Source organism: Acidiphilium multivorum AIU301, assembly GCF_000202835.1.
Lineage (GTDB): Bacteria > Pseudomonadota > Alphaproteobacteria > Acetobacterales > Acetobacteraceae > Acidiphilium > Acidiphilium multivorum.
This window is the reverse complement of sequence record NC_015186.1, coordinates 2295001-2350598: the sequence shown is the minus strand read 5'-3', so window position 1 is coordinate 2350598 and position 55598 is coordinate 2295001. Positions and strand designations below refer to the sequence as shown.

The following is a 55598-nucleotide window of genomic DNA, read 5'->3' as shown; positions in this document are numbered from 1 at the left end:
GCCAGCGCGTCGTCCTCGCGGTCCTGGTGCGCGTAGATCGTGTCATAACCGAGGATCCACAGGATCGTCCCGGCATAGAGCGGCAGCACCGGCCAGCCCAGCGCCCCGTGCGCGGCGGCATAGCCGAGCGGCGCGCCCCAGCCGAAGGTGAAGCCGAGCATCACCTGCGGCCACCAGGTCACCCGCTTCGCCGCCGGGTAGAACGCCACCAGCACCAGCGAGGCAACGCCGAGGATCTGCGCCGTCCGCCCCAGCATCAGCAGAATCACCAGCCCCGCCAGCAGCAGCAGGAGCAGGAAGGCCACCGCCGCCGGGACCGACACCGCGCCCGAGGCCAGCGGCCGCCCCGCCGTCCGCGCCACCTGCCGGTCCAGCTCGCGGTCCCACAGGTCGTTCACCACGCATCCCGCCGCCCGCATCACCACCGCGCCCACGGCGAACAGCGCGATCAGGCCGAGCGTCGTCCACACCCCCGCCCGCGCCAGCAGGATGCTCCACAGCCCCGGCAGGAACAGCAGCCACACGCCGATCGGCCGGTCCAGCCGCGCCAGCAGCGCGAACGGCCTGAGCCGCGCCGGCAGCCGCGCCACCCATCCCCCGGCCCGGATATCGGTAAAACCTGTCCCGCCTGCTACAGGGTCAGCCATGGCCTCGCTCATCCGTCTGCACCTTCCATCACCCTTGTCGCCCGGCGCGACCCTTGCCACATCCGCGGCCCAGGCGCACTACCTCGGCGCCGTGATGCGCCGCCGCGCCGGCGATCGGCTGCTGGTCTTCAACGCCGGTTCCGGCGAATTCGCCGCGACGATCGGCGCGCTCGACCGCCGCGCCGCCACCCTCGTCCTCGGCGCGCGCACCCGCGCGCCCGAACCCGAACCCGATTGCTGGCTCTGCTTCGCCCCGCTCCGGCGCGACATGACCGAACTCGTCGTCGAGAAGGCCACCGAGCTCGGCGTCTCCCGCCTCGTGCCCGTGCTCACCGCCCGCACCCAGCCCGCCCGCCTGCGCGCCGACCGCCTCGCCGCCATCGCCACCGAGGCCGCCGAACAGTCCGAGCGCCTGACCATCCCCGACATCGCCGAGCCGGCCCCGCTCGCGGCCTTCCTCGCCTCCTTCCCGCCGTCCCGCCGCCTCTTCGTCGCCGCCGAGCGCCACGCCGCCCCGCCCCTGTCGCCGGCCGATCCGCTTCAACCCCACGCCCTTCTGGTCGGCCCCGAGGGCGGCCTTGCGCCGGAGGAGCTTGACGCCATGGCCCGCCATGCGTTTGTGTCGCCGGTAACCCTCGGACCGCGCATCCTGCGCGCCGAAACCGCCGCCATCGCCGGGCTCGCGCGTCTGCTCGCGGGGTCCGCGCCCAGCTGATTTCAGGAGCCCGCTTTGTCCAACCCCGGAGAGGCCGACGCCACCCCGATCGATCCCGCGCAGCCCGCCGCGCGCCAACTCGCCGACTGGTTTGCCGCCGGCTGCAAGCCGCCGGCCGATTTCCGCATCGGCACCGAACACGAAAGCTTCGGCTTCCGGCGCGACAGTTTCGCGCCGCCGCCCTACGCGCCGGACGGCATCCGCGCCGTGCTCGACTCCGTCGCCGCCGCCGAGGGCATCGAGCCGATCCTCGATTCCGGCAACCCGATCGGCCTGAAGGGCGGGGGGTTCTCGATCTCCCTCGAACCCGGCGGCCAGTTCGAGCTCTCCGGCGCCCCGCTCGCCTCGATCCACGAGACGAAGCGGGAGATCGACGCCCATATCGCCCGCGTCCACCGCATCGGCGAGGCGCTCGGCCTCGGCTTCGCCCCGCTCGGCTTCCACCCGACGGCCCGCCGCGCCGATTTCGACTGGATGCCCAAGGGCCGCTACGCCATCATGCGCGCCTACATGCAGAAGGTCGGCACCCGCGGGCTCGACATGATGCTGCGCACCTGCACCGTCCAGGCCAATCTCGACTTCTCCTCCGAGGCCGACATGGTGCGGAAGATGCGCGTCGGCCTCGCCCTGCAGCCGCTCGCCACCGCCCTGTTCGCCAACGGCCCCTTCGTCGAGGGCAGGCCGAACGGCCTGCTCTCCAACCGCGCCGATGCCTGGCTCGATACCGACAACGCCCGCGCCGGCATCCCCCGCATGGTCTTCGAGGACGGTTTCGGCTTCGAGCGCTACGCCGACTACATGCTCGATATCCCGATGTATTTCGTCTACCGCGACGGGCAGTACATCGACGTCTCCGGCAAGTCCTTCCGCGACTTCATCGCCGGCCGGCTCGAGGGCCTCGCCGCCGAGCCCGCCACGATCGGCGACTTCGCCGACCACACCACCACCACCTTCCCCGATGTCCGCCTCAAGCGCTTCATCGAGACCCGCGGCGCCGATTCCGGCAATCCCGCCATGCTCCTCGCCCAGCCCGCCCTCTGGACCGGCCTGTTCTACGACGATGCGGCGCTCGACGCCGCCTCCGCCCTGATCCGCGATCTCTCCTGGGAGCAGATCGTCCACCTGCGCGATGAGGTGCCCCGCCACGGGCTCGACATCGCGCTGCCCACCGGCACCCTGCGCGACCTCGCGCGCGACGTCCTCGCCATCGCCGCGGACGGGCTGAAATCCCGCGCGCGGACCAACGCGGCCGGCGAGGACGAGCGCATCTACCTCGCCCCCCTCGAAGCCATCGCCCATGGCGCGCCCACCCAGGCCGAGCACTGGCTCGGCCGCTACCACGGCGCCTGGCACGGCGACGCCACGCGCATTTTCGCCGAAGCCGCCCTCTGAGCCTGTCCGGCCCGGGCCGCCGTCGACGCCCTCACCACGGATTGCGTTGACGCGCGGCCCCGCTCCGCTACACCCCGCGGCATGACCGCATCCCCCCGCCACGTCTACGACCGCGCCAGCCTCGCCTTCCACTGGCTCACCGCCATCCTGGTCGGCCTGAACTGGGCCCTTGCCGAGGGGCGCGGCTTCCTGCCGAAAGGCGACGCTCGCGCCCTCGTCCTCTCCGTCCATATCGCGACCGGCTTCGCCATCGCCGCGATCCTGCTCCTCCGCCTCGCCTGGCGCCTCACCCTCGGCCACAAGCCGCCCCGGCTGCCCGGCGTGCTCGAAGCCATCGGCCGCCTCGCGCATGTCCTGCTCTATCTCCTGCTCGCCCTGACGGTCGCCACCGGCATCTCCCGCGCGCTCGGCCACGGCTCACGCCTCTTCGCCTGGCGGCTCGACGTGCCGATGCCCGCCCCGCTCCACGCGTTCCTGCGCGCCGCCGGCTCGATCCACGGCACCATCGCCGACGCGCTGGTCATCCTCGCCGGCCTGCACGCCCTCGCCGCCATCGCCCACCACGCCCTCCTGCGCGACGACACGCTGAACCGCATGCTCCCCCTGATCGGCGACCGCCTCCGCGCCCCGCGCCCCTGGACCCGCCACACCGAGCGTCTGCTCCGCCGCCTCGGCATCCACCCCACCCGCGCCGACTGATCGTGGCATCGCCCGCGTTCGGCGCCGGAGGGCGGAATGTCATCAAAATACAATCTAAACGTGCAAAACATCCATGATGAAACGGCAACGACTGTCGGAAAATTTTACATCTCATTCGCCTCGATTTCATAACATGCTGAATTGTTTACGGAATATTTTCAGGCACGAAATTTGCGTCTAATTTTTTATTCAGCGTGACGGCCTCGCCCTCCCGGCAGGACCCGACCGGCCGCGCCATTCGACGTGACGATTTCAGCCTCAAGGAGACGGCATTCCATGATGTCCAGTTCGACCCGGTCCCGGCCCGCCAGACCGCTCGCCACCGCCCTGCTCGCCGGCGCCGCCGCCCTCGCGCTCCTCGCGTCCGGCGGCACCGCCCAGGCCCACAACGGAAATGGCTGGAACTGGGGCCAGGGGACTCCGTGGGGGCAGCAACGGGGGCAGCAGGGCAGCAAAACCAGCACGCTCCACAGCTTCTGCGCCGGCTCCACGCCCGCCTGCACCGATAACGGGATCAACACCCCCACCACGACCAACCCGCCGGAATTCGGCTTCTGGGCCTCCGGCGGCCCGACCTCCGGCGACCTCATCCTCGCCTTCCTGACGCCGGAGACGACGCCGCCCTCCGCCGCCCCCACGATCGGCATCACGCAGGCCGCCAAGGGAACGCCGTCCTCCATCACGACGACGCTCGCCAAACCCTTCGCCTGGACGCGCCGCGATCTCGCCTCCTATCTCGGCTACACGCCGGCCCACCCGAACAACCCGATCGGCGCCTTCAAAAGCGTCTCCGGCGGATACGACGTCTACGTCGCCGATCTCGGCAGCCAGACCCTCCAGTCGCAGGCGCAGGCGACCAACGGGCCGCTCTTCACCCTCACCGCCGCCCTGCCGGAATACTCCTACGCCGTCGCCTTCCTCGCCAGCACCCCGCTCAGCGACTGCCAGTCCGGCACGGCCTACGGCGCCACGGCCAATAGCGGCGCCCTCTATATCGACGGCAAGCCGTCAACCCCGGTCCCCGAGCCCGGCTCGCTGGCCCTGCTCGGCACCGCCCTGGCCGTCCTCGGCCTCGCCGCCCGCCGCAAGCGCCGCGCCTGACCCACCCGCCCCCGGCAACCGCCGGGGGTTTTCTTCCTCCCCGGCCCGCATCCCGGCCGGCGACCGCGCCAAGCCGTTCGCCGCCGACGCCCCGCCCCGCATGGCCAGCTTGGCCCGCCCGCCCGCCGGCCTATGATACGGCGCACATCATGGCCGCTGCGGCGACGGAGCAAAAATGCATCTTCCCCATCCTGAATTTCACCTTCTCGGCCGCACCGGCTGGCTCCGCGCCGCCGTGCTCGGCGCCAATGACGGCATCATCTCCACCGCCAGCCTCATCCTCGGCGTGATCTCCGCGAGCGGCGTCCGGCACGATGCGCTGGTCGCCGGCGTCGCCGGCCTCGTCGCCGGAGCGATGGCGATGGCCGCCGGCGAATACGTCTCGGTCAGCTCCCAGGCCGATACCGAAACCGCCGCCCTGGCCAAGGAACGCGCCGAACTCGCCGAAAGCCCGGCCTCCGAGCACGCCGAACTCGCCGCGATCTACGTCGCCCGTGGCCTCGACCCCGCTCTCGCCGGCGCCGTCGCCACCCAGCTCATGGCGCATGACGCGCTCGGCGCCCATGCCCGCGACGAGCTCGGCCTCACCGAATTCACCGCCGCCAACCCGATCCAGGCCGCCATGGCCTCCGCCGCCACCTTCGCCGTCGGCGCCGCCGCCCCGCTCATCCTCGCCGCCACCCTGCCGAAGCCCGTGCTCTCCGCCGGAATCGGCCTCGGCGCCCTCGTCTTCCTCGCCGTGCTCGGCGCCGTCGGCGGCCGCGCCGGCGGCGCGCCGATGCTCAAACCCGCCCTGCGCGTCGCCTTCTGGGGGGCGCTCGCCATGGCCGCCACCACGCTGATCGGCCACCTGTTCGGCGCCACCGTCTAGTTTTCCGCTCCCGAACGCCATCGGCGTTCGGGAGCGGAACACCAGTTCATGTTCCGATCCTCCCGGACCGCGTAAAGATTTCCTAACGGAATTCTTGCCCACCCCCCGCCCGTCATGGTCTCCTGCGCGCATGGAGACACGCGGCGTCATCGTCACCTTCCTGCGGATCGTCGATGCGCTGTACGGCGCCATCGCCCGGGCCGGGCGGCGCGGCGCCTTCGGGCCGGATCGCGACCTCGCCGCGGCGATCGCGCTCCGCATCGCCCGCCTCGTCGGCCGCATCGCCGACCTCGCCGCCCGGCTGGAGGCCGGCACGCTGCACCCGCCGCGCCGGCAGGCGCCCCGCCGATCGGCGCCGCGTCCGCGCGCGCCGTCCGCCCTGCCGCGCCGCCGCGGCCTCGCCGCCGCCGGCGGATTCGAAATCCGCGGCTATGCCTCCCAGCTCGCGCATCTGCTGAACCAGCCCGAAATGGCGGCGATCCTCGCCGCCGACCCGCGCTTCGGCCGCGCCGTCCGCCCGCTCTGCCACCTGCTCAGGATTCCGCTGCCGGCCGCGCTGGCCCCGCAACCAATTTTGCTCCGCCGCCCCGAACCCGCCAGCGGAACGCCCTCGCAGCGGCTCTGCAACCACTCTTCCGCGCCGGCGCCGGATCGGGCCGCGCCATCTGCCCCGCTTGCCGTCGCCCTCCGCCCGTCCGGATAACGCCGGGGCGGCGCTTACATTCAGCCTTCTGCCAGAACGTCCCTGATCGCCCCGGTCAGGCGCGCCAGTTCATCCTGCGCGATGGTCAGCGCCGGGGTGAGATAGACGATGTCGCGGAACGGCCGGATCCACGCCCCGCGCGCGACGAACCGCTCCCGCAACCCCACCGGATTCTTGATCCGCCCCAGCTGCACCACGCCGATCGCCCCCTTCACCCGCACATCGACCACGCCGGGCAGCCCCCGGCACGGTTCCAGCCCCTCGCGCAGCCAGGCCTCGATTTGCCTGGCCTGCCCCAGCCGGTCCTCGGTCTCGAACAGGTCGAGCGAGGCATTCGCCGCGGCGCAGCCCAGCGGATTGGCCATGAAGGTCGGCCCGTGCATCAGCGCCTTCATCGGGTCCTCGCCGAGAAACGCCTCGTACAGGTCGCGATGCACCACCGTCGCCGCCAGCGGCGAGGTGCCGCCCGTCAGCGCCTTCGACAACGTGACGATATCCGGCACGACGCCCGCCTGCTCGAAGGCGAACATCGTTCCCGTCCGCCCGAACCCGGTGAAGATCTCGTCGAAGATCAGCGTCAGCCCGTATTGGTCCGCCGCCGCCCGCAGCCGCCGCAGCACGGCGTCGTCGTGAAACACCATGCCGCCCGCCCCCTGCACCAGCGGCTCGACGATGATCCCCGCGAGCTCCCCGGCGTGCCGCTCCAGCAGCGCCATGAAAACCTGCTCCGACTCCGCATCCCGGGGCAGGGGGGCGATCACATGCTCCTGCAACAGCCCGGCGAACAGCGCGTGCATCCCTTCCTCGGGGTCGCACACCGCCATCGTCGCCAGCGTGTCGCCATGATACCCGTCGCGGAAGGCAAGGAATTTGTGCCGCCCGCGCTCGCCGCGATTGAGCCGCGCCTGCACCGCGACCTTCATCGCCACCTCCACCGCGACCGAGCCGGAATCGGTGAAGAACACCCGCTCCAGCCCGTCCGGCATCATCCCGGCCAGCCGCGTCGCCAGCCGATAGGCCGGCTCGTGCGCCAGCCCGCCGAACATCACATGCGGCATCGAATCGAGCTGGGCCGCGACAGCCTCACGGATATGCGGATGATTGTAGCCATGGCACGCCGTCCACCAGGAGGCGACGCCGTCGATCAGCACCCGCCCGTCGGCGAGATGGATTCTTGCGCCCTCCGTCCGCACCGCCGGCAGCGGCAGCGGCGCGGTCTGCATCTGCGCATAGGGCAGCCAGACATGCCGCCAGCCGCGCTCCAGCCAGTCGCTCACGAAAGCTTCGTCATCCCGAGCCTGTCGAACAGCGCATTGTCCCGCGCGACCGCGGGGTTCGCCGTGGTCAGCAGCGTGTCGCCATAGAAAATCGAGTTCGCCCCGGCGAGGAAGCACAGCGCCTGCGCCTCGTCGCTCAGCGCCTCCCGCCCGGCCGACAGCCGCACCCAGGATCTCGGCATGGAAATCCGCGCCGCCGCGATGGTGCGGACGAAATCGATCGGGTCGATCGGCGCGCTCTCGCCAAGCTTCGTGCCCTTCACCGCGACCAGCGCGTTGATCGGCACGCTCTCCGGCGGCGGGTCGAGATCGGCGAGCGTCGCCAGCAGCCCGGCCCGGTCGTCGAGATCCTCGCCCATCCCGATGATCCCGCCGCAGCAGATATTGATCCCCGCATCCCGCACCGCCGCCAGCGTATCCAGCCGGTCCTGGTAGGTGCGGGTGGTGATGATGCTGCCGTAGAATTCCGGCGAGGTGTCGAGATTGTGGTTGTAATAGTCGAGCCCGGCCGATTTCAGCCGCGCCGCCTGGTCCGGCCGCAGCATCCCGAGGGTGACGCAGGTTTCCATCCCCAGCGCCTTCACCCCCTCGACCATCGCCGCCACCCGGTCGAGATCGTGATCCTTGGGCGAGCGCCAGGCCGCCCCCATGCAGAAGCGCTGCGCCCCGGCCTCCTTCGCCCGCCGCGCCGCTTCCAGCACCGGGGCGATGTCCATCAGCTTCGAGGCCTTCACCCCCACGTCGAATTCCGCGCTTTGCGGGCAATAGCCGCAATCCTCCGGGCAGCCGCCGGTCTTGATCGAGAGCAGGGTGGAAATCTGCACCTGGGTCGGGTCGAAATGCTGCCGGTGCACCGTCTGCGCCTGGAAGATCAGCTCGGGCAGCGGCAGCGCCAGCAGGGCGGCGATGCGCGCCCGCGTCGGGGACGGCGCGGCAGCGGCGGTGGCGGTGGAAGAATCGAGTGCGATGGACATGGCAAGCTCCGATTTGCCCCAAGGGGTCGAACCGGTGATAAACGCTGCATCCGCGTTCGTGAAGCTTTTGCGGCAGATTGAGACAGGATGACCACGCTCGACCAGTTCGCGACCGACAAGCTCGCCCGCCTCGAGGCCGGCGCCCTCCGCCGCCGCCTGCGCCCGACCGCCCGCGCCGCCGGCGCGGTGCTGGAGCGCGACGGGCAGCGGCTGATCTCGTTCTCCTGCAACGACTATCTCAACCTCTCCACCCACCCGGCGGTGATCGACGCCGCGATCGACGCCGCCCGCCGCCACGGCGCCGGCGCCGGCGCCTCCCGCCTCGTCACCGGCGACCATCCGCTCTATTGCGCGCTCGAGGCGCGCCTCGCCGCGCTGAAACAGACGGAAGACGCCGTGGTGTTCGGCTCGGGCTTCCTCGCCAATACCGGCATCATCCCGGCGCTGATGGCGCGGGAGGATGCGATCTTCGTCGACGAACTCGCCCATGCCTGCATCTGGGCCGGCGCCCGCCTGTCCGGCGCCGCGCTCCACGTCTTCCGCCACAACGACCTCGCGCATCTCGCCGAACTCCTCGCCGCCCATCGCCAAGCCGCCCGCCACGCGATGGTGGTGACCGACGGCGTCTTCTCCATGGATGGCGACCTCGCGCCCGTCGGCGAGATGCTCGCCTTGGCCAAGGCGCATGACGCCTGGCTGATGACGGACGACGCGCACGGCATCGGCGTCATCAACGAAGGGCGCGGCTCGGCCCACGGCCATGACGTGCCGTTGCAGATGGGCACGCTGTCCAAGGCGGTGGGCAGCTATGGCGGCTATCTCTGCGCCTCGCACGTGGTGTGCGAGCTGATCCGCAACCGTGCCCGCAGCTTCGTCTACACCACCGGCCTGCCGCCGGCGGTGGTCGGCGCCTCGATCGCGGCCCTCGACCTGATCGCGACCGACCCCGCAATGTGCGCCGCCCCGCTCGCCCATGCCCGCCGCTTCTGCGCCGCCCTGGGCCTGCCACCGGCCGAAAGCCCGATCGTGCCGCTCCTGCTCGGCACCGCCGAGCGCGCCCTCGCGGCGCAGGCCGTGCTGGAGGCGGCGGGCTTTCTGGTCGCCGCCATCCGCCCGCCCACGGTGCCCGAGGGCACGGCGCGGCTCCGCTTCGCCTTCACCGCCTGCCACGCCCCAGATGACATCGACCGTCTGGCCCAACTCGTCCACGACAGAATCCTGGTGACCGCATGAGCCATTTCTTCATCACCGCATCCGGCACCGAGATCGGCAAGACGCATGTCGCCGCCGGCATGATCCGCCACTGGCGGGCCGGCGACGTTCCCGCGCGGGCGCTCAAGCCGGTCGCCAGCGGCTACCAGCCCGCGCTCTCCGCGTCGAGCGATGCCGGTATCCTGCTGCGGGCGATGGGCAGTTCGATGGTGAACGACGAGGCGGTCGCCACCATCTGCCCCTGGCGGTTTCCCGACCCGATCTCGCCGGACATGGCGGCGGCGCGCAGCGGGCGGCGCATTCCGTTCGACGACCTCGTCGCCTTCTGCCAGGCCGAGATCGTCGGCGCGGCCGGCCCCATGCTGGTCGAGGGCGTCGGCGGCGCGATGGTGCCGCTGGATGAAACGCACACCGTGCGCGACTGGATCGCCGCCCTCGGCATCGAGGTCGTGCTGGTCGCCGGCGGCTATCTCGGCACGATCAGCCACACGCTCTGCGCCGTCGAGGCGCTGCGCGCGCGCGGGATCGCGATTGCCGCGGTCGTGATCAACCCGATGGAGCCGCTGCCGGTGCCGGTCGAGCGCACGCGGGAGTCGCTGCTGCGGCATCTCGGCGCCACCCCGCCGCCGGTCTTCATCGACGATACGCCGGACTGGCACGCCTGGCTCGACGAGGCCGCCCGCCGCTGAGTCGCCGGATGATACGAACGGCGTGTTGACACCCCCCGAAATCCTATATACCGGTTATTGAAAATCTGCATGGGGAGACCGACGGATGCGCGCTCTTGTGCCCGATTGCCCTTGCAGGCGGCAGGCTGAGTGGCTTCTGTTCTGGTCTCGTTCCCGCACGGCCCACGGGTTCGCCCGGCGCCGGCGTGACACGGCGGGCCACGACCGCGACGGAAGTGGCTTCAGGCCCGGATCGGTCCGGAAAATTCACAAACACTAGGGGAAACAAATCCAATGGTCAGAAAACTCCTTTTTGGCGCCGGCATGATTGCGCTGTCGTGCGGGCTGGGTGTCGCGCACGCGGCCTCGGGCACGATCGAGATCGGCATGATCGCGGACATGACCGGACCGGCGGCGCTCAGCGGGCAGCACAAGGTCGATGGCGCGAAGCTCGCCGTTGACGAGATCAACGCCCATGGCGGCATCAACGGCAAGAAGATCAAGCTGATCGTCGAGGACGATCGCGGGCAGAACCAGGCCGGCGTCTCGGCCTATCAGAAACTTGCGGCGAACCAGAATATCGTCGCGATCATCGGCTCGATCCGCAGCACCATCGTGCAGGCGACGCTGCCTTATGTCGCGCGCTACAAGATTCCGACCATGATCGGCGGCACCGATCCGAAGCTGACGCATGTGGGCAACCAGTGGGTGTTCCGCTTCCGCCCGAACGATACCTATGCCTCGGCGACGATGGCCCAGTATGCGGTAAAGACGATGGGCAGCAAGAAGGTTGCCATTCTTTACGACACCGACGCCTTCGGCTCGGCCGGCAATCAGCTGCTCAAGGCGGCGCTCGTGAAGGACGGCGCGAAAGTGGTCAGCGACCAGGGCTACACGACCGCGACGCGCGACTACACCTCGTTCCTTGAAAAGATCAAGAACTCCGGCGCGGATACGCTGGCCACCTACATGACGAATTCGGAGGACGAGGCGCAGATGCTCAAGCAGCTGCGCCAGCTCGACCTCAAGGTGAAGATCATCGGGTCCACCTCGATCGCGACGGCGGTGTGCATCCAGCTTGCCGGGTCGGCGGTCGACGGCACCTACGGCGTTTCCGATTTCGTGGCGGACGGCAATGACGCGGCGAAGGCGTTCACCAAGCTCTATGTCGCGAAATATCACAGCCAGCCCGACGTGTTCGGCGGCTGGGTGTATGACGCGATGAACGTCCTGAGCCGGGTGATCGCGAAGGACGGCACCGCGCCGGCGGCGATCCAGAAGGGCATTCGCGCGGTGAAGGGCTATCACGGCGTCGAGGGCACCTACAATTTCGACGCGAACGGCGACGGGCTGCACGGCTACTGGGTGGTGAAGATGCAGCACCAGAAGGTCATCCCGATCAAATACGTCGGCTGAAGGCCGGGCGCCGTCCGGGCAGGGTCGTGGCCCGGACGGCGTTCGCCGTTATCGTGACGGAATGAAAAACCAGCTGCCCGGGATATCGTCTGCGTGTTCTCCGAATTCATCCAGCTGACCATCGCGGGGCTTGCGGTCGGCAGCATCTATGCGCTGATCGCGCTCGGCTTCGTGCTGATCTACACCTCGGTCAACGTGGTGAATTTCGCCCAGGGCGATTTCGCGATGATCGGCGCCTATTTCATGGTCAGCCTCGTCGTCGTGCTGCATCTGCCCTGGTGGCTCGCGCTTCTGCTCGCGGTGGCGGGAACCGGCGTGGTCGGCGCGCTGTTCCAGTTGCTGATCTTCCAGCCGGTGCGCAACCGGCCGCGCAACTTCCTGCCGGTGATGATCGCCACTGTCGGCGCCTCGGTCTTTCTCGAACAGGCGTTCCTGCTGATCTATGGGCCGATCCCGTACCAGCTGCCGCCGATCTTCAAGGCGCAGTCGGTCGCGTTGCTCGGCGTGCACGTCTATCCGCAATATATCGTCATCATCGTCGTCACCGCCGCCATGGTGGCGCTGCTGAACTGGTTCCTCGAACGGACCAAGCTCGGCAAGCAGTTGCAGGCGACGGCGCAGGACCCGGACACCGCGCGGCTGATGGGAATCCGCGTGGCCTGGATGGCGGCGCTGACATTCGCCATCAGCACCGCGCTGGGCGGGCTGGCGGGTTTGCTGATCGCACCCGTCTACACGGTGACGGCGACGATGGGCTCGACCATCGCGCTGAAGGCGTTCGCCGCGGCGATCGTCGGCGGGTTCGGCAGCATGAAGGGCGCCATCGTCGGCGGGCTCGGCATCGGGCTGATCGAAACCTACGGCGCGACCTATATTTCGGGGTCGTATCGCGATGCGTTTCCGTTCATCGTGCTGATCCTGTTCCTGATCTTCCGGCCATACGGGCTGTTCGGTGAAAAAGTCTCGCAGAAGGTCTGACCGGCGCGCCGGCGGCTTCAGGGAAACGACAACATGACCAGGTCGATCGCCAAGTTCCTGCCCTTCATCGCGCTGCTCGTGCTGATTCCCTTCCTGCTGCCGGGCGGGCGGCTGGGCTCGTATTATCTCACGCTGCTGATCCTCTCGCTGTCCTACGCCGTCGCGGCCCTGGGGCTGACCGTTCTGCTCGGCTATTCGGGGCAGATCTCGCTGGCGCAGGCTGCGTTTTTCGGGATCGGCGCCTATACGTTCTCGATCCTCGCGGTGAACCACCACATCGGCTACTGGAGCGCGGCGCTGGCGGCGGTGGCGGTGACGACCGGGTTCGGCCTGTTCCTCGGCGCGATCTCGCTCAGGCTCGCCAGCCACTATCTCGCGCTGGTGACGATCGGCTTTCAGATCATCACCGAACTCGTGCTGAACAACTGGAACGCGGTGACCGACGGCGCCGACGGGATTTCCAACATCCCCCGGCCGAGCCTGTTCGGCTACGCGATCAACAGCGATCACGGGTTCTATTTCATCTCCGTCGCGGTGCTGGTGCTGGCGAGCTATGTCGTGTTCCGCCTGCGCCATTCGCGGCTGGGCGGGGCGCTGTTCGCCCTGCGCGAGGACGAGATCGCCGCTTCGGCAAACGGGATCAGCCTGTTCCGGACCAAGGTTCTCGCCTTCGCCGTCTCCGCGGCGCTCGCCGCGATGGGCGGGATTCTCTACGCTTCCGGCTCGCTCTATATCAGCCCGAACGTCTTCAATTTCTATCAGTCGGTCTCGTTCTTCGCGATGGCGCTGGTGGGCGGGCAGGCCTCGATCGTCGGCACCACGCTGGGTGCGGGGCTGATCACCTTCCTGCCGGAAGTGCTGCGCTTCCTGCATGCCTATTACATCGCGGTCTATGGCGTGCTGGTCGTCGTCGTCGTGCTGTTCATGCCGGAAGGGCTGTACGGGTTGCTGCTCCGCGGCGTCGGCGCGGTGGCGACGCTGGTGGCGGGCCGGCGGCGCTCTGACGAGGAAGAGGTGGCGCATCTCGAGGCCGGCGCCGTGCCCGAGCGGCCGGTGGCCTCGGACCGGCCGCTTCTGGAAATTCGAGATCTGGCCAAGCATTTCGGCGGCATCAAGGCGGTCAACGGCGTGTCGCTCACGGTCAATCGCGGCGATGTCGCGGTGCTGATCGGGCCGAACGGATCGGGCAAGACGACGGTGCTGAACGTGCTGAGCGGGATCTATACGGCGACGGCGGGATCGATCGTCTATGACGGGAAGGAGATCACCAATCTCGGCCCGGCGCGGATCAACCGGCTCGGCATTTCCCGCACCTTCCAGAACATCCGCCTGTTCCCCGAACTCACCGCGTTGGAAAATGTGGCGGTCGGTTATTACCGGCGCGGCACGGTCGGGCTTGCGGGCGCGTTGCTCTCGCGGCCGCGCGGCTATCGCGAGGAACGCGAGGCGATGGAAAAGGCGAGGGAAACGCTGCATTTCCTCGGTTTCGCCCGGCTCGGCGTGAAGGCGAAGAACCTGCCGTACGGGCAGCAGCGCATCGTCGAGATCGCGCGGGCGATCGTCTCCGGCCCCGAACTCCTGCTGCTCGACGAGCCAGCGGCGGGGATGAACCACGAGGAAACCGAGGTGCTGTCGCAGATCCTCTACCGGATCCATGCGCGGGGGATGACGATGCTGCTGATCGAGCACGACATGAGCTTCGTCTCCAGTGTTGCGACGCGGGCCTATGTGATGGATTTCGGCCAGAAGATCAGCGAGGGTTCGGTGAAGCAGGTGCTGTCGGATCCTGCCGTGATGAAGGCGTATCTGGGTGACGATGTCGAATATGCTTGAGGTCAGCAACATCCAGTCGCGCTACGGGCAGGTGACGGCCCTGCACGACATCAGCATCGAGGTGCGGGCGGGCGAGGTCGTCGCCCTGCTCGGCGTGAACGGTGCGGGCAAGTCGACCACGCTCAAGACGATTTCCGGCCTGCTGCACCCGACGCGCGGCGAAATCCGCTTCGAGGGCGAGCGGATCGACCGGATGGCGCCGGAGGCGATCGTCCGCCGCGGCATCGCGCATGTGCCGGAAGGGCGGCACGTGTTTCCGGGCCTCACGGTGCGCGAGAACCTGATCATGGGCACGTCGAACCGGAGGGTGTCGCGCGCCGAAACCGAGCGGGACATCGAGGGGATTCTCGAAATCTTCCCCGATCTGAAGCGGCTTTATGCGCAGATGGGCTGGTCGCTCAGCGGCGGGCAGCAGCAGATGCTGGCGATCGGGCGCGGGCTGATGGCGAAGCCGCGCCTGCTGATGCTGGACGAGCCCTCGCTGGGCCTCGCACCGGTCATCGTCAAGCAGGTGTTCGCGACGATCGCACGGATCAACGCCGAGGGGATGACGGTGCTGCTCGTCGAACAGAACGTCAATCTCAGCCTGAAGGTCGCGCATCGCGCCTATCTGCTGGAGACCGGGCGGATCGTGCGGGCGGACACGAGCGAGGCGCTGCGCGCGGACGAGGGGTTCCGCGCGGCGATGCTGGGTGCTGGCGCCCACTGACGCCGGCGCCGCGGCCACATGAGATTTCGCCAGGCGATCACACGAAACTTCGCCTGGCGGTCACATGAAGCCTCACTTGGCGGTCACATGACCGCGCCGACCTGCCAGGGCACGAATTCGTTGTCGCCATAGCCGAGCCGTTCGGATTTCGTGCGCGCGCCGGAGGCGACGTCGAGCAGGTGGCGGAAGATTTCCTCGCCCTTTTGCGCGATCGTCGTGCCGGAGAGGATGTCGCCGCAATCGATGTCCATGTCGGTTTCCATGCGGCGGTAGAGATCGCTGTTGGTGGCGAGCTTGATCGAGGGCACCGGCTTGCAGCCGAAGGCCGAGCCGCGGCCGGTGGTGAAGCAGAGGATGTTGGCGCCGCCGGCAACCTGGCCGGTGACCGAGACCGGGTCGTAGCCCGGCGTGTCCATGAAGACGAAGCCGCGCTCGGTGACCGGCTCGGCATAGCGGTAGACGGCGGTGAGCGGCGTGGTGCCGCCCTTGGCGACGGCGCCGAGGGATTTCTCGAGAATGGTGGTCAGCCCGCCGGCCTTGTTGCCGGGTGAGGGGTTGTTATTCATCTGCCCGCCGGTGCGGGCGAGATAGTCGCGCCACCAGTCGATCCGCGCCAGCAGGTCGTCGGCGACGCGGCGGCTCGCGGCGCGATGGACGAGAAGATGCTCGGCGCCATAGATTTCCGGCGTCTCCGACAGGATCGCGGTGCCGCCGTGGCGCACCAGGATATCCGCCGCCTCGCCGAGTGCGGGGTTGGCGGTGAGGCCGGAATAGGCGTCCGACCCGCCGCATTGCAGGGCGAGGATGAGATGCGAGGCGGGCAGGGGCTCGCGCCGCGCGGCGTCGGCGCGGGGCAGGATCTCGCGCAGCGCGGCAAGCCCGGCCTCGATCGTCGCGGGCGTGCCGCCGGAGTCCTGGATCGTCATCCAGTGGAAGCGGGGATCGTCCTTCAGCCCGTAGCGGGCGGTCATCCGCGCGATCTGCAGCACCTCGCAGCCGAGGCCGATGAACAGCACGCCGGCGACGTTCGGGTTGCAGGCCGCGCCCCAGAGCGTGCGTTCGAGGAGCTCGTAGCCCTCGCCATCGGCCGCCATGCCGCAGCCGGTGCCGTGGGTGAGCGGAACGATGCCGTCGACATTCGGAAACCCGTCGAGCAGCCCGCTCCGCTCCGCCCGCAGCGCGATCTGGCGGGCGACGGTCGCGGCACAGTTCACCGAGCTCAGGATGGCGATGTAGTTGCGCGTGCCGACCTGGCCGTTGGCGCGGCGGAACCCCATGAACGTTGCCGGCGCGGCGGCGGGTTCGACCGGCTTCACCTCGCCGAGCGTGTAGTCGCGCGCGAATTCGTGAACCTCGACATTGTGTTCGTGCACCCAGGCGCCGGGGGCGATGGCCTCCTTCGCGAAGCCGATGATCTGGCCGAACTTGCGCACCGGCGCGCCGGCCTCGATCGGGGCGGAAGCGATCTTGTGCCCGCGGGGGATTCGCGCCGAGGTCACCAGGCCCTCGGCGACGCCGGTGCCGGATGCGATCGGCTCGATCGCCACGAGGACATTGTCGGCGTCGTTCAGGCGCACGGTGGTGGGAGCGTTCATGGGTCTGGTTCCGTTTCTCGCCCTGGCGCGGGGCGGTGGTCCGCCCCGGGTCGTTGAATGAAATATACCGGTATGTATTTTTCCGATAAACGGCAAGCCGGTCAAGCGCCGGCCGGCCGTCCCGCGCGCTGCGCCACCTCGCCGGCATCGGGCGAGAAATAGTCGCGCCGCTCGGCGATCAGCAGGCGCACGGTTTCGAACACCCGGTCGAGATGCGTCTGCATCGCGGCGGCGGCGCGCTCGGAATCGCGCCGCATCAGCCCGTCGAAGATCGCCTGGTGCTCGGCGAGCACGGTTTCGGCGTGGTGCGGGCGCGGGAAGCCGAGGCGGCGAATGCGGTCGAGCTGCGCCTTGGCGCCGTTGATGATGCGCCAGACCGTGGGCGAGGCGCCGCATTCGCTGATGAGGCGGTGGAAATCCTCGTCCAGCAGATAGAACTCGTCGAAATCGCGGGCGGCGGAAGCCTTGCGCTGGGCGGCCATGTTGGCGGCGAGCGCGCGCTCGAAGGCGAGGTTCATCCGCGATGCGGCGAGCCGCACCACGCGCATCTCCAGAGCGTCGCGCACCATCTGGCCGTCGAACGCGTCCTGGATATGGATGGGGGCGACGCTGGTGCCCGAACTCGGCACCACGGTGACGAGGTTTTCCGCCGCGAGCTGCAGGATCGCCTCGCGCAGCGGCGTGCGCGAGATGCCGAGCCGGGCGCAGATTTCGCGCTCGTTGATCGCCGCCCCGGGCGGCAGCTTGAGCTGGACGATGCCGTTGCGGATGATCGTGTAGATCTGCGCGGTCTTGCCGATCGTGGGGTCGAGCCGGAGCGCGCCGAGCGAGGCGAGGAACGGATCTTCCGCCGTGGGGTTTCCGGTTTCGGCGGGCTGCTTGCGGGGGCGCGGCATGAATCTCCCTGACGTGGTGCGCCCGGAAGGATCTGACCGGCATGGACGCAAGGCATTTTGCGCCGATCATACCGGGGGCGCGACATGTTTGACAGTCGTGATTTACCAATATACCGGTATTTTGGGAGGGGCGATACATGGACGGTCTGCCGGCGCGCGAGGGGAACATGAAACGGGCGCTGGAGGGGCGGGTTGCGGTCGTCACCGGCGCCGGCGGCGCGATCGGCGCGGCGGTGGCCCGCGCGCTCGCGGCCGAGGGGGCGGTGCTCGTGCTGGTGGACATCGCCGCCGGGAAGCTGGCCGCGACCGGCGCCGAACTCGGCGCTGCGGCCCGGGTGGTCGTGGCCGATCTCGGCGATCCGGACGCCATCGCCGCGGCGGCTGCCGTCGTGAACGATGAGGGCGGCGCCGACATTCTCGTCAACAATGCCGGCATTCTCTCGAACCGCAAGATCGACGCGACCGATCTCGCCGAATGGCGGCGCGTGCAGGCGGTGAATCTCGACGGCGCCTTCCTGCTCACCCGCGCCCTGCTGCCGGCGATGCGGCGGAAGGGCTGGGGGCGGATCGTGAATATCGCCTCCTACGCGGCGAAATGCGGCGGGCTGACGGCGGGCACGGCCTATACGGTGTCGAAGGCGGGGCTGGTGGGGCTGACCTTTTCGGTCGCCCGCGAGGTGGCCGCCGAGGGGATCACCGTCAACGCCATCGCGCCGGCCTATGTGATGTCGCCGATGGTGTCGGAAATGCTGACCGAGGCGCAGCGCGCCGAACAGCTTGCGCAGATCCCCGTCGGCCGGTTCTGCCGGCCGGAGGAAGTGGCGCATGCGGTGATGTTCCTGGCCTCGCCGCTGGCGGCCTCGATCACCGGCGAGGTGATCGACATGAATGGCGGATTGCAGTTTGACTGACGAGCCGTTATTTCCGGCACGGCTCGCGTCGCTGCCGGCGGACATCGCCCGCCCGGGCTATGACCGCGATGCGGTGCGGACCGGCATCCTGCATCTCGGCCCCGGCGCGTTCCACCGGGCGCACCAGGCGGCCTTCACCGAGGATTGCCTTGCGGCGGGCGAGACGGCGTGGGGGATTCTCGGCGCCTCGCTGCGCAGCGCGGGCACGCGGGACGCGCTGGCGCCGCAGGACTTCCTCTACACGCTGGCGCTGCGCGAGGGCGGGCGGGAGGCGTTGCGGGTGGTGGGCGCGCTGCGGGGCATTCTCGCCGGCGCCGACGCGCCGCGCGCGGTGCTGGCGGCGCTGGACGATCCGGCGATCCGTATCGTCACGCTCACCATCACCGAGCGCGGCTATGGTTGCGATGTCGCGCGCGGGGAGCTCGACGAGGGCGATGCGGATGTCGCCCACGATCTCGCCGCGCCGGATGCCGCGCCGCGCAGCGTGCCGGGGTTGCTCGCCGCCTCGCTGTGGCGGCGGCGGCGGGCGGGGATCGCGCCGTTCACGCTGCTCTCCTGCGACAATCTCGCCGGCAATGGACGTGTGCTGCACGCGGCGGTGACGCGGATGGCGGCGCGGCGCGATCGCGGGTTCGGCGATTTCGTGGCGGCGGAAGTGGCCTGCCCGTCGAGCATGGTGGACCGGATCGTGCCGGCGACGACGGCGGAGGACCGGGCGCGGATCGCCGCCCGTCTCGGCTGCGCCGATGCCGCACCGGTGGTCGGCGAGCCTTTCGCGGAATGGGTGATCGAGGACCGGTTCCCGACCGGGCGGCCCGGCTGGGAGCGCGCGGGGGCGCGGTTCGTGACCGACGTCGCGCCGCATGAGCGCCGCAAGCTGCGGCTGCTGAACGGCGCGCACACGATGCTCGCCACGATCGGGCCGGCGCTCGGCTGCGCCACGGTGGCGGAGGCGGTGGCGCATGAACGGCTCTCGCCGGTGCTGGCGCGGTTCTGGGCGGAGATGGCGGCGACGCTGCCGGCGGAGACCGACGCCGCCGCCTATTGCGCGCGGCTGCGGGCGCGGTTCGGCAACACGGCGCTGCGGCACGAACTGGCGCAGATCGCCCTGGGATCGGCGCAGAAACTGCCGCAGCGAATCCTGCTGCCCTGCCTCGAGCGCTGGCGCGCGGGGCGGGCCTCGCCGGTGCTGATCGCGGTCATCGCCGCCTGGCTGCGCGGCGCGGCGGCGGGCGGCGACCCGCTCGACGGGCTCGCCCGGCGCGAGGTTTTTGCCGCTGACGAGTGGCGCGCGCCGCCGCTTCGGGGCATGATCGCCGAGGAATGCGGCGCGATGGCGCGGCAGGGGCTGGCGGCACGGCTCGACGCGCTCTGCCGCGCGCCGGACTGACAAGGGGAAAGGGCAGGGCGATGGAAGAAACCTGGCGCTGGTTCGGGCCGGAAGATCCGATCCCGCTCGAGCATGTGCGGCAGGCGGGGGCGACCGGCGTGGTGACGGCGCTGCACGACATTCCGCCCGGCGAGCCCTGGCCTGTCGCCGCGGCGCAGGCGCGGCGCGACGCGATCGAGGCCGCCGGGCTGCGCTGGAGCGTGTGCGAGTCGATCCCGGTGCCGACCGGTATCAAGTGCCGCGACCATGACTGGCCGCGTCTCGTCGCGGTGTGGAAGGACTCGCTCGCCGCGGTGGCGCGGGCGGGGGTCGGCGTGATCTGCTACAATTTCATGCCGGTGATCGACTGGACGCGCACCGAACTTGCCCACGAGATGCCGGACGGGGCGAAGGCGCTGCGCTTCGACATGGTGGATTTCATCGGCTACGACGTCTTCGTGCTGCGCCGCGCCGGGGCGGCGTCGTGCTATCCGGCGCCGCTGGTCGCGCAGGCGGAGGCGCGGATGGCGGCGTGCGACGCGGCGGCGCTGGCGCGGCTGGAGCGGACCATCATCGCCGGCCTGCCGGGCGGGGCGGCGGCGCAGACGCGGGAGACCATCGCCGCCGAGATCGCCCGGTTCGACGGGCTGGACGACGCGGCGGTGCGCGCCAATCTGGTCGATTTCCTGCGCGAGGTGGTGCCGGTGGCCGAGGAACTCGGCGTGCGGCTCGCGATCCATCCCGACGATCCGCCGGTGAAGCTGTTCGGCCTGCCGCGCGTGGTCTCGACGCTGGAGGATCTGGCGACGCTCTTCGAGGCGGTGCCCTCGCGGGCGAACGGGCTGACGCTCTGCGCCGGGTCGCTCGGGTCGCGCGCGGATAACGACGTGCTGGCGATCGCCGAGACGTTCCGCAGCCGCATCCATTTCGCGCATCTGCGCAACGTGACGGTGGAGCCGGACGGGTCCTTCGTCGAGGCGCCGCATCTCGGCGGGCGGACCGACATGGTGGCCCTGCTCGCCCTGCTGCTGCGCGAGGAACGCGAGGCGGCGGCGGCGGGGCGGCGGGCGTCGATCCCGCTGCGGCCGGACCACGGGCATCTGCTCGCGGCCGATGCCGCCAGGCGCGTCAATCCCGGCTATTCCTATATCGGCCGGCTGCGCGGGCTGGCGGAGCTGCGTGGCGTGATCCGCGCGCTCGAAGCCCTGGCGCCGGCGGCGTGATGTTCGCCGCCATCGGGGAATGCCTCGCGGAGTTCGCGCCGAACGAAGCGGGCGGCTACGCGCTCGGTTTCGCGGGCGATACGTTCAACGCCGCCTGGGCGGCGCGGGTGGGGCTGCGCGGCGCGGTGCCGGTGCGCTACGTGACCGCGATCGGGACCGACTGGATGTCGGACGCGATGCGCGCGCGGATCGAGGCGGCCGGGATCGATGCCGCCTTCGTGCGGCGGGTCGAGGGCGCGTCGGTCGGGCTGTACGTGATCCGGGTGGAGGCGGGCGAGCGGTCCTTCGCCTATTGGCGGCGGCAGTCGGCGGCGACGCATCTGGCCGACGATCCGGCATTCCTCGCACGGGCGCTGGCGGGCGCGCGGCTCGTGCTGGTCTCGGGCATCACGCTGGCGATCCTGCCGCCGGCGGGGCGGGCGGCGCTGCTGGACGCCCTCGGCGCGGCGCGGGCGGCGGGGGCCGAGATCGCCTTCGATACCAATTACCGCCCGGCGCTGTGGCGCGACGCCGACGAGGCGCGGGAGACCGTACGGCGCGTGCTGCCGCTCGTGGATATCGCGCTGCCGACCTTCGAGGACGAGGCGGCCCTGTTCGGCGACGCGGCGCCGGCGGCGACGGTCGCGCGGCTCGCGGCGGCGGGGGTGCGGGATGTCGTCGTCAAGAACGGCACGGCGGCGACGCTGGGGCGCTGCGGTGCGGAGAGCTTCGAGGTGGTGCCGCGCGAGGTGGTGACGCCGGTGGATTCGACCGGCGCGGGCGATGCGTTCAACGGCACCTTCCTCGCCTGCCGGTTGCAGGGCATGGCGCCCGCGGCCGCGGTGGCGGCGGCGCAGGCGGTGGCGGCGCGGGCGGTGCTGACGCGCGGCGCGCTGATCGCCGACGAGGCGTGAGCCGCGCTTAGAGCACTTTCCGATCCTTTTGGATCGGATGTAGTGCTCTATCATGCTGATAAATCGAGCATCTTTATCCGATCAGATGACTCCATCTGATCGGATGATGCTCTAGCCCCGGTAGATGCGCGCGGCGTTGCCGCCGAACACCGCATCCACCGCATCAGGCGCCATCATCCCGGTGAGGGCTTCCGCCGCGCCGCGCCAGGCATCGTAGGAGGCGGCGAGGGTGAGCACCGGCCAGTCGCTGCCCCAGAGAATCCGGTCCGCGCCGAAGGCGTCGAACACCGTGCGGACATAGGGGGCGAGCGCGTCGAAACCGGCACCCGGCGCCGCTTCGGTGATGAGGCCGGAGAGCTTGCAGGCGATCGCCGTGTCGGCGGCGAGGTGGTGCAGCGCCTCCGCCCAGGCGGCGTGGCCGCATTGCGCGATCGACGGCTTGGCGGCGTGGTCGAGCACCATGGTGAGGCCGGGATGCCGGTGCGCGAGTTCGACGCAGCGCGGCAGGTGCGCGGGGCGGACCAGCAGGTCGAGCACCAGCCCGGCGCGTTCCATCGCGGCGAGGGCGGGTTCGATCTCCGGGCGCAGGATCCAGTCGGGATCGGCGATGTCCTGCAGCATCGGGCGCAGGCCGGCGAGGCGTGGTTCGCCCGCGAGGGCGGCGATGCGGGCGGGCGCATCGTCCGCTGCGAGATCGGTCCAGCCGACGACTGCGCGGACGAAGCCGCCGGCGTGGGCGGCGATGTCGAGCAGGAAGCGCGTCTCCGCCTCGGTGGGCGCAGCCTGGACGAGGATGACGGCGTCGATCCCTGTCGCGGTGCGGCGGGCCTCGTCGAGCGTGATCTCGCGGCAGATCGGCAGGTCCGGCGTCAGCCAGCCATAGTCGCCGCGGGCGGGCGACCAGAGATGGAGGTGGGAGTCGATGCGCATCAGGCGGTCAGCGCGCGGTCGAGATGGACATAGCCGCCATCGACGACGTGATGCTGGCCGGTGACGTGCGAGGCGGCGGCGGAGAGCAGGAAGACGACGCTCGCCGCGATTTCCGCCGGCGTGGTCATGCGCGCGCCGAGCGGGATGGTGCGGGTGATGGCGGCGCGGCGGGCCTCGGGGTCGGGCTGGGCGGACAGCCACTGGTCATACATCGGCGTGGCCACCTCGGCGGGGAGGACGGCGTTGACCCGTATGCCATCGGCGGCGAGTTCGGCGGCCCATTCGCGGGTGAGGCCGAGCAGGCCGCCCTTGGCCGCGGCATAGCCGCTGGTGCCGCCCTGGCCGGTGAGGGCGACCTTGGAGGCGATGTTCACCACCGCGCCGCGCGACTGGCGCAGATGCGGCAGGCAGAGATGCATCAGGGTGAAGCACTGCACGAGATTGCGTTCGAGCGAGGCGCGGAAGGCTTCGAGTGCTGCATCGAGCGTGCCGCCAAGCCCGGCGCGATCGTTCACGCCGGCATTGTTCACCAGCCCGTCGATCCGGCCGTGGCGCGCGGCGATGGCGGCGATGGCCCCGGCGCAGGCGGCGGCATCGGTCAGGTCGAGGCGGTGATGCTCGCCGGGTGCTGCGGCGCGGTCGAGCACCACCGGCACGGCACCGGCGCCGGCCAGCGTGTCCACCACCGCGGCGCCGATTCCCGAGGCACCGCCTGTGACGATGACGATCTTTCCCTTGAGCCCAAGCTCCATTGCTGCTCCCTTCCCTGCGGGTCGTGCCAGATATCGTTGTTGTATAGAAACGAAATCGGCATCGCCGGCGCGGACGCTATCAACCGGCCGCGGGCCGCGCAAGCCGGCGCGCGATGCCGCGATGGTGAGGCGCCGGCTGCGGCGGCCCGCTTGTCAGCATTGCTGCATATCGATATTCTGCACCCCAATGGCCGATGGCGGACGCCTTCGGCGAAGGGGAGGAACAACGATGCGAGCGAACGACCCCGGAACGGGCGCGCCGGTCGGAACGGAGATCTCGGCATGAGCGTGCCCGCCCTTGAGGTGCGCGGCGTCGACAAGCGGTTCGGCGCGGTCGAGGTGCTGCGCGACGTGTCGCTCGAAGTGGCCCCCGGCGAGGTGCTTGGCGTGGTCGGCGACAACGGGGCCGGCAAGTCCACCCTGATGAAGGTGATTTCCGGCGTGCACCGGGCCGATTCCGGCTCGATCCGGCTCGGCGGCGCGGAGATGTCGTTCCGCTCGCCGCGCGATGCGCGCAATGCGGGGATCGAGACGATCTACCAGGACCTCGCGCTTGCCGATCATCTCGATGTGGGCGCCAACATCTTTCTCGGCCGCGAGCCGATGCGGCGCTTCATGGGCCTCGTGCCGATGCTCGACGAGCGGAAGATCCATGGCGAGATCGCCGCCCTGCTGGCGCGGATCGAAAGCCACATTCCCGATCCGATGACGCGGGTGCTCGACCTTTCCGGCGGGCAGCGCCAGGCGGTGGCGATCGCGCGCGCGCTCTACTGGCGGGCGAAGGTCGTCATCATGGACGAGCCGACGGCGGCCCTCGCCGTGATGGAAACCGAGAACGTGCTGAAGATGGCGCGGCAGCTCGCCGGCGAGGGGATCGGCGTGCTGTTCATCGGCCACAACCTCGTCGAGATCCTCAAGGTCTGCGATCGGGTGATGGTGATGTATCGCGGGCGCAAGGTGTTCGACGCGCGCTCGGCCGAGACGTCGCAGACCGAACTGATCCGCTACATGACCGGCTATGCGGATGCCGAAACCAACGAAGCCGAAAGGGAACATCCATGAAACTACGCAAGACATTGCTCGGTGCCGCGGCGGTCGCGCTGCTCGGCGGCATGGCGGCGGCGCCGGCCATGGCGGCCGCGCCCACCGTTCATTCGCTGCCGGTGCCGGCCAAGCCGGCGAAGCATTATCATTTCACGCTCATCACGAAATCCAACGCCTCGCCCTACTGGCTCGCGGTGCGCGAGGGGGCGGACGCGGCGGCGAAGAAGTTCGGCGTTTCGGTCGCCTTCGAGGCGCCGGCCAGCGGCACCGACCTCGCCGGGCAGATCGGCATGGTCAATAACGCGGTGACAGGAGGCACTGACGGCATCATCCTCGCTGCGCAGAATCCGCAGGCGCTGCTCAAGCCGGTGAAGTCGGCACTCGCGCATCACATTCCGGTGGTGACGGTCGATTCCGGCCTGTCGCCCAACATCTCGGACTGCTTCCTCGCCACCTCGAATGTCGGGGCCGCGGCGGCGCTCGCGAAATATACGGCCGACCACCTGATGGGCGGCAAGGGACAGTATGCGATCGTCGACTTCAACCACACCGCCTCGACCGGAATCGCCCGGCCGAAAGGCTTCATGCTCGGGATGAAGTCCTATCCGCACATCAAGAAGATGGGGCCGATCCAGTATTCCAACAACGACGTCAGCGCCGGGCTGCGGATCGCGACCACGATGCTTACGCAATACCCGCATCTCAAGGTGATCTTCGGCGCGAACGACCGCGCGGCGCTCGGCCCGGCCGAGGCGGTGCAGCGCGCGCACGCCAAGGTGAAGGTCGTCGGGTTCGATGCCGATCTTGGCGAGATCGCGCTGGTCAAGGCGGGGATCATCCAGGCCTCGATCCTGCAATCGCCCTACGACATGGGCTATTACGCGGTGGTCGCGCTGCTCGACAAGCTCGACGGCAAGACGCTGCCGAAGCGGATCAACACGCCGTATTTCCTGCTGACGCCGAAGAATCTCGGCTCCAGCCAGGCGACGGCGGCGATCCGCCAGTACGCGCCCAAGTATAACCCCGCGGGCTGAGGGAGACTGGCGGACGATGGACCAGCAGGCACGAACAGCCGCGCTCGACGTCGAGACCATTCCGCGCGGGCGCATGCTGTGGCGCTTCGTCCGCCAGATCGCCTTCGCGCTGATCAGCATCGTGGTGCTGGTCGTCGCGTTCGGCGTGCTGAACCCCCGCTTCCTGAGCGGGGGAAACTGGTTCCACATCGCCCAGCAGGTCGCGGTGATCGCGATCCTGGCGACGGGGCAGACCTTCATCATCGCGACCGCCGGGATCGACATCTCGCAGGGCTCGGTGGTCGCGCTGTCGTCGATGATCTGCGCGATCGCGATCGTCGATGCGCACATGTCGTCCGGGGTGGCGATCGTGCTGACGCTGGCGCTGGGGGCGGTGATCGGCGCGATCATCGGACTGTCGGTGGTCGTGCTTGGCGTGCCGCCCTTCATCGCGACGCTGGGCATGCTCGCGGTCGCACTCGGCGCGGCGCTGCTGACCACCAACGGCACGCCGGTGTTCGGCCTGCCGAACGGGTTCCAGGAGATTTCGCAAGGCACCGTGCTGGGCTTTCCCAACATGGCGTGGATCGCGGTGCTGCTCGCGCTGTTCTCTGCCTATCTGCTGAACAAGACGCGGTTCGGCCGCTACACGCTGGCGATCGGCAGCAATGCCGAGGCGGCGCGCCGGGTGGGCATCAACGTGCCGCGGCATCTGCTGCTGGTCTATGTGTTCGGCGGGATCGTCTCGTCGCTCGCCGGCGTGATCTATCTTGCCTACACGGCGGCGGCGCAGCCGACCTCGGGGGCGAATTACGAACTCTATGCGATCGCCGCGGTGGTGATCGGCGGCGGGTCGCTGTTCGGCGGGGTGGGGACGATCCTCGGCAGCATCCTCGGCGCGCTGCTGATGACGATCCTGAAGAACGGCACGCAGCTGGCGGGGATTTCACCCTATGTCGAGCAGGTGATTCTCGGCATCGTGGTGGTCGGCGCCGTCTATGTCGACAATCTGCGGCGGCGGCTGCGCTGAGCTGAAAGCCGCCGGCCGGATGCGGGCATCCGGCCGGTCGGGGCAGGCGGTCAGGCGAGGTCGAAGCGGTCGAGCTCCATGACCTTGGTCCAGGCGGCGACGAAGTCCTTCACGAAGGCGGCCTCGCCGTCCTGCGTGCCGTAGACCTCGGCGAGCGCGCGGAGCTGGGAGTTCGAGCCGAACACGAGATCCACCCGCGTTGCCGTCCACTTCACCGCCCCGCTCTTGCGGTCGCGCAGCTCGTAGACGCCGGGCTCGGCGGCGGGGTGCCAGCTCATGTTCATGTCGAGCAGGTTGACGAAGAAGTCGTTCGTCAACGCGCCGGGGCGGGTGGTGAAGACGCCGTGCTTCGCCCCGCCGACATTGGCGCCGAGGGCGCGCATGCCGCCGATCAGCGCGGTCATTTCCGGGGCCGTCAGCGTCATCAGCTGGGCGCGGTCGATCAGCTGTTCCTCCGGCGCGCGCGGATCGCCCTTGCCGAGATAGTTGCGGAAGCCGTCGGCCTTCGGCTCCAGCACAGCGAAGGAGGCCACGTCGGTCTGCGCCTCGGTCGCGTCGGTGCGGCCGGGGGTGAAGGGCACGGTGACGTCATGGCCGGCCGCCTTCGCCGCCGCCTCGATCGCCGCACAGCCGCCGAGCACGATCAGGTCGGCCAGCGAGACCTTCTTGCCGCCGGTCGCCGCCGCGTTGAACTCGGCCTGCACCTTTTCGAGCGCGGCGAGCACCTTGGCGAGTTCGGCCGGCTCGTTCGCCGCCCAGTCCTTCTGCGGGGCGAGGCGGATGCGCGCGCCGTTGGCGCCGCCGCGCTTGTCCGAGCCGCGGAAGGTCGCCGCCGAGGCCCAGGCGGTGAGCGCGAGGCGGGTGGGCGCGATGCCGGTGGCGAGAAGCTTCGCCTTCAGCGCCGCGATATCGGCCGCGTCGATCAGCTTGTGGTCCACCGCGGGAACCGGGTCCTGCCAGATCAGGTGCTCGGCCGGAACCAGCTTGCCGAGATAGCGCGAGACCCGCCCCATGTCGCGATGGGTGAGCTTGAACCAGGCGCGGGCGAAGGCATCGGCGAACTCGTCCGGATTCTGGTGGAAGCGGCGCGAGATCTTCTCGTAGGCCGGGTCCATGCGCATCGACAGGTCGGTGGTGAGCATGGTCGGGCGGTGCTTCTTCGCGGCGTCGAACGCATCGGGGATGACGTCACCCGCGTCCTTCGCGACCCACTGCCAGGCGCCGGCGGGGCTCTTGGTCAGCTCCCATTCGTAGTTGAACAGGTTGTCGAAATAGAAGTTGCTCCACTGCGTGGGCGTCTGCGTCCAGGTGACTTCCGGGCCGCCGGTGATGGCATCGCTGCCCTTGCCGGTGCCGTAGCTGCTGATCCAGCCAAGTCCCTGCTGCTCGATCGGCGCGGCTTCCGGCTCGGGGCCGACCAGGGCGGCGTCGCCGGCGCCATGGGTCTTGCCGAAGGTGTGGCCGCCGGCGATCAGGGCGACGGTTTCCTCGTCGTTCATCGCCATGCGGGCGAAGGTCTCGCGGATGTCGCGCGCCGCGGCCACCGGATCGGGCTTGCCGTTGGGGCCTTCGGGGTTGACGTAGATGAGGCCCATCTGCACGGCGGCGAGCGGGTTTTCGAGGTCGCGGTCGCCGCTGTAGCGCTTGTCGTCGAGCCAGGTCGTCTCCGGACCCCAGTAGATGCCCTGGTCGGGCTCCCAGGTGTCGACGCGGCCGGCGCCGAAGCCGAAGGTCTTGAAGCCCATCGATTCGAGGGCGACGTTGCCGGCGAGGACCATGAGATCGGCCCAGGAGATCTTGCGGCCGTATTTCTGCTTGACCGGCCAGAGCAGGCGGCGGGCCTTGTCGAGATTGGCGTTGTCGGGCCAGCTGTTCAGCGGAGCGAAGCGCTGCTGGCCGGCGCCGGCGCCGCCGCGGCCGTCACCGATGCGGTAGGTGCCCGCCGCGTGCCAGGCCATGCGGACGAAGAGCGGGCCGTAATGGCCGAAATCGGCCGGCCACCAGTCCTGCGAATCGGTCATCAGCGCCTTCAGGTCGGCGATCACCGCATCGAGGTCGAGGGTCTTGAATTCCGCGGCGTAATCGAAATCCGGATCCATCGGGTTCGACAGCGCCGAGTGCTGGTGCAGCATGCCGAGATTGATCTGGTTGGGCCACCAGTCGGCATTGGACTGGATGCCGGCCGAGCTTGACCGGGTCGCGCCGCCGGTGACGGGGCATTTCGCTTCTGTCGACAAGTCTTCCTCCGTTGATTGCCTGGGATGCCTGTCCGCCCGGGGTAGCGACTCGATTCCGATCGGTCAAATCCATTTTATGGAATGGAACAATAGGGGAAACCTATTGCAATCAACGTGAAACAGTTCGTCGCGGAGTGCGGCGGGACGGCGCGGAATTGCCGCGGTGCAGCAACGAAAACGGCTTGCGGCGGTGCGGCGGCGCGGTATACCGGCTGTGCGTTGGTGTTTCCAGTGTGCGTCTGCCGCACAAACGGCGGCGCACCGCGACGAGCCGGAAAGCCGGCGGCGAGGCGGGAGGGTGAATGGCGATGGAAACGAGGACGAGGGTCGGCATCATCGGCGCGGGGCCGGCGGGGCTGATCCTCGCGCATCTGCTGGCCCGGGCGAGGATCGACAGCGTCGTGCTGGAGCGGCAGTCCCGCCATCATGTCGAGCATCGGATCCGCGCCGGAATCCTTGAACACGACGTGGCCGAACTGCTCCGCGCGACCGGGCTTGGGGCGCGGATGGACACGATCGGCTTTCGCCATGACGGCACCAACCTGCTGTTCGACGGCGCGCTGCACCGGATCGATTTCGCGCGGCTGACCGGCCGCCATGTGATGCTCTACAGCCAGCACGAGGTGGTGCGCGACCTGATCGGGGCGCGGGTGGCGGCGGGGCTGCCGATCGTCTTCGAGGCGGAATGCGCGGCGATCGAGGGGATCGGGACGGCGCGGCCGGCGATCGTCTATCGGCATGACGGCGCCGAGCACCGCCTCGACTGCGATATCGTCGCCGCCTGCGACGGGTTTCATGGCGCCGGCCGCGCCGCGCTGCCGGCGGCGGCGGCGCGCGAATACGACCGGGTCTATCCGTTCGGCTGGCTCGGCATTCTCGCGGAAGCGCCGCCCTCGAAGGACGAGCTGATCTACGCCAATCATCCGAACGGGTTCGCGCTGCTGTCGATGCGGTCGGCTACGGTCAGCCGGCTCTATATCCAGTGCGGCATGGAGGAGCGGCTGGAGGACTGGCCGGACCAGCGGATCTGGGACGAGCTGGCGCGCCGGCTCGATCATCCGGGGTTCAGCCTGAACACCGGGCCGGTGATCCAGAAGGGGATCACGGCGATGCGCTCCTATGTCGTCGAGCCGATGCAGGCGGGGCGGCTGTTCCTCGCCGGCGATGCCGCGCATATCGTGCCGCCGACCGGAGCAAAAGGACTGAACGCCGCGATCGCCGATGCCGCGCTGCTGGCCGGCGCCATCGTCCGCTGGGCGCGGGGCGAGGCGGGCGCGCTCGCCGGCTATGGCGCGGCGGCGCTGGACCGGGTGTGGAAGGTCGAGCGGTTCTCCTGGTGGATGACCTCGATGATGCACCGGTTCGACACGCATACCGGGTTCGACCGGCGGATGCAGCACGCCGAGCTGGAGTATTATACGCAGTCGGAGGCGGGGCAGACCGCGCTGGCCGAGAATTATGTCGGCCTGCCCTTCGCCGCGCCGGAGGGGGTGCCATGAACGAGACCGAAGCCGACGGGATTGCGCCGTCGCGCAGCGCGCAGCCGCCGCTCTCGGCGCCGGATTATCGCAGCACGGCGCTGCGCGCGCCGCGCGAGATGCCGGTGGCGATTCCGCAGACGCTGACCGAGACGACCGGGCCGGTCTTCGAGCCATCGCGCTTCGCGCCGACCGACAATCTCGCCGTGAATGACGGGCACGAGGCGATGGGCGAGCGGATCATCGTCACCGGGCGGGTGCTGGACGAGGCCGGGCGGCCGGTGCCGCGCAGCATGGTCGAGATCTGGCAGGCGAATGCCGCGGGGCGCTACAACCACAAGGGCGATACGCATGACGCGCCGCTCGACCCGCATTTCCGCGGCGCCGGGCGCGTATTCACCGATGACGAGGGGCGCTACCGCTTCGTTACGGTCAAGCCGGGCGCCTATCCCTGGGGGAACCACGCCAATGCGTGGCGGCCGAATCACATCCATTTCTCGCTGTTCGGCGCCGGGTTCGCCGCGCGTCTGATCACGCAGATGTATTTCCCCGGCGACCCGTTGCTTGAACTCGACCCGATCTTCCACGCGGTGCCGGACGCGGCGGCGCGGGCGCGGCTGGTGGCGGCGTTCGATATCGGCGTCACCGAGCCGGGGCGGGCGCTCGGCTATCGGTTCGACATCGTGCTGCGCGGCCGCGCCGCCACGCCGATGGAGGGGTGAGGGATGGAGATGTCGGCGCAGCAGACGATCGGGCCGTTCTGGCACCTGATCGACCAGCCGGACTGGTGGGATCTGACGCGGTTCGGCGCCGCCGGCGCGCGGATCGTGATCGAGGGAAGGATCACCGATGGCGCGGGGGCGGCGGTGGCCGACGCGGCCGTGGAGCTGTTCCAGGCCTCGCCCGCGCGGGATGCGGTGTTTCCCGGCTATGGCCGGGTGGCGGCGGATGCGGAGGGCCGGTTCCGCTTCGCCACCGTGATGCCGGGCCCGCTGCCCGGGCCGCGCGGGGCGAACGCGCAGCAGGCGCCGCATTGCGGCCTGGCGCTGCATGCGCGCGGCCTGCTGCGGCCGCTTTTCACGCGGATCTATTTCGCCGGGGATGCGCTGAACGCGACCGACCCGGTGCTGAGCCTGGTGCCGGCGGCGCGGCGCGACACGCTGGTGGCGGATGAGACCTCGCCCGGCGTCTGGCGGCGCGACATCGTGCTGCAGGGCGAGGGCGAGACGGTATTTCTGGACTTTTGAACAAGGGAAGCAGCGCATCCATGACCGAGGCCTTTATTTGCGAGTATGTGCGGACGCCGTTTGGGCGTTATGGCGGGACACTTTCGGCGGTTCGCGCGGACGATCTGGCGGCGGTGGCGATCCGCGGGGTGATGGCGCGGGCGGCGGGGCTCGATCCGGCGGCGGTGGACGAGGTGCTGTTCGGCTGTGCGAACCAGGCGGGCGAGGACAACCGGAACGTGGCGCGGATGGCGCTGCTGCTGGCGGGGCTGCCGGAGAGCGTGCCGGGGGCGACGGTCAACCGGCTGTGCGGCTCCGGGCTGGATGCGGTGGGGAGTGCGGCGCGGGCGATCCGGCTGGGCGAGGCGGGGGTGGCGATCGCCGGCGGGGTGGAGAGCATGACCCGCGCGCCCTTCGTGATGCCGAAGGCCGGGGCGGCGTTCGACCGGTCGAACGCGGTGTATGACACGACGATCGGCTGGCGCTTCGTCAACCCGCTGATGAAGGCGCAATACGGGGTCGACGCGATGCCGGAGACGGCGGAGAACGTCGCCGCCGATTTCAACATCTCGCGGGCGGACCAGGACGGGTTCGCGCTGGCGAGCCAGCGCAAGTGCCAGGTGGCGGCCGAGGCCGGCTTCTTCGCCGGCGAGATCACCCCGGTGACCATTCGCGGCCGCAAGGGTGACACGGTGGTCGACACCGACGAGCATCCGCGGCCGGAGACGACGCTGGAGGGGCTGGCCAGGCTGAGCACGCCGTTCCGCGAGCCCGGCACGGTGACGGCGGGCAATGCGTCGGGGGTGAATGACGGGGCGGCGGCGCTGATCCTCGCCTCGGCGGCGGCGGCGCAGGCGCATGGGCTGACGCCGCGCGGGCGCGTGGTCGGCATGGCGACGGCGGGTGTGCCGCCGCGGATCATGGGCATGGGGCCGGCGCCGGCGGTGAGGAAGCTGCTGGCGCGGACCGGGGTTTCGCTGGACGCGGTGGACGTGATCGAGCTGAACGAGGCCTTCGCGGCGCAGGCGCTGGCGGTGACGCGGGATCTCGGGCTTGCGGATGACGACCCGCGGGTCAACCCGCATGGCGGGGCGATCGCGCTGGGGCATCCGCTGGGCGCGTCGGGGGCGCGGCTGGCGGGCACGGCACTGCGGGCGCTGGAGGCGCGGGGCGGCAGGCTGGCGATCGCGACGATGTGCATCGGTGTCGGCCAGGGCATCGCGGTGCTGATCGAGCGGGTGTGAGGCGATGATCGACAAGTTCGTGGCCTCGGTCGAGGCGGCGCTGGAGGGGATCGGCGATGGCGCCGCGATCATGGTGGGCGGGTTCGGCGCGGTGGGGCAGCCGAACGCGCTGGTCGACGCGCTGGCGGCGCGCAACCTGCGGGGGCTGACGCTGATCGCCAACAACGCGGGCGGGGATTTCGGCGGGATGCCGAAGCTGATCGAGCGCGGGGCGATTGCCAGGGTGATCTGCTCCTATCCGCGGGCGAGCCGGCGGACGGCGTTCGACGAGCTGTACGAGGCGGGGAAGATCGAGCTGGAACTGGTGCCGCAGGGCACGCTGGCGGAGCGGATCCGCGCCGCGAATGCCGGGATTCCGGCCTTCTTCACGCCGACCTCGGCGGGGACGGAGCTCGCGGCGGGGAAGGAGACGCGGCGGATCAACGGGCGGGACTGCGTGCTGGAATACGCGATCGAGGCGGATTTCGCGCTGATCGAGGCCTGGGCGGCGGACCGGTGGGGGAACCTGACGTTCCGGCGGGCGGGGCGCAACTTCAACCAGATCATGGCGGGGGCGGCGAAGGTGACGGTGGCGAGCGTGCACCGGCGGGTCGAGCTCGGCGCGCTGGATCCGGACCGGATCGTGACGCCCGGCGTGTTCGTCGACCGGGTGGTGCTGGTGACGGAGCCGATGGAAGGGGAGGCGGCGTGATGGAGGGGACGGTGATGCGGCGGGGCTGGTCGCGCGCGGAGATGGCCGCGCGGGTGGCGGCGGACATTCCCGAGGGCTGGGTGGTCAATCTCGGCATCGGGCTGCCGACGCAGGTGGCGAACCATGTGCCGGCGGAGCGGGAGGTGATCTTCCATTCCGAGAACGGCATCCTGGGGATGGGGCCGGCGCCGGACGCGGGGGCGGAGGACCCGTTCCTGATCAACGCGGGCAAGCAGCCGGTGACGCTGCGTCCGGGGGCGTCGATCGTCGGGCAGGCGGACAGTTTCGCGATCATCCGCGGGCGGCACCTCGATCTGTGCGTGCTCGGCGGGTATCAGGTGGCGGCGAACGGCGATCTCGCCAACTGGTCAGTCGGGCGCAAAGGGGTGGCGCCGGCGGTGGGCGGGGCGATGGATCTCGGCGCCGGGGCGGCGCGGGTCTGGGTGCTGATGGAGCACTGCACGAGGGAGGGCGAGCCGCGGCTGGTGGAGCGCTGCACCTATCCGCTGACCGCGCTGGGCTCGATCACCCGCGTCTATACCGATCTTGCCGTCATCGACATCACGCCGGCGGGGTTCGTGCTGCGCGACGCGGCACCAGGGGTCACGCCGGAACAGGTGCGCAGCCTGACCGCCGCCCCTCTCGCCATCGGGTGACGATCGCCGGCATCAGGGCCGCCGACCGGTCATCCGCCGGCGGGCGAGGGGCGTTCCGGCCCAGCCCCGGTGGGGGGACGGCGCCGGTATGCGCCAGCCATGTTGGTCGTTTCCGCCGGGTGCGGTAATGAGCCCCATGCCATTTTATGTTGAGACTCCCGCGCTCCAGCATGCGCTCGCGGCGCGCGGTTATGCCGACCCGACCGCCGTGCAGAGCGCCGTGCTGGAACCCGAGGCCGAAGGACGCGACCTCCTGGTCTCGGCCCAGACCGGCTCGGGCAAGACGGTCGCCTACGGGCTGGCCTTCGCCGCCACGATCCTGGACGAGGACGTGCTGCCGCCGGCCGGCGCGCCGCTCGCGCTCATCATCGCGCCGACCCGCGAGCTTGCCATCCAGGTTCATGCCGAACTCGCCTGGCTTTACGAGCATACCGGCGCGAGCGTGGTCTCCTGCGTCGGCGGCATGGACCCGCGGCGCGAACAGCGCGCCCTCGCCGGCGGTTGCCATATCGTGGTCGGCACACCGGGCCGCCTGCAGGACCATATCGAGCGCCGGCATCTCGATCTCGGCCGGCTCAGAGTCGTCGTGCTCGACGAGGCCGACGAGATGCTCGATCTCGGCTTTCGCGACGAACTCGAATTCATCCTCGGCGCGTCTCCCGCGGACCGCCGCACGCTGCTGTTCTCGGCCACCATCGCGCGCGAGATCGCCGCGCTGGCGCGGCAATACCAGCGCGACGCGTTGCGGATCGACACCGTCGCGCGCAACCAGCCGCACGCCGATATCGAATATCGGGCGATCCGGATCGCCGCCCACGAGGTCGAGCACGGGCTGGTGAACCTGCTGCGGTTTCATGAGGGCGCCGGCTGCCTGGTGTTCTGCTCGACCCGCGAGTCCGTGCGCCAGCTTTACGGGCGGCTTCAGGAACGCGGCTTCGCCGCCGTCGCCCTGTCCGGCGAGCTCAGCCAGTCGGAACGCAATGCCGCGCTGCAATCCCTGCGCGACGGGCGTGCCCGCGTCTGCATCGCCACCGACGTCGCCGCGCGGGGACTCGACCTGCCCAATCTCGACCTTGTCATCCACGCCGACCTGCCGGCCAACAAGGCGACCCTGCTCCATCGCAGCGGCCGGACCGGACGCGCCGGACGCAAGGGCCTCTGCCTGCTGATGGTGCCCGACAGAAGCCGGCGCCGGGCGGAGGTTCTGCTTGCGTCGGCGAATATCAGGGCGATCTGGGAGGCCCCTCCGACAGCCGAGGCCATCCGCGCCCGCGACCATGCGCGGCTGCTGACCGATCCGGTGCTGACCGAGGCGCCGCTCGATGAGGAGATCGCCCTGGCGCGTGAACTGCTTGCGAACCGGTCGGCCGATGTTGTCGCAACGGCGCTGATCCGCCTGTATCGCGCCCGCCTGCCGGCGCCGGAGGAGATCGCGCCGCAGCCTGAAGTCCTCCCCCGTCCGGCGGCCCGTCGCGCCGCGGGCGCAGAGGACGGGCGGGCCATGGTATGGTTCCGGTGCGATGTCGGTCGCCGCAAGAAGGCCGATCCGAAATGGCTGCTGCCGGCGATCTGCCGGGTCGGCGGCGTCACCAAGCGCGATATCGGGGCGATCCGCATCTTCGATCACGAGACGCGGTTTGAAATCGGCGCCGATGTGGCCGACGCCTTTGCCGCCGCCATCGGTGCCGGCACCAATTCCGAGATGCGGATCGAACCGGCGGGCCACCAACCCGGCACGGCAGCGGAGGATTTCGGTCGCGGCAGGAAGGAAGGCCGGTTCAGGAAATCCCCGTCCCGGATCAAAGCTCACGCGCCGCCCCGCCGCGGCGGCAAGGCACGGAAAGCGGGATAGATCGGCGCGCGGACGATCCTTGCCGAGGCCGGCCGGTTCCTGATCATCGTGGGCGTGCGCCATGAGCGTGGCGGGGCCTGCCGGAACGGCGACAATGCTCGCCGGTTGCGGGCCCGCCGAATTAGCGGTTGGCCGGCACCGGCGACATGTCGGCCAGGGATTTTCCGTTGAGCGTCTCGATGAAGGCGTCTTTCGCCCGGTTGAGCGTCTGCCGCAGCCGACAGGCCGGCAGCAGATTGCACTGCCCGCCATCGGCGCGGAAGCATTCGACCATGGCCTGATCGCGTTCGAGATAGCGGACCACGTCTCCGATGCGGATCTGCCCGGGCGGCTTCGCGAGGCGGACGCCGCCGGTGGGCCCGCGGGAACTGAGGAGGTAGCCGCCGGCCACGAGATCCATCAGGATTTTCGCGAGATGATGGCGTGATACGTCGAGGCGGGTGGCAAGTGCGGACGTCGATTGAACCCGGTCAGGCTCGATCGCGAGCAGCATGAGGGCGCGCAGCCCGTAATCCGTATAGTTGGTCAGCGTCACAAACATATATTAGTCCGCTTATCAGGTATTGACAATGCGTATTTGGGCGGAGCATTTTACGCATATGAAATGCGTATATAGCCGGCTGACGGAGTAGCCATGCAGGACAGCGGAATCGACGAAGCGATGATCGAACGGCAGGTGCATGCCTTCTATGGGGCGGCGAGGCGCGACCCGCTCATCGGCCCCGTCTTCGAGGCGAAGGTGCATGACTGGGATCGTCATCTCGGCCGCATGTGCGCGTTCTGGTCCTCTGTCGCGCTGATGAGCGGCCGCTACAGCGGCACGCCGATGCAGGCGCACGCGCCGCTGCCCATCGAGGCCGCGCATTTCGGAAGATGGATGGAACTGTGGGCGGAAACCGCGCGGGAACACTGCCCGCCGGACGCGGCCGATCGTTTCGTCCTGCTCGCGGGGCGGATTGCCCGCAGCCTTGAACACGGCATTGCCGTGCATCGCGGCGAACTGCCGCTCTTCCCTCATGCCAATCAGGAGACAACCCATGTCCGGGCAGATTGAAACGCCGGCCGATGCCGGTCTGTTGAACGCGCCTGTCGGCCAGATCGCCGCCAGCCGAGCGGGTGCCGCTTCGGTGTTTCAGACCTTCGGCATCGATTTCTGTTGCCAGGGCAAGCGCACGCTGGCCGAGGCGCTGGCAGGGCAGGGGATCGCGCCGTCGCCCGTTCTCGCCGCCCTGATGAGCGCCGCCGCCGAACCGCTCGATGACTGGCGGGACGCGCCGACGCCGGCGCTGATCGACCACATCAAGACGCGCTACCACGCGGTCCACCTCGCCGAGCTGCCGAACCTGCGCGACCTTGCCGCCAAGGTCGAGGCGACGCACCGCAAGCACCCTGCCGTGCCGGATGGCCTTGCGGAAACATTGTCGCGCATGATCGCCGAACTGCGCCTGCATCAGCAGCGCGAGGAGGTCGTGCTGTTTCCGCTGCTCGCCCAGGGGGGCGGCGAGATGGCGCGAGCCGCAATCCAGGTCATGCGCGCCGAGCACGAGGATCACGGCGCGGTTCTCGCGGGGATCGAGGCGATCACCGGTGGCCGGGTCGCGCCGCAGGGCGCCTGTTCCACCTGGCGGGCGCTGTATCTCGGCCTCGGCAAGTTTCATGACGATCTGATGATGCATGTCCATCTGGAGAACAACGTCCTCTTCCCGCGCTTCGAGGCCGAGGAGGAAGCCGGGGAGGGCAATCCGGCATCAGGAGCCAATCACTGACGGCCGGGCCGATGCTGCCGCCCGCCTGGATCTGCTCCCGTTGACTGCAGCCCTGTTTACCGAAAGTCGCGTCATGGCCTATGTCGTCACCGAAAGCTGCATCAAGTGCAAATACATGGATTGCGTCGAGGTCTGTCCGGTTGACTGCTTCTATGCCGGCGAGAACATGCTGGTGATCCATCCGGACGAATGCATCGATTGCGGGGTCTGCGAACCCGAATGCCCGGCCGAGGCGATCGTGCCGGATTCCGACGCGAAGGCGGACGCATGGATCGATCAGAACCGTGAATTGGCGGCCCTTTGGCCGAACATCACCCGCAAGGGAACTCCGCCCGAGGACGCCGACGCGTGGAAGGACAGGCCTGGCAAGGCCGCATCGCTCTCGAGGGAGCCGGGCACGCCATGACGGTGCCGGCGCTGTTGCCCTTCCTGCGCGAGTTGCTGGCGCTGCACGTGATCGCGGTGATCTTGTGGATGGCGGGAATGATCGTGCTGCCCATGATCTATCTGCGCCATCATGGGCTGGAGCCGGCGAGCCCGGCGGCGATGGCGTTCGCGGCCCTCGAGCGCCAGATCTTCAAGCGCCTGGTCAATCCCGCGATGTACGCGGCCTGGGGGTTCGGCATCCTGCTTGCGTTGACGCCCGGCACGATATCCTGGAGCGCACTGTGGTGGCTGGTGAAATTGGCCGCCGTGCTGCTGCTCTCCTGGTACCATGGCATTCTCTCCGCCTGGCGCCGGCGGCTGCGCGACGATGCCCGGCCGGAGGTGACAATCCTGAGGCGGAGCGCGGTTGTCCCGATCGTCCTGATGGTCGTGATCGTCACGATGGTGCTGGTTCGGCCATGAGGCGCCGGATAAAGCCCGCCTGCGTTATCACCTGGTCATGGTGGCGACGCACGCAGACGGGTTCAGCTAAAATTCAAAATGCAACCGTGCTGCGAGAGCGCGCCTCGATTCCGTTGACAAGACGCGCCCTGGCAGGTTTGGCCTTTACACGAACGATCCGCCGACGAATTGCTGCAACTGGTTCGGGTTGATACCGACCATGGTGATCCTCGTGTTGTCCGACAATGTCAGGACAGCGCCGGTTTGAGGCGATGCATTTGAAGTTGCAGTGACGGAAGAAATCGTCTGGCCGTTGATCATCACCATGATATCTCTCTGCGTCGAGAAATTGTTGATGATGTCCTGGCTGCTGGTACCGCCCGACCTGGCAAAATAGATATTGTCCGAGCCGGCCAGGGACGATCCCGTGATCGTGGCGTTGCCGGACCCGGTGAAGAAGTACTGGGTTCCCGTGCCTTCTGACGAAATGATGTCATTGCCGCTGCCGGCCGCAAACAGGTTGCTGCCCGTTACCGATGTGGCGGTGAGCGTTTCATTGCCGACACCGGCAAAAAGCGCATTCCAAGCTCCGCTCGGTGTCGCATTCCCGCCTCCGGCCTCAATGAAATCGCCGTTCCCGCCGCCGACCAGAGTGGCCGACCCGGAGCCGCCGATCAGGGAGTTGTTGCCTTCCGCGCCGCCGGTAATGATGCCGCCGCCGACGCCGCCGAAAGCCGTCACGGCGCCTGCGCCGCCAAGAACCGTCACCGCGTTGGTGCTCTGATTGATGAAGTCGATCTTGCCGGTCGATCCCGTTGGATTGCCTGCGCGAACGACGGACTGCCCGGTAGCGACGATGGTGTCAAAGCCGCCATTGTTCCTGAACCGGTTTGTGCCGGCGGTGAACTGGACGCTTTCGTCGTCGGTCGACGAATAGATCGTCGTGTTGCCGGCGACCGAGCCGAGGGAACCGGCGCCCGAGGTGCTGATTGCCGCCCCCTGACTGCCGCTGATCGAGATCGTATTGCCGCCGGAATTGCCGACGATTGTTGCCGCCCCGGTCGCGTAAAGCGTGTTGCCGGTCGCGTTCGCGCCAAAGGTGATCTTCGACGCGCCGGATACAGAAATCAGGTTGCCGGAATCGTTGACGTTAATCACGTCGCTACCGGCGGACATGACGGTATTGGTGCCCGCGTCGAGGTTGATGACGTTGTGGCCACCCTCGGTCGTGATGCGATTGTAACTCGCGCCGCCGGCGGCGTTGGCGGCCGCCGTGATCGTGTTGTCGCCGCTCGCGACCTGAACGTCGTACCAGTAACCGTCAAGCGTGAAGTTGTTGTTTCCGCCGCCTGCATAGATCGTGTCGGTGCCGGCGCCGCCCATCGGATCCCATGTCAGGTTCGTGGTCGAGCCCGTGACGATCAGCGCGTTCTTGCCGGCGCCGCCGGTAATGGTCTCGTTACCGCTGAAGGTCGCTATGATTCCGCGGATACCGTTATTGGTCGGAACGCCATTGGTCATGGCGTTAGGCAAGCTGATCGACCCGCCGCTGCCGGTGACCGAACCGGTGATGTAAGTATCCTCGTAGAACGACGTATTGGTGGGCTCAGGAGGAGGGGAGGAGTTCGTAGTGCCGTCGGAATTCAAGGATATCGGTGTTACTGTTACACCGGTATAGGGCGAATTCAGATTGATGAGGTTGGTGATATTGTTGTCCAGCTGTTGCTGAACAATGGCCTGAATCGATGTGTCTACTGCAAACGTGTCTGGTGTCGCACCAAGACTTGCTATGACTGAGACATTTTCCGTTGATGTTGAGGATGACACGAGCCGCTCCTTGGTCTGCTGTGCTGGTGCCCTCAGATCTATCGGCGAAAAATTAACGCATTCCCAACAGGAAGCAGTTTTTCTAACAAACAATTCGTCTCAAGGTTGTAGTTTGGTGTTGTTTCAAATTGCGCGTTCAATACAAATTTCTAACGGGGATCAGGCCCGGTCCCTGATCGCACATAGCGCCTCGAATTCAGCGACATGCTCGTAGTCCGGCATCAGCCTTTCGAGATCCCGGCACCGCCGGGTCGCGGGGTGGAAATAGATTTCCGTTGAGCCGGAGGGCAGGACTTCGAGATAGGCGTTCACCCGTTCGGGTGTCATGTGGCCGGAACGTCGGATGCCGAGGATATGGTCGGGACTCGATAGCCCGGCGCGGCTCGCCTGTGCGCGGATAACACGCGACCAGGCATAAAGGGCATGGGCCGGAAAACCCGGCCGGTCGCCGCTCGCCCTCAGGACCGCGGGGGGTTCGGCCGGAACCCGGATACGCCGGAGGCCGAATTCGCGGCCGATGCGGATCATCAGCGACGCCACGGTGGGATGCATGTGCATGTGCTTGTGGCTATCCGCGTGGTGCAGCGTGAGGCCGGTCGCCGCGAAGGCCTCGAACTGCGCACGGATTTCAGCCGCCAGTTCCCGCCGCGCGGCGGGGGAGAAAAAGTAGCGGAAGCCGCGGGCGATCTGATCGGCCCCGAACCGGCCATCCGCGCCGGTGATCGTGGGCAAGGCGGTGTGGCCGAGCACGGAATCCCCCTCGACCAGCACCAGATGCAGCCCGACATTCAGGCTGGGCAGGCGCCGCGCGCGGGCAACCGCGTCGGCCGCGGCGGGGGCTGCCACCATGAGACTCGCCTGGGTCAGCGCGCCCTCAAGATGGGCGCGTTCCACCGCCTCATTGACGCTGCCGGTCAGGCCGAAATCATCCGCCGAGAAGATGACCTCGGCGTCGCTTCGCATGGCTGCGGATGCTCTGGACGATCAGGCGGCGTGGCGCTCGCGCAGGAACTGGAAGAACTCCACGCCCTCGCGCAGGCGGCGCTTCATCATTTGCGGGCTGCGCACCATCTCGCCGACGATCGAGGCGATCTTCGGCACGCGGAAATAGAACTGCCGGTAGAAGGTTTCCACGCTGTCGAAGATTTCGGTGTGCGTCAGATGCGGGTAGTGGAGCGGCGCGATCTGGATCCCGTGATCGTCGATCAGTTCGGCATGCGCGGCGTCGAGCCAGCCGTTTTCGACGGCCTGGTTGTAGAGGAAGGTGCCCGGGTACGGCGCGGCGAGGGAGACCTGGATGGTATGCGGGTTGATCTCCTTCGCGAAATCGATCGTCTCGCGGATGGTGTCCTGCGTTTCGCCGGGCAGGCCGAGAATGAAGGTGCCGTGGATCTTGATGCCGAGATCGTGGCAGTCCTTCGTGAATTTCTTCGCGACCTCGATCCGCATGCCCTTCTTGATGTTGTGCAGGATCTGCTGGTTGCCGCTTTCATAGCCGACGAGCAGCAGACGAAGACCATTGTCGCGCAGCACCTTGAGCGTGTCGCGGGGAACGTTCGCCTTGGCATTGCAGGACCAGGTGACGCCGAGCTTGCCGAGTTCGCGCGCGATCGCCTCGGCGCGGGGAAGGTTGTCGGTGAAGGTGTCGTCGTCGAAGAAGAGCTCGCGCATCTGCGGGAAATCGCGCTGGATCTGCTTCACCTCGGCGATCACGTGCTCGACCGAGCGGGTGCGGTAGCGGTGGCCGCCGACCGTCTGCGGCCAGAGGCAGAAGGTGCAGCGCGACTTGCAGCCCCGGCCGGTATACAGCGACACGTAGGGGTGCATCAGATAGCCGATGAAATAGTCCTCGATCTTCAGGTCGCGCTTGTAGACGTCGGCGACGAAGGGAAGGCTGTCCATGTCCTCGAGGGTGGGGCGGTCCTGGTTGTGGACGATCTCGCCGGCCCCGTTGCGCCAGGAAATGCCGTCGACCTCGGCGAAGGGCTTGCCCTCGGCGATTTCCTTGATCGTGAAGTCGAACTCGTTGCGGGCGACGAAGTCGACAGGGGCGGCGCGCTCGAGGCTTTCGCCGGCCTGGACCGCCACCTTCGCGCCGATGAAGCCGATCTTCACGCCGGGGTTCTCCGCCCTGATCTGGGCCGCGACCTTGACGTCGTTGGCGAAGGACGGGGTGGAGGTGTGGATGATGACGAGCTCGGCGGTGCGGGCGTGCGGCATCACATCCTTCATCGTGAGGCCGGCGGGAGGCGCGTCGATCAGTTTGGAGCCGGGGATCAGCGCCGCCGGCTGGGCGAGCCAGGTCGGGAACCAGAAGGACCGGATCTCGCGGCGCGCCTGGTAGCGGGAGCCGGCGCCGCCGTCGAACCCGTCGAAGGAGGGCGGTTGCAGGAACAGGGTCTTCATCATCGCATCGGTCCTAATTCATATGCCGCGGGGCGGCTTCTGCCTGTCGCCCGCTGTCGCTGCGGCCCGAATCGGCCTCCAGCACATTGCCACGCCACTCGACGGTATCGCTCCAGAAACTCATCACGAAAATGGCCGCCGAAACCATATCGCGCAAGAGGAAAAGCCAGGGCGCCGGCGTGCTCGCCAGGGCGGGTGAACCACGGCCGCGCCCGGAAAATCCAAGGCGGCGTTCGAGCTGCTGCGCGATCATGTAGCGCAGGCCGGCGGCGAGGGCCAGGCCGATCCATGTCCAGGTCGCGCCGCCGGACAGCAGCAGTGCCGCCAGGGCCCAGAAGAGCGGGAACTGCGTGATCATTCCGGCATAGCTGAACGGCACCAGCGCGCGAATTGTGCGGGCCCAGCGCAGTTCGTGCCGCATGAGGGCGGCGAACGTCGTCTCGGGCACCGAGGTGGCCGGAAGCGCCGGCGCGAGAACGACCTGCTTGCCGGTGGCGCGGATGCGCTGGCCGAGGACGTTGTCGTCGGCGAGATGGTCGAGCAGCGCCTCGAACCCGCCGATCCGGTCGAGATCGGCGCCGCGGAGAGCCATTGTCGCGCCAAGGCAGTCCTGCCGGCCGAGCGCGCGGGCGATGGCGGCGCCGGGAAGGAAGCCGTGATTGATCTGCATCGCGCCCAGCCGGGCGGCGAGCGCGCCGTTCGCGGGCAGACCGGTATAGAAGGTCGTGGCGAGGCCCGCCTCTGGCCGCGAGAGGGAGCGGGCGATGCCGTTCAGGAAATCCGGCGCGACATGCATGTCGGCATCCGAGATCACGAGAAGGTCGTACCGGGCGGCGGACCGCATTGCGATCAGGTTGGCGACCTTCCGGTTGCGGCCCGCCCGGTGCGGCCCGGCGACCGTCGCGACGTCGACCTGCCTGTAGCGTGCCTGCAAACGGGCTACCAGGGCGAGGGCGGGGTCATCGGGATCGGCCGCGCCGAATACGAGCTGAAACCGCGGATAGTCCAGCAGGAAGAAGGATTCGAGCGCAATGTCGAGCAGCGGTTCGGTGCCGTGCAGCGGCTTGAGAACGGTGATGCCCGGTGCGTCGCCCGGCATTGAAGCTTCCGGATGCCGGGCGACGCGCACGAGGGTGGAGCCGATGGCCTGCTGGACGAGGCCGACCGCGCAGAGCGCGTCGGCGAGGGCCGGCAGGATTGCGGTCATGTCAGTCCTTGATCGCCCCGCCGGACAGCGAAGCGACCTTCGCCTTCAGCGCATCGATCAGCCGCGACGCGTTGCCAGGCTCGATCAGGCCGCTGAAGTCGGAGCGCTGCGTGGCGACCTTGCTGATTGTCCCGTCGAAGAGAACGTCGGTGATTTTCCACACACCGCCGGACTGCCGCATCACGTAGGCCAGTTCGACCTTCTTTCCCCCGTTTCCCTCGAACGTGGTCGACACGACGCGGGCATTGCCTGTCCGCCGGATGTCGGGATTGGTCGTGAAGTGCTGGCCGGCGTAGGCGTTGAAGTTGCTCACATAGGTTGCAACCGTATACTGGCGGAACAGTTTCTCAAGCTCGGTTTTCTGGGCGGCCGGAATTTGCGACCAGAGCAGTCCCGCCGAGTTCTGCAGGATCAGTCGAAGGTCGAAACTCTTTTCGATCACCGGCTTGAGCATGGCGTAGCGCGCGGAGAAGGTCTTGCCGGCGCTGCCAGCCTTCATTGTCGCGATCAGCGCGTCGTCCAGAGCGTTGACCGGCTGCGTTTCCGGGGCAGCGGCAGCGCGTGCCGCCGGAAGCGCGAAGGGCAGGGCCACGGCAAGTGGCGCCGCCAGGAGCATTCGACGTTTCATAAGGGCAGATATGGCGATCAACGTGCCGGAATTGCGACCGAACCGTGCGAATTTTCGGGCACGGCTCCGCGACCGAGCGCGCCGAGCGCGTGCGCCACGATATCCTTCGCGGTAAGTCCGGCATCGATCAGCTGGCCGGCGGGTGAGTTGTGGTCGATGAAGCGGTCCGGAAGCGTCATCGGGCGGAATCGCAGCCCTGAGTCGAACGCGCCCGACCAGGCGAGATGGTGGCCGACAGCCGCGCCGAAGCCGCCGCTCGAACCATCCTCGATCGTGATCAGGACTTCGTGATGACGGGCAAGCTGGTCCACCAGCGCGGTATCGAGCGGCTTCATGAAGCGGGCATCGGCGACGGTTGCGGGGAAGCCGCGCGCCGCGAGTTCGTCCGCTGCCTTCAGCGCTTCGGCCAGGCGTGGGCCGAGCGCCAGGACGGCCACCTTGCTGCCTTCGCGCACGATTCGTCCCTTGCCGATTTCCCATGGCGTTCCGCGCGCAGGGAGCTGGACGCCGGTGCCCTCGCCGCGCGGATAGCGGAACGCGGACGGGCGGTCGTCGATCGCGGCCGCGGTGGCAACGCAGTTCATCAGTTCCGCCTCATCGGACGGTGCCATGATCACCATTCCGGGGAGGCAGCCGAGATAGGCGAGGTCGTAGGCGCCGGCATGGGTGGCACCGTCCGCGCCGACGAGGCCGGCGCGGTCCATGGCGAAGCGCACGGGCAGGGACTGGATCGCCACGTCATGCACGACCTGGTCGTAGGCGCGCTGGAGAAAGGTGGAATAGATCGCGCAGAACGGCGCCATGCCCTCGGTCGCCATGCCGGCGGCGAAGGTCACGGCGTGCTGTTCGGCGATGCCGACATCGAAGCAGCGGTCCGGGAAGCGCTTGCCGAAGGCGTCGAGGCCGGTGCCGCTCGGCATCGCCGCGGTGACCGCGACGACGTTCGGATTATGTTCCGCCTCGGCGATCAGCGCCTGGGCGAACACCTTTGTATAAGAGGGCGGTCCCGGCGGCGCCTTGGTCTGCTCGCCGGTGACGACGTTGAACTTCGAGACGCCGTGATACTTGTCGGCCGACGCCTCGGCCGGTGCGTAGCCCTTGCCCTTCTGGGTGACGACATGGAGCAGGATCGGCTCGTCGCCATCGATGTCGCGCAGATTGCGCAGGACCGGAAGAAGATGGTCGAGATTATGGCCGTCGATCGGGCCCACATAATAAAAGCCCAGCTCCTCGAACAGCGTGCCGCCGGTAAGGATTCCGCGGGCGTATTCCTCGGCGCGCTTGGCCGTGCGTTCGAGCGTGCGGGGGAAACGTTTCGCCATCCGGGCGGCGAAATCGCGGATCGAGAGGAAGCTGCGCGAGGAGATCAGCCGCGAGAGGTAGGCGCTCATCGCGCCGACCGGCGGCGCGATCGACATGTCGTTGTCGTTGAGGATGACGATCATGCGGGACTTGCTGGCGCCCGCGTTGTTCATCGCCTCATAGGCCATGCCGGCGGACATCGCCCCGTCGCCGATCACGGCGATGACGTGACGCTTAGGGGATTCATCCTTCAGGTCGCGGGCCACGGCCATGCCCAGGCCGGCCGAAATCGACGTCGAGGAATGGGCGGCCCCGAACGGATCGTATTCGCTTTCGGAACGGCGCGTGAAGCCGGACAGCCCGCCGGGCTGGCGCAGTGTACGGATGCGATCGCGCCGGCCGGTGAGGATCTTGTGCGGATAGGTCTGATGGCCGACATCCCAGATCAGGCGATCCCGCGGGGTCTCGAACACCGCGTGCAGGGCCACCGTCAGCTCGACGACGCCGAGCGACGCGCCCAGGTGCCCGCCGGTCACGGAAACGGTGTCGATCGTTTCGGCGCGCAATTCCCCGGCGAGCTGGCGGAGCTGGTCGGCGGAGAAATTGCGCAGGTCGCTCGGAACGCGGACACGATCCAGCAGGGGAGTCTGCGGCGGCATCAGACGACACCCCGTGCGCAGGTAACCGGTCTTTCGCTGGCGCGGTAAGCCATCATGCTGATTCCTTCAATCTCCGTCATTGCGACCCTGCGGCACTCCGGGCCGTGCCGGTACCCGGAGGATTTATACATTCATCGTGGGGAGCGATAGGGCATGGTTGAAGAGATAAGATCAACCGGTCTGGAATGAAACGGGTGCGGGGATGGGGTGGCTGTTTGATCTCGCACGATGCATAACTGCAACACAGGCGGTCTCCAAGAGGGGGCTCGGAACAGGCGCCCTTGCGAAGCCGCCTTGGGATGACTTATTTCAGAGAAACGGCGTACTGCCGGAGTGGATTTCCCACAATCGCGAATTCCCGATTCGAAAGGCGACAGACCATGGATCTGCCTCATACCATGACCGAATGCGCAGATCCGGCCGTGGACCAGACGGTCATGAAAGTCGTGCTGGCGCAGCCGCGCGGGTTCTGCGCCGGCGTCGAGCGGGCGATCGAGATCGTTGAACGGGCATTGGCGAAATTCGGTCCGCCGATCTATGTGCGCCATGAAATCGTGCATAACCGCCATGTGGTGGAGGATTTGAGATCCCGCGGCGCGGTGTTCGTCGACGAGATTTCGGAAGTGCCGGATGGGGCGATTACGGTGTTTTCTGCGCATGGCGTCGCGCGGAAAGTGCAGCAGAGCGCCGCGAACCGCGCCCTGCCGGTGACCGATGCCACCTGCCCGCTGGTTGCCAAGGTCCATTCCGAAGGGCGGCGCTACGCTGGTCAGGGGCGGGAGATCGTGCTGATCGGCCATGCCGGGCACGCGGAAGTCGAGGGGACGATCGGCCAGATCGACGGTCGGGTCTATCTTGTGCAGACCGTCGAGGATGTGGCGTCACTGCAGGTGAGCGACCCGGACAAGCTTGCCTATATCACACAGACGACGCTTTCGGTTGACGACACGCGCGGAATCATTGCGGCGCTGGTCGAGCGCTTTCCCGGGATCGTCGGTCCCGACGTGCGCGATATCTGCTATGCGACCCAAAACCGGCAGGAAGCCGTGCGGCATCTGGCCGAACAGGTCGACGTTATCCTGGTCGTCGGCAGCCGAAATTCATCGAATTCCAATCGTTTGTGCGAGATCGGCGCCGAATTGGGGCGTCCGTCCTATCTGATCGACGATGCCAGCCATCTCGATCCGTCCTGGTTCAAGGGCATCCGCGCCGTCGGGGTTACGGCGGGCGCGTCGGCGCCGGAAGTGCTGGTCAAAGGGGTGATCGACGGCCTGCGGAAGTTCGGCGCCATCGAAATCGATACCCTTGCCGGCACGCCGGAAGATGTCAGGTTCAAACTGCCCACCGAAGTGAGCGATGCCTGAACGGCGCATCGGCAGGTTGGGAAATATCAGGAGTTACCAATGGGCGTGCCGCTGAAGCAGGCGATCAAGGTTGGAGCCTACGTGCTGAAACAGCATTTGACCGGCAATCGGCGGTATCCGCTGGTGCTGATGCTGGAGCCGCTGTTCCGCTGTAACCTGGCTTGCGCCGGTTGCGGCAAGATCGATTATCCCGCACCGATTCTGAATCAGCGCCTGTCGGTTGCCGACGCGCTGGAAGCCGTGGATGAGTGTGGCGCTCCGGTTGTGGCGATTGCTGGCGGCGAGCCGCTGCTGCACCGGGAAATGCCCGAGATCGTCGAGAAGATCCTGGCGCGGGACAAGTTCATCTATCTCTGCACGAATGCGCTGCTGCTCGAGAAGAAGATCGACCAGTACAAGCCGCACCCGAATTTCTGCTGGGACATTCATCTCGACGGCGATCGCGAGATGCATGACCAGGCGGTCAGTCAGGAAGGCGTCTACGAACGTGCCGTTGCCGCGATCAAGCTGGCCAAGGCAAAGGGATTCCGTGTTTCGATCAACTGCACATTGTTCGACGGAGCCAATCCCGAGCGGGTCGCCGCGTTCCTCGATACCGTGAACGAAATCGGCGTCGATGGGGTCATGACGTCCCCGGGTTATGCCTATGAGCGTGCCCCGGATCAGGAACATTTCCTTAACCGTCAGCGGACGAAAGAACTTTTCCGGGCGATCTTCCGCCATGGAAAGGAGCGGAAGGCGCGCGGAATTCGCTGGAAATTCAATCAGTCTCCCCTCTTTCTCGACTTTCTGGCCGGCAATCAGACCTACAAGTGCACGCCCTGGGGCAACCCGACGCGCAACGTGTTTGGTTGGCAGCGGCCTTGCTACCTGATCGGGGAAGGCTACGCAAAGACGTACAAGGAGCTGATGGAGACAACCGATTGGGACAAATATGGTGTCGGCAATTATGAAAAATGCGCCGACTGCATGGTCCACTCGGGCTTCGAGGCGACTGCGGTGGTTGACTCGGTCAAGCGCCCCTGGAAATTGGCCAAGCTTGCGGTGACGGGGATCCGTACCGAAGGCGCCATGGCGGCAGATATCCCGCTTGATCATCAGCGGCCGGCGGAGTTTGTGTTCTCACGGCACGTCGAACACAAGATGGCGGAGATCCAGGGAACCCAGGAACCGGCCGAACCCGCGGAGTAACCGGGGAACGGCCGTATCCCGCCCCTGTTGCGGTCATCCGGCGGCGCTTCGCTCGCGAGGCGCCGGCATGATGTTTTGTGCGGGGGCAGTTCTGGTCGGACGGAGTTCGGACTCTCGACGGTCGACAATCATGTAGCCCCGGCCCCAGTTCGTCTGGATCAGGTCGTCGGCCCCGGCGGCCAGCAGTTTCTTGCGGATTTTGCAGATGAACACGTCGATGATTTTTGGGTTGGGCTCGTCGAGCCCTCCATAGAGATGATCAAGGATCGCTTCCTTGCTCAGAACGCATCCTTTCCTTAGGGCAAGGATCTCCACGATCTGATATTCTTTTTTTGTTAATCCGATCTCGGTTTGAGATACGAAAATTTTCTTCGCGTTCATGTTGATTTCAACATTGCCGACAGCCAGCGACGAACTCTGGAAGCCGCGGCTGCGACGAACCTGATTCTGCACCCTGAGGAAAATTTCCTCGTGTGAGATTGCGCTTACGATCAGATCGTCAACACCTGCCTCGAGAATGCGCAGGCGCGTTGCTTCGCTCAGCAAATGCGCGACGGCCATGATCGGGCAGCGCAGTCCAGCGAGGCGCAACCTGCGGATGAGTTCGATCTCCGCCGGGCGGGTATCCGTTACACGCAGAACGACCGCGTCGTATTCATAAAATCGCGTCAGATCGAGCGCTTCTTCAATATCCGTCGTTTCGTCTACAACGACGAGCTTGGACTTAAAGAATGTAGTCAGAACATCTCGATTATCGAGCGGGTTTCCAAAAATGAGAAGTTTCATTACAACCCCCAGTTAACTGAAAAATTCAATACAACCGGAAGGGGAGGGCGTCAATAAAATAATTTTAAGGAGATGATAATCGATTGAATAATAATTTCGATTACGAAAAATGGGATTGAAATTGAGTTTTTGGAAACTTTTCCGGCACCAGGGCGCACAAATGCGGTGAAAACCCCGCCTTTATCCGCGGATGGCCGGGGTGTTCGGCAGGGGGAGCAGCGAGGTTCGAGCGCGTGGGAGGGTATTGAAGATTAAATCGAGGCAATGGATTGGCGTGCGCCGGACTACCAGCGGTTGCGCGCTTCCTGATCCTCGTCGCGTGCCGAAACCCAGTGCGATGCTCCATCGGCAAAGTTCTCGCGCTTCCAGAACGGCGCGTCGGTCTTCAGCCAGTCGATCAGGAAGGCGGTTGCCGCGAGGGCGTCAGCCCGATGGGCGCTGGCGGCGGCGGCAAGAACGATACGGTCGCCGGGTGTCAGTTCGCCGACCCGGTGGATGATCGTGCAACCGGTGAGCTGCCAGCGGTTCGCGGCCGTCTTGGCAATCTCGGCCAGTGACGCCTCGGTCATTGCCGGGTAATGCTCGAGAATCAGGGAGGTCAGCCGGCGGCCGTCGGCCTCGCCTCGGACGACGCCGACGAAACTCGCAACCGCGCCGGCCCCCGCTTCAAGCGCGGCGAGTTCGGCGCCGACGTCGATGTCCTCAGTCGTGACGACGATGCGAGGCATGCTCCGGTCCGTCATCCACCGGTGAAAGGCGGAAAGAAGGCGATCTCTCGGGCACCTTCCAGCAATGTGTCGGGCGGAACGAAGCGCTGATCGAGGGCGGTCTTGATCGCGCGGCGGTCTGCGAACGCACGGGTATGGGCAGGGCTGCGCGCCGACAGGAAATCGGTCAGGGCACTGATTGTCGTCACTTCGGGCGGAATATCGACGTCTTCCTCGGAGAGGCCGATACGTTCGCGCAACCAGGCGAAATAGAGGATCTTCATTATAAGGATATGGGACCACAGAGGCGTTGAGTCATCGGGTCGGGACCGTTACCACCTGGCCATTCGACTGGATCAGCGTCGCGGTGCCGTTCCCGTTGGGAATCAGGATGCCGCCCCCCCGGCCGCCGATCGGGGCGATCGTCTGGTAACGGCCGTTGCTGGGAGACGTCACGATGCCGAGCGGGCCGTGCGGTCCCATCACCGTCTGGCCCACAGGCAGCGAATCTCCGGAGGTAATCGGCTTGGCGGGCCTTGCCGGCGCTGTCGGTATTGCCGGGGCGCGCGGCACAGGCGCCTGTGCGCTGCCGGGCGGCGTGGATGAGTGCATGGCCGCGCCGGCGGGGCGGGAGAACGTTGCCTCCGCGCCTTCCGCGCGGTCGGGCGGCAGACGGCGGACCTTTGCGCCGGGCGGAACCGAATAGGACGGCGCCGGGGAACTGCCGGCGGGGGCGCTGTAGAGGTTCTGATAAGCCTGCCCGAGGGGCACGTTCATGTGTTTCTGGATTTCACCGAGTGTTGGCACCGGAGCGAGCTTGCCCGGCCAGACATCGCCTGGCTGGGGACGCAGCGGCTGTACCGCGACCTCGTTGCCGCGGGCGCGCTGCATGTTGATGGCGTCACCCGCGGGCGCATTCGGATCCCCAAGTGGGTTGAGGGTGCTGTTAAAATAGTTGCCCACGCCCGCGCAGCCGGAAAGCAGCAGCACAAGACTGCCGGGAAGAAGTGCGGCCACGGCACGGCGGGGCCAGGGCGAAGGCAGTACGGCCGGGCGGGATGGGGCGGATCTGGCAAATTGCCGCATCTTTCTTCCTCGAAATTGTTCGAATTCGTTATGCGCCGGTTTGCCGGTCTACCTCAAGCGATCAGGCGGCCGCATCGGCGGAGGAGGAACCGCGCGACGGCTGGCGGATCGCCGAGGGGGAGAACAGGTCGGTCGCACCCGGGGAGCGGGACATCGCAGGCGACGGCGATGACATCGTCCTGCTCCGGCCAAAGCGGCGCCTTGCCGAGTTCGGGCCGATGCACTTCGATCTTTTCGACCGCGGCCGCCTTGAAGCCTTCCGCGAGATAGAGATCGGCCGGTGCCATGCGGGCGAGCAGGGCAGGAAGATCCGGTTCGGCGGCGGCGCCGTGATCGTGAAACAGCACGAAGCGTTCGGCGGTGGCGAGCATCGTTTCGTGTGCTCCGGCTTCGCGATGACGGAAACTGTCCTTGCCCGGCTGGTCGGGGTCGACCTTGTGGTGGGCGTGCTTCAGGGTCGAGACCCGCAGCCCGGCGCCGCCGAGCAGGGGCAGAAGGGCGGTGAGCAGGGTTGTCTTGCCGCTTCCCGACCAGCCGATGAGGGCGATGACCGGCGCGCCGTGCGCCGTGAGTGTCGCTGATGATTTCGTCATCTTCGGGTCAGGGTGACGGTCCGGGCTGGGTCACGTGACGCAGCCCCGCGGTCAGGTAATCCCAGCCGGTGATGAGGGTGAGGCCGGCGGCGATCCAGAGCAGGGCGCCGCCGATGATGCCGGCCGGGAGCCAGGGGATGCCGAGTTCCGCGGCGCCGGAATTGCCGAGCAGGAGAATGCCGAGCGCCACCATCTGCGCGGCCGTCTTCCATTTGGCCAGCCGGGTCACCGGCATGCCGACCTTGATGCCCGCAAGGTATTCACGCAGGCCCGACACCAGGATTTCACGCAGCATGATCACGATCGCCGGGTAGATGCCGAAGGCGGTCACGCGATGAAAACCGACGAGAAGCATCAGTGTTGCGCCCACCAGCAGCTTGTCCGCGATCGGATCGAGCATCCGGCCGAGATCGGATAGCTGGCGGCGGCTGCGGGCGAGGCGGCCGTCCAGCCAGTCGGTGATGCCCGCGATGACGAAAAGGAGGGCGGCCAGCAGATCGGCGAGCGGGGAGCCGATCGCGACCAGCACGACCAGCAGCGGGATCGCCGCGATGCGCGAGAGCGTCAGCACATTCGGTAAGTCGGTCAGCATTCGGGGACGTTAAGCCGATTTTGCCGCCGGCGTCACCCGTCGCAACAGGCTTATGACAGCAGAATGATCGTATCGCCGGGCGCAATCCGCCCTGGGGCGAGGACCTCGGCATAAATCCCGCAGTCGACATGACCGAAATGCGTCATCAGGTCCTTGACCGGATTGGCGTCGCGCGCCCGGGTTTCCGGGTTGACGGTCGTGGCGGCGCAGCGGTCGATCCGTGCGGTAACCCGCAGCCGCGCGTCCCCGATCGCGAGTGTGCGGCCGACCCAGCCGAGTTCAGCCCAGGGCTCGGCGCCGTCGAAATAGAGATTGGCGCGGAAGCGCAGAGGGTGGCGCGGCGCGCCGGCGGCGGCTTCGAGCGCCCGCAGGCTGGCCAGGCCGATCAGGCTGATCACCTGGTTCCGGTGGTCTGAGAAACTATGGCCGGACACATGCCGGAATCGTGGCGTGCCGCGCATCGAGCCCGGCAGGGCGGCGGCGATGAACGTCCCAAGCTGGCTGCGTCCGGCCTCGGTCAGGGGCGATGCGTCGATCGCCGCGCCGTCCGGCGCGATGAGGGTCAGCAGGCCTGCGGCGTCGTCGAAGCGGCAATCGAGGCGAACGGCTTCCGGATCGCGGGCGAGGCAGAGGAATTCGGCTTTCGGGCGCCAGGCCGGCGCTGCCGGATCGAAACCGCAATCCCCCTGCGCGAGTGCGAAGGCGCGGTCCCAGGCGATGGCGCGTCCGGCTTCGAGGTCCGCGGCCTTCAGCGGTTCGGCGGTCAGGCCCTTGACCGGATAGCGGAAGAGTGAGTCGACGAGCATGGTCATGGGGGCGGTTCCTCTTGAGGAGGATCAATGCAGCAACCATGTCCAGCGGACAAGGTCGGACCATTGCCTTGCGAGGGATGGTCCGGCCGGGTCGCCTGATGAAAGGGATCGAGAACAATGGATTTCGAGAAGTTTACCGAACGCGCCCGCGGCTTCGTGCAGGCCGCGCAGACGATTGCCGTGCGCGAATATCACCAGCAGATCACGCCGGAACACCTGCTCAAGGCGTTTCTCGACGATGAGGAAGGGGCCGCGAGCGGGCTGATCCGCGCGGCCGGGGGCGATCCGGCCGCGGTTCGTCTCGCGGCCGATGCCGCGATTGGAAAACTGCCGAAGGTGCAGGGCTCCGGCGCCGGGCAGCCGCAGATCACGCCCGATCTCGTGCGGGTGCTCGATGCGGCGCAGCAGATGGCGCAGAAGGCCGGCGATGAATATGTCGCGCAGGACCGCGTGCTGGTGGCACTCGCGGCGAGCGGCACGCCGGCGGGCCGGGCGCTGACCGCGGCCGGCGCCTCGGCGCAGGCCCTGGAGAAGGCGGTGGCCGATATCCGCAAGGGCCGCACGGTGACGAGCGCGAACGCGGAGCAGACCTTCGATGCGCTGAAGAAATATGCGCGGGATGTGACCGAGGCCGCGCGCGCGCAGAAGCTTGATCCGGTGATCGGCCGCGACGAGGAGATCCGCCGGGCGATCCAGGTGCTGGCGCGGCGGACCAAGAACAACCCTGTGCTCATCGGCGAGCCTGGGGTTGGCAAGACGGCGATCGTCGAGGGGCTGGCGCTCCGCATCGTCAATGGCGACGTGCCGGAGGCGCTGAAGGGCAAGCGGCTGCTCGCGCTCGATCTCGGCGCGATGGTGGCCGGCGCGAAATATCGCGGCGAGTTCGAGGAACGGCTGAAAGCCGTGCTGAAGGAGATAGAAGGCTCGAACGGCGAGGTCATCCTGTTCATCGACGAGATGCACACGCTGGTCGGCGCGGGGCGGGCGGATGGCGCGATGGATGCCTCGAACCTGATCAAGCCCGAACTGGCGCGCGGCGCGCTGCACTGCGTGGGGGCGACGACGCTCGACGAGTATCGGAAGTACATCGAGAAGGATGCGGCGCTGGCGCGGCGCTTCCAGCCGGTCTTCGTGGATGAGCCGAGTGTCGAGGACACGATCTCGATCCTGCGCGGGATCAAGGAGAAATACGAACTTCATCACGGCGTGCGGATTTCGGATTCGGCGCTGGTGGCGGCGGCGACCCTGTCCAACCGCTACATTACCGACCGGTTCCTGCCGGACAAGGCGATCGACCTTGTCGACGAGGCCGCCTCGCGCCTGCGGATGCAGGTGGATTCCAAGCCCGAGGCGCTCGATGAACTCGATCGGCGGCTGATGCAGCTCAAGATCGAACGGGAAGCGCTGCGCAAGGAGCAGGATCCCGCCTCGAAGGAACGGCTGGAGCGGCTGGAGGGTGAAATCGCCGAACTCGAGGAGAAATCCGATGCGATGACGGCGGCGTGGAAGGCCGAAAAGGACCGACTGAATGCCACGCAAAAGCTGAAGGAGCAGCTCGACCAGGCGCGGGGCGAGGCGGAGATGGCGCAGCGCTCCGGCAATCTGACCC

General features: G+C 67.9%; 55 protein-coding genes (2 of these 55 only partly in view). 33 read left to right on the top strand and 22 right to left on the bottom strand.

The features are described from left to right. Positions 1-647 carry the 5' portion of a 4-hydroxybenzoate octaprenyltransferase gene (gene ubiA, locus ACMV_RS10540; RefSeq protein ID WP_041665324.1) on the bottom strand. It extends 271 nt beyond the left edge of the window, so only the first 647 of its 918 coding nucleotides appear in the window; it begins with the start codon at positions 645-647; the stop codon falls past the left edge of the window. Here ubiA and ACMV_RS10535 point away from each other — a divergent pair. From ACMV_RS10535 to ACMV_RS10510, 6 genes are all read left to right on the top strand, one after another. Beyond that, complete coding sequence (locus ACMV_RS10535; protein ID WP_041665016.1) at positions 646-1362, top strand: 16S rRNA (uracil(1498)-N(3))-methyltransferase; 717 nt, start codon at positions 646-648, stop codon at positions 1360-1362. The two genes, ubiA and ACMV_RS10535, sit on opposite strands and share 2 nt — an antisense overlap. Before the next feature lie 15 nt (positions 1363-1377). Beyond that, positions 1378-2754, top strand: coding sequence for a glutamate--cysteine ligase (locus tag ACMV_RS10530; protein ID WP_013640430.1), 1377 nt, complete (start codon positions 1378-1380; stop codon positions 2752-2754). 81 nt (positions 2755-2835) lie between these two features. Beyond that, entirely contained in the window at positions 2836-3453 is a 618-nt protein-coding gene (locus ACMV_RS10525; protein WP_013640429.1) for a cytochrome b, read from the top strand. Positions 3454-3732: 279 nt separating this feature from the next. After that, complete coding sequence (locus ACMV_RS10520) at positions 3733-4554, top strand: PEP-CTERM sorting domain-containing protein (RefSeq protein WP_269447772.1); 822 nt, start codon at positions 3733-3735, stop codon at positions 4552-4554. Between the two features lie 175 nt (positions 4555-4729). Further along, complete coding sequence (locus tag ACMV_RS10515; protein WP_007423721.1) at positions 4730-5425, top strand: VIT1/CCC1 transporter family protein; 696 nt, start codon at positions 4730-4732, stop codon at positions 5423-5425. Positions 5426-5555: 130 nt separating this feature from the next. Further along, positions 5556-6128, top strand: a complete 573-nt coding sequence (locus ACMV_RS10510; RefSeq protein ID WP_012039686.1) for a hypothetical protein — start codon at positions 5556-5558, stop codon at positions 6126-6128. 20 nt (positions 6129-6148) lie between these two features. On the opposite strand, the gene ACMV_RS10505 is transcribed toward ACMV_RS10510, so the two are convergent. Both ACMV_RS10505 and bioB read right to left on the bottom strand, forming a co-directional pair. Next, positions 6149-7405 (bottom strand): adenosylmethionine--8-amino-7-oxononanoate transaminase, encoded by a 1257-nt coding sequence (locus tag ACMV_RS10505; protein ID WP_013640427.1) that lies wholly within the window; start codon positions 7403-7405, stop codon positions 6149-6151. Then, entirely contained in the window at positions 7402-8379 is a 978-nt protein-coding gene (bioB, locus tag ACMV_RS10500) for a biotin synthase BioB (RefSeq protein ID WP_012039684.1), read from the bottom strand. Before bioB ends, ACMV_RS10505 begins: the two co-directional genes overlap by 4 nt. An 87-nt stretch (positions 8380-8466) precedes the next feature. Here bioB and bioF point away from each other — a divergent pair, with 87 nt between their 5' ends. From bioF to ACMV_RS10470, 6 genes are all read left to right on the top strand, one after another. Continuing rightward, positions 8467-9612: an 8-amino-7-oxononanoate synthase gene (bioF, locus tag ACMV_RS10495; protein WP_013640426.1), complete on the top strand. Its 1146-nt coding sequence runs from the start codon at positions 8467-8469 to the stop codon at positions 9610-9612. Next, complete coding sequence (bioD, locus tag ACMV_RS10490; protein ID WP_007423276.1) at positions 9609-10280, top strand: dethiobiotin synthase; 672 nt, start codon at positions 9609-9611, stop codon at positions 10278-10280. The genes bioF and bioD overlap by 4 nt, the downstream gene beginning before the upstream one ends. A 303-nt stretch (positions 10281-10583) precedes the next feature. Next, entirely contained in the window at positions 10584-11675 is a 1092-nt protein-coding gene (locus ACMV_RS10485; RefSeq protein WP_231295245.1) for an ABC transporter substrate-binding protein, read from the top strand. 93 nt (positions 11676-11768) lie between these two features. Further along, the gene (locus ACMV_RS10480) at positions 11769-12653 is read left to right on the top strand and encodes a branched-chain amino acid ABC transporter permease (RefSeq protein WP_007423274.1); all 885 of its coding nucleotides are present in this window, start codon (positions 11769-11771) and stop codon (positions 12651-12653) included. Between the two features lie 33 nt (positions 12654-12686). After that, entirely contained in the window at positions 12687-14486 is a 1800-nt protein-coding gene (locus ACMV_RS10475) for a branched-chain amino acid ABC transporter ATP-binding protein/permease (RefSeq protein ID WP_012039682.1), read from the top strand. After that, positions 14479-15195, top strand: coding sequence for an ABC transporter ATP-binding protein (locus ACMV_RS10470; protein ID WP_013640425.1), 717 nt, complete (start codon positions 14479-14481; stop codon positions 15193-15195). Before ACMV_RS10475 ends, ACMV_RS10470 begins: the two co-directional genes overlap by 8 nt. A gap of 83 nt (positions 15196-15278) precedes the next feature. Here the strand turns inward: ACMV_RS10470 and ACMV_RS10465 are convergent, their stop codons facing one another. Further along, the gene (locus ACMV_RS10465) at positions 15279-16790 is read right to left on the bottom strand and encodes a UxaA family hydrolase (protein WP_007423271.1); all 1512 of its coding nucleotides are present in this window, start codon (positions 16788-16790) and stop codon (positions 15279-15281) included. A 101-nt stretch (positions 16791-16891) separates the two neighbouring features. Then, a complete protein-coding gene (locus ACMV_RS10460; protein ID WP_013640424.1) occupies positions 16892-17686 on the bottom strand; it encodes a GntR family transcriptional regulator in 795 nt (264 codons plus the stop codon). A gap of 137 nt (positions 17687-17823) precedes the next feature. Between ACMV_RS10460 and ACMV_RS10455 the strand changes: the two genes are divergently transcribed. The 4 genes from ACMV_RS10455 to ACMV_RS10440 are packed head-to-tail and all read left to right on the top strand — an operon-like array spanning position 17824 to position 22082. Next, a complete protein-coding gene (locus ACMV_RS10455) occupies positions 17824-18597 on the top strand; it encodes an SDR family NAD(P)-dependent oxidoreductase (protein WP_013640423.1) in 774 nt (257 codons plus the stop codon). Next, positions 18590-19987 (top strand): mannitol dehydrogenase family protein, encoded by a 1398-nt coding sequence (locus ACMV_RS10450; RefSeq protein ID WP_231844389.1) that lies wholly within the window; start codon positions 18590-18592, stop codon positions 19985-19987. Before ACMV_RS10455 ends, ACMV_RS10450 begins: the two co-directional genes overlap by 8 nt. Before the next feature lie 20 nt (positions 19988-20007). Beyond that, positions 20008-21189: a mannonate dehydratase gene (uxuA, locus tag ACMV_RS10445; RefSeq protein WP_013640421.1), complete on the top strand. Its 1182-nt coding sequence runs from the start codon at positions 20008-20010 to the stop codon at positions 21187-21189. After that, positions 21189-22082: a sugar kinase gene (locus ACMV_RS10440; protein ID WP_013640420.1), complete on the top strand. Its 894-nt coding sequence runs from the start codon at positions 21189-21191 to the stop codon at positions 22080-22082. Before uxuA ends, ACMV_RS10440 begins: the two co-directional genes overlap by 1 nt. A 111-nt stretch (positions 22083-22193) precedes the next feature. Here the strand turns inward: ACMV_RS10440 and ACMV_RS10435 are convergent, their stop codons facing one another. Both ACMV_RS10435 and ACMV_RS10430 read right to left on the bottom strand, forming a co-directional pair. After that, positions 22194-23012, bottom strand: a complete 819-nt coding sequence (locus ACMV_RS10435; protein ID WP_013640419.1) for an amidohydrolase family protein — start codon at positions 23010-23012, stop codon at positions 22194-22196. Beyond that, positions 23012-23764, bottom strand: a complete 753-nt coding sequence (locus ACMV_RS10430; RefSeq protein ID WP_012039673.1) for an SDR family oxidoreductase — start codon at positions 23762-23764, stop codon at positions 23012-23014. The genes ACMV_RS10435 and ACMV_RS10430 overlap by 1 nt, the downstream gene beginning before the upstream one ends. A gap of 282 nt (positions 23765-24046) precedes the next feature. On the opposite strand from ACMV_RS10430, the gene ACMV_RS10425 reads away from it, so the two are divergent. Genes ACMV_RS10425 through ACMV_RS10415 form a run of 3 tightly spaced genes read left to right on the top strand, consistent with a single transcriptional unit; the run spans position 24047 to position 26851 of the window. Beyond that, positions 24047-24826 carry an ATP-binding cassette domain-containing protein gene (locus tag ACMV_RS10425; protein WP_013640418.1) on the top strand — a complete coding sequence of 260 codons (780 nt, stop codon included), beginning with the start codon at positions 24047-24049 and terminating at the stop codon, positions 24824-24826. Continuing rightward, positions 24823-25842, top strand: coding sequence for a substrate-binding domain-containing protein (locus ACMV_RS10420; protein ID WP_007423991.1), 1020 nt, complete (start codon positions 24823-24825; stop codon positions 25840-25842). Before ACMV_RS10425 ends, ACMV_RS10420 begins: the two co-directional genes overlap by 4 nt. A 16-nt stretch (positions 25843-25858) precedes the next feature. Beyond that, on the top strand, positions 25859-26851 hold the full coding sequence (locus ACMV_RS10415) for an ABC transporter permease (protein ID WP_007423990.1): 993 nt from the start codon (positions 25859-25861) through the stop codon (positions 26849-26851). 50 nt (positions 26852-26901) lie between these two features. Here ACMV_RS10415 and katG read toward each other — a convergent pair whose 3' ends face one another. Beyond that, positions 26902-29088 (bottom strand): catalase/peroxidase HPI, encoded by a 2187-nt coding sequence (katG, locus tag ACMV_RS10410; protein ID WP_013640417.1) that lies wholly within the window; start codon positions 29086-29088, stop codon positions 26902-26904. Between the two features lie 302 nt (positions 29089-29390). Between katG and ACMV_RS10405 the strand changes: the two genes are divergently transcribed. The 7 genes from ACMV_RS10405 (at position 29391) to ACMV_RS10375 (ending at position 36235) form a co-directional block, all read left to right on the top strand. Continuing rightward, on the top strand, positions 29391-30587 hold the full coding sequence (locus tag ACMV_RS10405; protein ID WP_013640416.1) for a 4-hydroxybenzoate 3-monooxygenase: 1197 nt from the start codon (positions 29391-29393) through the stop codon (positions 30585-30587). Continuing rightward, the gene (gene pcaH, locus ACMV_RS10400) at positions 30584-31288 is read left to right on the top strand and encodes a protocatechuate 3,4-dioxygenase subunit beta (protein WP_007423987.1); all 705 of its coding nucleotides are present in this window, start codon (positions 30584-30586) and stop codon (positions 31286-31288) included. The genes ACMV_RS10405 and pcaH overlap by 4 nt, the downstream gene beginning before the upstream one ends. A 3-nt stretch (positions 31289-31291) precedes the next feature. Continuing rightward, entirely contained in the window at positions 31292-31813 is a 522-nt protein-coding gene (pcaG, locus tag ACMV_RS10395; protein ID WP_013640415.1) for a protocatechuate 3,4-dioxygenase subunit alpha, read from the top strand. 20 nt (positions 31814-31833) lie between these two features. Beyond that, positions 31834-33036, top strand: a complete 1203-nt coding sequence (gene pcaF / locus ACMV_RS10390; RefSeq protein WP_013640414.1) for a 3-oxoadipyl-CoA thiolase — start codon at positions 31834-31836, stop codon at positions 33034-33036. A gap of 4 nt (positions 33037-33040) precedes the next feature. Next, on the top strand, positions 33041-33727 hold the full coding sequence (locus tag ACMV_RS10385; protein ID WP_013640413.1) for a 3-oxoacid CoA-transferase subunit A: 687 nt from the start codon (positions 33041-33043) through the stop codon (positions 33725-33727). Further along, complete coding sequence (locus ACMV_RS10380; RefSeq protein WP_012039669.1) at positions 33727-34383, top strand: 3-oxoacid CoA-transferase subunit B; 657 nt, start codon at positions 33727-33729, stop codon at positions 34381-34383. Before ACMV_RS10385 ends, ACMV_RS10380 begins: the two co-directional genes overlap by 1 nt. Positions 34384-34519: 136 nt before the next feature. Next, the gene (locus tag ACMV_RS10375; protein ID WP_007421704.1) at positions 34520-36235 is read left to right on the top strand and encodes a DEAD/DEAH box helicase; all 1716 of its coding nucleotides are present in this window, start codon (positions 34520-34522) and stop codon (positions 36233-36235) included. A gap of 121 nt (positions 36236-36356) precedes the next feature. Here the strand turns inward: ACMV_RS10375 and ACMV_RS10370 are convergent, their stop codons facing one another. After that, positions 36357-36776: an RrF2 family transcriptional regulator gene (locus ACMV_RS10370; protein ID WP_012039667.1), complete on the bottom strand. Its 420-nt coding sequence runs from the start codon at positions 36774-36776 to the stop codon at positions 36357-36359. A gap of 93 nt (positions 36777-36869) precedes the next feature. Between ACMV_RS10370 and ACMV_RS10365 the strand changes: the two genes are divergently transcribed. The 4 genes from ACMV_RS10365 to ACMV_RS10350 all read left to right on the top strand — a co-directional run bounded on the left by ACMV_RS10365 (position 36870) and on the right by ACMV_RS10350 (position 38850). Next, positions 36870-37289, top strand: a complete 420-nt coding sequence (locus ACMV_RS10365) for a group III truncated hemoglobin (protein ID WP_013640412.1) — start codon at positions 36870-36872, stop codon at positions 37287-37289. Further along, on the top strand, positions 37273-38001 hold the full coding sequence (gene ric / locus ACMV_RS10360; protein ID WP_013640411.1) for an iron-sulfur cluster repair di-iron protein: 729 nt from the start codon (positions 37273-37275) through the stop codon (positions 37999-38001). The genes ACMV_RS10365 and ric overlap by 17 nt, the downstream gene beginning before the upstream one ends. Before the next feature lie 73 nt (positions 38002-38074). Further along, positions 38075-38407 carry a ferredoxin FdxA gene (gene fdxA / locus ACMV_RS10355; protein WP_011942528.1) on the top strand — a complete coding sequence of 111 codons (333 nt, stop codon included), beginning with the start codon at positions 38075-38077 and terminating at the stop codon, positions 38405-38407. Beyond that, positions 38404-38850 (top strand): CopD family protein, encoded by a 447-nt coding sequence (locus ACMV_RS10350; protein WP_013640410.1) that lies wholly within the window; start codon positions 38404-38406, stop codon positions 38848-38850. The genes fdxA and ACMV_RS10350 overlap by 4 nt, the downstream gene beginning before the upstream one ends. A gap of 144 nt (positions 38851-38994) precedes the next feature. Here ACMV_RS10350 and ACMV_RS10345 read toward each other — a convergent pair whose 3' ends face one another. The 6 genes from ACMV_RS10345 to dxs all read right to left on the bottom strand — a co-directional run bounded on the left by ACMV_RS10345 (position 38995) and on the right by dxs (position 46858). Then, complete coding sequence (locus ACMV_RS10345) at positions 38995-40656, bottom strand: beta strand repeat-containing protein (RefSeq protein ID WP_041664982.1); 1662 nt, start codon at positions 40654-40656, stop codon at positions 38995-38997. A gap of 159 nt (positions 40657-40815) precedes the next feature. Next, complete coding sequence (hpnK, locus tag ACMV_RS10340) at positions 40816-41619, bottom strand: hopanoid biosynthesis-associated protein HpnK (RefSeq protein WP_013640408.1); 804 nt, start codon at positions 41617-41619, stop codon at positions 40816-40818. Between the two features lie 21 nt (positions 41620-41640). Beyond that, positions 41641-43065, bottom strand: a complete 1425-nt coding sequence (hpnJ, locus tag ACMV_RS10335; RefSeq protein WP_013640407.1) for a hopanoid biosynthesis associated radical SAM protein HpnJ — start codon at positions 43063-43065, stop codon at positions 41641-41643. Between the two features lie 10 nt (positions 43066-43075). Beyond that, positions 43076-44269, bottom strand: coding sequence for a bacteriohopanetetrol glucosamine biosynthesis glycosyltransferase HpnI (gene hpnI, locus ACMV_RS10330; RefSeq protein WP_013640406.1), 1194 nt, complete (start codon positions 44267-44269; stop codon positions 43076-43078). 1 nt (position 44270) lies between these two features. Continuing rightward, positions 44271-44861, bottom strand: coding sequence for an ABC transporter substrate-binding protein (locus ACMV_RS10325; protein WP_231844388.1), 591 nt, complete (start codon positions 44859-44861; stop codon positions 44271-44273). A 53-nt stretch (positions 44862-44914) separates the two neighbouring features. Beyond that, on the bottom strand, positions 44915-46858 hold the full coding sequence (gene dxs, locus ACMV_RS10320; RefSeq protein WP_013640404.1) for a 1-deoxy-D-xylulose-5-phosphate synthase: 1944 nt from the start codon (positions 46856-46858) through the stop codon (positions 44915-44917). Positions 46859-47238: 380 nt separating this feature from the next. Here dxs and ispH point away from each other — a divergent pair, with 380 nt between their 5' ends. Together ispH and hpnH are read left to right on the top strand one after the other, a co-directional pair. Next, complete coding sequence (gene ispH / locus ACMV_RS10315) at positions 47239-48222, top strand: 4-hydroxy-3-methylbut-2-enyl diphosphate reductase (protein WP_048858003.1); 984 nt, start codon at positions 47239-47241, stop codon at positions 48220-48222. A 39-nt stretch (positions 48223-48261) separates the two neighbouring features. Next, positions 48262-49413 carry an adenosyl-hopene transferase HpnH gene (hpnH, locus tag ACMV_RS10310; protein WP_007421329.1) on the top strand — a complete coding sequence of 384 codons (1152 nt, stop codon included), beginning with the start codon at positions 48262-48264 and terminating at the stop codon, positions 49411-49413. Positions 49414-49446: 33 nt separating this feature from the next. On the opposite strand, the gene ACMV_RS10305 is transcribed toward hpnH, so the two are convergent. The 7 genes from ACMV_RS10305 to ACMV_RS10275 form a co-directional block, all read right to left on the bottom strand. Next, complete coding sequence (locus tag ACMV_RS10305) at positions 49447-50199, bottom strand: response regulator transcription factor (protein WP_011942520.1); 753 nt, start codon at positions 50197-50199, stop codon at positions 49447-49449. Between the two features lie 284 nt (positions 50200-50483). Further along, positions 50484-50927: a molybdenum cofactor biosynthesis protein MoaE gene (locus tag ACMV_RS10300; protein ID WP_373856286.1), complete on the bottom strand. Its 444-nt coding sequence runs from the start codon at positions 50925-50927 to the stop codon at positions 50484-50486. A gap of 11 nt (positions 50928-50938) precedes the next feature. After that, positions 50939-51190: a molybdopterin converting factor subunit 1 gene (gene moaD, locus ACMV_RS10295; RefSeq protein WP_007424832.1), complete on the bottom strand. Its 252-nt coding sequence runs from the start codon at positions 51188-51190 to the stop codon at positions 50939-50941. A gap of 31 nt (positions 51191-51221) precedes the next feature. Beyond that, positions 51222-51923, bottom strand: a complete 702-nt coding sequence (locus ACMV_RS10290; RefSeq protein WP_231295244.1) for a hypothetical protein — start codon at positions 51921-51923, stop codon at positions 51222-51224. A gap of 122 nt (positions 51924-52045) precedes the next feature. Next, complete coding sequence (mobB, locus tag ACMV_RS10285) at positions 52046-52585, bottom strand: molybdopterin-guanine dinucleotide biosynthesis protein B (RefSeq protein ID WP_011942518.1); 540 nt, start codon at positions 52583-52585, stop codon at positions 52046-52048. A 7-nt stretch (positions 52586-52592) separates the two neighbouring features. Continuing rightward, on the bottom strand, positions 52593-53177 hold the full coding sequence (gene pgsA / locus ACMV_RS10280; RefSeq protein WP_007424829.1) for a CDP-diacylglycerol--glycerol-3-phosphate 3-phosphatidyltransferase: 585 nt from the start codon (positions 53175-53177) through the stop codon (positions 52593-52595). Between the two features lie 50 nt (positions 53178-53227). Continuing rightward, on the bottom strand, positions 53228-53989 hold the full coding sequence (locus ACMV_RS10275) for an MOSC domain-containing protein (protein ID WP_007424828.1): 762 nt from the start codon (positions 53987-53989) through the stop codon (positions 53228-53230). A 117-nt stretch (positions 53990-54106) separates the two neighbouring features. Between ACMV_RS10275 and clpB the strand changes: the two genes are divergently transcribed. Continuing rightward, a protein-coding gene (gene clpB / locus ACMV_RS10270) for an ATP-dependent chaperone ClpB (protein ID WP_007424827.1) crosses the window boundary here: on the top strand, positions 54107-55598 show its 5' portion. 1091 nt of this gene lie beyond the right edge of the window; the window shows 1492 of its 2583 coding nt (coding positions 1-1492); the start codon lies at positions 54107-54109; its stop codon lies off the right edge, out of view.

Coding starts and splice junctions, on each gene's coding strand:
- ACMV_RS10440 (WP_013640420.1), top strand. CDS start 21,189: ATGTTCGCCGCCATCGGGGAATGCCTCGCGGAGTTCGCGCCGAACGAA.
- ACMV_RS10385 (WP_013640413.1), top strand. CDS start 33,041: ATGATCGACAAGTTCGTGGCCTCGGTCGAGGCGGCGCTGGAGGGGATC.
- ACMV_RS10475 (WP_012039682.1), top strand. CDS start 12,687: ATGACCAGGTCGATCGCCAAGTTCCTGCCCTTCATCGCGCTGCTCGTG.
- bioF (WP_013640426.1), top strand. CDS start 8,467: ATGACCACGCTCGACCAGTTCGCGACCGACAAGCTCGCCCGCCTCGAG.
- ACMV_RS10435 (WP_013640419.1), bottom strand. CDS start 23,012: ATGCGCATCGACTCCCACCTCCATCTCTGGTCGCCCGCCCGCGGCGAC.
- ACMV_RS10300 (WP_373856286.1), bottom strand. CDS start 50,927: ATGCCTCGCATCGTCGTCACGACTGAGGACATCGACGTCGGCGCCGAA.
- ACMV_RS10365 (WP_013640412.1), top strand. CDS start 36,870: ATGCAGGACAGCGGAATCGACGAAGCGATGATCGAACGGCAGGTGCAT.
- ACMV_RS10535 (WP_041665016.1), top strand. CDS start 646: ATGGCCTCGCTCATCCGTCTGCACCTTCCATCACCCTTGTCGCCCGGC.
- mobB (WP_011942518.1), bottom strand. CDS start 52,585: ATGACGAAATCATCAGCGACACTCACGGCGCACGGCGCGCCGGTCATC.
- ACMV_RS10375 (WP_007421704.1), top strand. CDS start 34,520: ATGCCATTTTATGTTGAGACTCCCGCGCTCCAGCATGCGCTCGCGGCG.
- ACMV_RS10485 (WP_231295245.1), top strand. CDS start 10,584: ATGATTGCGCTGTCGTGCGGGCTGGGTGTCGCGCACGCGGCCTCGGGC.
- pcaH (WP_007423987.1), top strand. CDS start 30,584: ATGAACGAGACCGAAGCCGACGGGATTGCGCCGTCGCGCAGCGCGCAG.
- ric (WP_013640411.1), top strand. CDS start 37,273: ATGTCCGGGCAGATTGAAACGCCGGCCGATGCCGGTCTGTTGAACGCG.
- ACMV_RS10510 (WP_012039686.1), top strand. CDS start 5,556: ATGGAGACACGCGGCGTCATCGTCACCTTCCTGCGGATCGTCGATGCG.
- hpnI (WP_013640406.1), bottom strand. CDS start 44,269: ATGACCGCAATCCTGCCGGCCCTCGCCGACGCGCTCTGCGCGGTCGGC.
- ACMV_RS10520 (WP_269447772.1), top strand. CDS start 3,733: ATGTCCAGTTCGACCCGGTCCCGGCCCGCCAGACCGCTCGCCACCGCC.
- pcaG (WP_013640415.1), top strand. CDS start 31,292: ATGGAGATGTCGGCGCAGCAGACGATCGGGCCGTTCTGGCACCTGATC.
- uxuA (WP_013640421.1), top strand. CDS start 20,008: ATGGAAGAAACCTGGCGCTGGTTCGGGCCGGAAGATCCGATCCCGCTC.
- pcaF (WP_013640414.1), top strand. CDS start 31,834: ATGACCGAGGCCTTTATTTGCGAGTATGTGCGGACGCCGTTTGGGCGT.
- ispH (WP_048858003.1), top strand. CDS start 47,239: ATGGATCTGCCTCATACCATGACCGAATGCGCAGATCCGGCCGTGGAC.
- hpnJ (WP_013640407.1), bottom strand. CDS start 43,065: ATGATGAAGACCCTGTTCCTGCAACCGCCCTCCTTCGACGGGTTCGAC.
- ACMV_RS10425 (WP_013640418.1), top strand. CDS start 24,047: ATGAGCGTGCCCGCCCTTGAGGTGCGCGGCGTCGACAAGCGGTTCGGC.
- bioD (WP_007423276.1), top strand. CDS start 9,609: ATGAGCCATTTCTTCATCACCGCATCCGGCACCGAGATCGGCAAGACG.
- ACMV_RS10430 (WP_012039673.1), bottom strand. CDS start 23,764: ATGGAGCTTGGGCTCAAGGGAAAGATCGTCATCGTCACAGGCGGTGCC.
- ACMV_RS10465 (WP_007423271.1), bottom strand. CDS start 16,790: ATGAACGCTCCCACCACCGTGCGCCTGAACGACGCCGACAATGTCCTC.
- ACMV_RS10305 (WP_011942520.1), bottom strand. CDS start 50,199: ATGAAACTTCTCATTTTTGGAAACCCGCTCGATAATCGAGATGTTCTG.
- moaD (WP_007424832.1), bottom strand. CDS start 51,190: ATGAAGATCCTCTATTTCGCCTGGTTGCGCGAACGTATCGGCCTCTCC.
- ACMV_RS10405 (WP_013640416.1), top strand. CDS start 29,391: ATGGCGATGGAAACGAGGACGAGGGTCGGCATCATCGGCGCGGGGCCG.
- fdxA (WP_011942528.1), top strand. CDS start 38,075: ATGGCCTATGTCGTCACCGAAAGCTGCATCAAGTGCAAATACATGGAT.
- ACMV_RS10525 (WP_013640429.1), top strand. CDS start 2,836: ATGACCGCATCCCCCCGCCACGTCTACGACCGCGCCAGCCTCGCCTTC.
- ACMV_RS10455 (WP_013640423.1), top strand. CDS start 17,824: ATGGACGGTCTGCCGGCGCGCGAGGGGAACATGAAACGGGCGCTGGAG.
- ACMV_RS10350 (WP_013640410.1), top strand. CDS start 38,404: ATGACGGTGCCGGCGCTGTTGCCCTTCCTGCGCGAGTTGCTGGCGCTG.
- ACMV_RS10470 (WP_013640425.1), top strand. CDS start 14,479: ATGCTTGAGGTCAGCAACATCCAGTCGCGCTACGGGCAGGTGACGGCC.
- bioB (WP_012039684.1), bottom strand. CDS start 8,379: ATGTCCATCGCACTCGATTCTTCCACCGCCACCGCCGCTGCCGCGCCG.
- hpnK (WP_013640408.1), bottom strand. CDS start 41,619: ATGCGAAGCGACGCCGAGGTCATCTTCTCGGCGGATGATTTCGGCCTG.
- ACMV_RS10515 (WP_007423721.1), top strand. CDS start 4,730: ATGCATCTTCCCCATCCTGAATTTCACCTTCTCGGCCGCACCGGCTGG.
- ACMV_RS10370 (WP_012039667.1), bottom strand. CDS start 36,776: ATGTTTGTGACGCTGACCAACTATACGGATTACGGGCTGCGCGCCCTC.
- ACMV_RS10420 (WP_007423991.1), top strand. CDS start 24,823: ATGAAACTACGCAAGACATTGCTCGGTGCCGCGGCGGTCGCGCTGCTC.
- ACMV_RS10460 (WP_013640424.1), bottom strand. CDS start 17,686: ATGCCGCGCCCCCGCAAGCAGCCCGCCGAAACCGGAAACCCCACGGCG.
- ACMV_RS10415 (WP_007423990.1), top strand. CDS start 25,859: ATGGACCAGCAGGCACGAACAGCCGCGCTCGACGTCGAGACCATTCCG.
- ACMV_RS10275 (WP_007424828.1), bottom strand. CDS start 53,989: ATGACCATGCTCGTCGACTCACTCTTCCGCTATCCGGTCAAGGGCCTG.
- ACMV_RS10380 (WP_012039669.1), top strand. CDS start 33,727: ATGGAGGGGACGGTGATGCGGCGGGGCTGGTCGCGCGCGGAGATGGCC.
- pgsA (WP_007424829.1), bottom strand. CDS start 53,177: ATGCTGACCGACTTACCGAATGTGCTGACGCTCTCGCGCATCGCGGCG.
- hpnH (WP_007421329.1), top strand. CDS start 48,262: ATGGGCGTGCCGCTGAAGCAGGCGATCAAGGTTGGAGCCTACGTGCTG.
- dxs (WP_013640404.1), bottom strand. CDS start 46,858: ATGCCGCCGCAGACTCCCCTGCTGGATCGTGTCCGCGTTCCGAGCGAC.